This is a genomic window from Xanthobacter versatilis (genome assembly GCF_043193975.1).
In the GTDB taxonomy this organism is placed as follows: domain Bacteria; phylum Pseudomonadota; class Alphaproteobacteria; order Rhizobiales; family Xanthobacteraceae; genus Xanthobacter; species Xanthobacter autotrophicus_E.
Genome location: NZ_JBAFVB010000010.1, coordinates 1 through 55287, shown reverse-complemented (window position 1 = coordinate 55287; position 55287 = coordinate 1). Strand labels below are relative to the sequence as shown.

General features: G+C 68.5%; 55 protein-coding genes (1 of these 55 only partly in view). 33 read left to right on the top strand and 22 right to left on the bottom strand.

The window, feature by feature from the left end; genetic code table 11:
* Positions 1 to 788 carry the beginning of a serine hydrolase gene (locus V5F66_RS17740; protein ID WP_394094381.1) on the bottom strand. Its footprint begins 814 nt before the window's first position, so only the first 788 of its 1602 coding nucleotides appear in the window; the start codon lies at positions 786 to 788; the stop codon falls past the left edge of the window.
* A 212-nt stretch (positions 789 to 1000) separates the two neighbouring features.
* Here V5F66_RS17740 and V5F66_RS17735 point away from each other — a divergent pair, with 212 nt between their 5' ends.
* A complete protein-coding gene (locus tag V5F66_RS17735; RefSeq protein WP_394094380.1) occupies positions 1001 to 1885 on the top strand; it encodes a hypothetical protein in 885 nt (294 codons plus the stop codon).
* 24 nt (positions 1886 to 1909) lie between these two features.
* Here the strand turns inward: V5F66_RS17735 and V5F66_RS17730 are convergent, their stop codons facing one another.
* A complete protein-coding gene (locus V5F66_RS17730) occupies positions 1910 to 4222 on the bottom strand; it encodes a sensor histidine kinase (RefSeq protein ID WP_394094379.1) in 2313 nt (770 codons plus the stop codon).
* Positions 4223 to 4524: 302 nt separating this feature from the next.
* Here V5F66_RS17730 and fae point away from each other — a divergent pair, with 302 nt between their 5' ends.
* The gene (gene fae, locus V5F66_RS17725; protein WP_012113651.1) at positions 4525 to 5064 is read left to right on the top strand and encodes a formaldehyde-activating enzyme; all 540 of its coding nucleotides are present in this window, start codon (positions 4525 to 4527) and stop codon (positions 5062 to 5064) included.
* An 85-nt stretch (positions 5065 to 5149) separates the two neighbouring features.
* On the opposite strand, the gene V5F66_RS17720 is transcribed toward fae, so the two are convergent.
* Complete coding sequence (locus tag V5F66_RS17720) at positions 5150 to 6412, bottom strand: MFS transporter (protein ID WP_394094378.1); 1263 nt, start codon at positions 6410 to 6412, stop codon at positions 5150 to 5152.
* A 578-nt stretch (positions 6413 to 6990) separates the two neighbouring features.
* On the opposite strand from V5F66_RS17720, the gene V5F66_RS17715 reads away from it, so the two are divergent.
* Together V5F66_RS17715 and V5F66_RS17710 are read left to right on the top strand one after the other, a co-directional pair.
* Positions 6991 to 7524 (top strand): sigma-70 family RNA polymerase sigma factor, encoded by a 534-nt coding sequence (locus tag V5F66_RS17715; RefSeq protein ID WP_394094377.1) that lies wholly within the window; start codon positions 6991 to 6993, stop codon positions 7522 to 7524.
* Positions 7521 to 8228 (top strand): ChrR family anti-sigma-E factor, encoded by a 708-nt coding sequence (locus V5F66_RS17710; protein WP_394009061.1) that lies wholly within the window; start codon positions 7521 to 7523, stop codon positions 8226 to 8228. Before V5F66_RS17715 ends, V5F66_RS17710 begins: the two co-directional genes overlap by 4 nt.
* A gap of 6 nt (positions 8229 to 8234) precedes the next feature.
* Here the strand turns inward: V5F66_RS17710 and V5F66_RS17705 are convergent, their stop codons facing one another.
* Positions 8235 to 8774 (bottom strand): DUF2244 domain-containing protein, encoded by a 540-nt coding sequence (locus tag V5F66_RS17705; protein WP_012113655.1) that lies wholly within the window; start codon positions 8772 to 8774, stop codon positions 8235 to 8237.
* 424 nt (positions 8775 to 9198) lie between these two features.
* On the opposite strand from V5F66_RS17705, the gene nth reads away from it, so the two are divergent.
* Entirely contained in the window at positions 9199 to 9876 is a 678-nt protein-coding gene (nth, locus tag V5F66_RS17700; RefSeq protein ID WP_394001377.1) for an endonuclease III, read from the top strand.
* A 284-nt stretch (positions 9877 to 10160) separates the two neighbouring features.
* Here the strand turns inward: nth and aroB are convergent, their stop codons facing one another.
* Positions 10161 to 11900 (bottom strand): 3-dehydroquinate synthase, encoded by a 1740-nt coding sequence (gene aroB / locus V5F66_RS17695; RefSeq protein WP_394094451.1) that lies wholly within the window; start codon positions 11898 to 11900, stop codon positions 10161 to 10163.
* A 356-nt stretch (positions 11901 to 12256) separates the two neighbouring features.
* Here aroB and V5F66_RS17690 point away from each other — a divergent pair, with 356 nt between their 5' ends.
* Together V5F66_RS17690 and V5F66_RS17685 are read left to right on the top strand one after the other, a co-directional pair.
* A complete protein-coding gene (locus V5F66_RS17690; protein ID WP_049776111.1) occupies positions 12257 to 12400 on the top strand; it encodes a hypothetical protein in 144 nt (47 codons plus the stop codon).
* Entirely contained in the window at positions 12397 to 13461 is a 1065-nt protein-coding gene (locus tag V5F66_RS17685) for a site-specific tyrosine recombinase XerD (protein WP_394094376.1), read from the top strand. The genes V5F66_RS17690 and V5F66_RS17685 overlap by 4 nt, the downstream gene beginning before the upstream one ends.
* A gap of 4 nt (positions 13462 to 13465) precedes the next feature.
* On the opposite strand, the gene V5F66_RS17680 is transcribed toward V5F66_RS17685, so the two are convergent.
* A complete protein-coding gene (locus V5F66_RS17680; RefSeq protein ID WP_012113659.1) occupies positions 13466 to 14029 on the bottom strand; it encodes a nitroreductase family protein in 564 nt (187 codons plus the stop codon).
* 230 nt (positions 14030 to 14259) lie between these two features.
* Between V5F66_RS17680 and V5F66_RS17675 the strand changes: the two genes are divergently transcribed.
* Both V5F66_RS17675 and V5F66_RS17670 read left to right on the top strand, forming a co-directional pair.
* Positions 14260 to 15333: a hypothetical protein gene (locus V5F66_RS17675; protein WP_012113660.1), complete on the top strand. Its 1074-nt coding sequence runs from the start codon at positions 14260 to 14262 to the stop codon at positions 15331 to 15333.
* 69 nt (positions 15334 to 15402) lie between these two features.
* Positions 15403 to 15738, top strand: coding sequence for a c-type cytochrome (locus V5F66_RS17670; protein ID WP_012113661.1), 336 nt, complete (start codon positions 15403 to 15405; stop codon positions 15736 to 15738).
* A gap of 80 nt (positions 15739 to 15818) precedes the next feature.
* Here the strand turns inward: V5F66_RS17670 and thrS are convergent, their stop codons facing one another.
* Positions 15819 to 17801 carry a threonine--tRNA ligase gene (thrS, locus tag V5F66_RS17665; RefSeq protein ID WP_394009054.1) on the bottom strand — a complete coding sequence of 661 codons (1983 nt, stop codon included), beginning with the start codon at positions 17799 to 17801 and terminating at the stop codon, positions 15819 to 15821.
* Between the two features lie 449 nt (positions 17802 to 18250).
* Between thrS and V5F66_RS17660 the strand changes: the two genes are divergently transcribed.
* The 3 genes from V5F66_RS17660 to V5F66_RS17650 all read left to right on the top strand — a co-directional run bounded on the left by V5F66_RS17660 (position 18251) and on the right by V5F66_RS17650 (position 21106).
* On the top strand, positions 18251 to 18880 hold the full coding sequence (locus tag V5F66_RS17660; RefSeq protein ID WP_041576578.1) for a L,D-transpeptidase: 630 nt from the start codon (positions 18251 to 18253) through the stop codon (positions 18878 to 18880).
* 40 nt (positions 18881 to 18920) lie between these two features.
* Positions 18921 to 19934, top strand: a complete 1014-nt coding sequence (locus V5F66_RS17655; protein WP_012113664.1) for an amino acid ABC transporter substrate-binding protein — start codon at positions 18921 to 18923, stop codon at positions 19932 to 19934.
* 269 nt (positions 19935 to 20203) lie between these two features.
* Complete coding sequence (locus V5F66_RS17650) at positions 20204 to 21106, top strand: MBL fold metallo-hydrolase (protein WP_394094375.1); 903 nt, start codon at positions 20204 to 20206, stop codon at positions 21104 to 21106.
* A gap of 32 nt (positions 21107 to 21138) precedes the next feature.
* Here V5F66_RS17650 and cutA read toward each other — a convergent pair whose 3' ends face one another.
* A complete protein-coding gene (cutA, locus tag V5F66_RS17645) occupies positions 21139 to 21465 on the bottom strand; it encodes a divalent-cation tolerance protein CutA (protein WP_394094374.1) in 327 nt (108 codons plus the stop codon).
* A gap of 196 nt (positions 21466 to 21661) precedes the next feature.
* On the opposite strand from cutA, the gene V5F66_RS17640 reads away from it, so the two are divergent.
* From V5F66_RS17640 to V5F66_RS17630, 3 genes are all read left to right on the top strand, one after another.
* On the top strand, positions 21662 to 22444 hold the full coding sequence (locus tag V5F66_RS17640; protein WP_041575308.1) for an NAD kinase: 783 nt from the start codon (positions 21662 to 21664) through the stop codon (positions 22442 to 22444).
* A gap of 89 nt (positions 22445 to 22533) precedes the next feature.
* A complete protein-coding gene (locus V5F66_RS17635; protein ID WP_394094373.1) occupies positions 22534 to 23952 on the top strand; it encodes an MBOAT family O-acyltransferase in 1419 nt (472 codons plus the stop codon).
* A gap of 78 nt (positions 23953 to 24030) precedes the next feature.
* Positions 24031 to 25149 (top strand): alginate O-acetyltransferase AlgX-related protein, encoded by a 1119-nt coding sequence (locus tag V5F66_RS17630; RefSeq protein ID WP_394009048.1) that lies wholly within the window; start codon positions 24031 to 24033, stop codon positions 25147 to 25149.
* 52 nt (positions 25150 to 25201) lie between these two features.
* Here the strand turns inward: V5F66_RS17630 and V5F66_RS17625 are convergent, their stop codons facing one another.
* The 4 genes from V5F66_RS17625 to folE form a co-directional block, all read right to left on the bottom strand.
* Complete coding sequence (locus V5F66_RS17625) at positions 25202 to 25840, bottom strand: flavin reductase family protein (protein WP_012113669.1); 639 nt, start codon at positions 25838 to 25840, stop codon at positions 25202 to 25204.
* Positions 25841 to 25932: 92 nt separating this feature from the next.
* Positions 25933 to 27054: a patatin-like phospholipase family protein gene (locus V5F66_RS17620; protein WP_394094372.1), complete on the bottom strand. Its 1122-nt coding sequence runs from the start codon at positions 27052 to 27054 to the stop codon at positions 25933 to 25935.
* A gap of 183 nt (positions 27055 to 27237) precedes the next feature.
* Positions 27238 to 27732: a phosphoribosyl-AMP cyclohydrolase gene (gene hisI / locus V5F66_RS17615; protein WP_012113671.1), complete on the bottom strand. Its 495-nt coding sequence runs from the start codon at positions 27730 to 27732 to the stop codon at positions 27238 to 27240.
* Between the two features lie 117 nt (positions 27733 to 27849).
* Positions 27850 to 28578: a GTP cyclohydrolase I FolE gene (folE, locus tag V5F66_RS17610; protein WP_012113672.1), complete on the bottom strand. Its 729-nt coding sequence runs from the start codon at positions 28576 to 28578 to the stop codon at positions 27850 to 27852.
* Between the two features lie 380 nt (positions 28579 to 28958).
* On the opposite strand from folE, the gene V5F66_RS17605 reads away from it, so the two are divergent.
* Positions 28959 to 29435, top strand: coding sequence for an iron-sulfur cluster assembly scaffold protein (locus V5F66_RS17605; protein ID WP_012113673.1), 477 nt, complete (start codon positions 28959 to 28961; stop codon positions 29433 to 29435).
* Between the two features lie 4 nt (positions 29436 to 29439).
* Here the strand turns inward: V5F66_RS17605 and V5F66_RS17600 are convergent, their stop codons facing one another.
* Complete coding sequence (locus tag V5F66_RS17600; protein WP_394053010.1) at positions 29440 to 30048, bottom strand: HD domain-containing protein; 609 nt, start codon at positions 30046 to 30048, stop codon at positions 29440 to 29442.
* A gap of 137 nt (positions 30049 to 30185) precedes the next feature.
* Here V5F66_RS17600 and yidD point away from each other — a divergent pair, with 137 nt between their 5' ends.
* Complete coding sequence (gene yidD, locus V5F66_RS17595) at positions 30186 to 30557, top strand: membrane protein insertion efficiency factor YidD (protein ID WP_394094371.1); 372 nt, start codon at positions 30186 to 30188, stop codon at positions 30555 to 30557.
* A 220-nt stretch (positions 30558 to 30777) separates the two neighbouring features.
* On the opposite strand, the gene V5F66_RS17590 is transcribed toward yidD, so the two are convergent.
* The gene (locus V5F66_RS17590) at positions 30778 to 32946 is read right to left on the bottom strand and encodes a transglycosylase domain-containing protein (RefSeq protein ID WP_394094450.1); all 2169 of its coding nucleotides are present in this window, start codon (positions 32944 to 32946) and stop codon (positions 30778 to 30780) included.
* Positions 32947 to 33221: 275 nt separating this feature from the next.
* The gene (locus tag V5F66_RS17585; protein ID WP_394053004.1) at positions 33222 to 33638 is read right to left on the bottom strand and encodes a YidB family protein; all 417 of its coding nucleotides are present in this window, start codon (positions 33636 to 33638) and stop codon (positions 33222 to 33224) included.
* 241 nt (positions 33639 to 33879) lie between these two features.
* Here V5F66_RS17585 and ccmI point away from each other — a divergent pair, with 241 nt between their 5' ends.
* From ccmI to V5F66_RS17565, 4 genes are read left to right on the top strand one after another with little or no spacing between them, the layout of a single operon-like run.
* Entirely contained in the window at positions 33880 to 35049 is a 1170-nt protein-coding gene (ccmI, locus tag V5F66_RS17580; protein ID WP_394053152.1) for a c-type cytochrome biogenesis protein CcmI, read from the top strand.
* Positions 35046 to 35525, top strand: a complete 480-nt coding sequence (ccmE, locus tag V5F66_RS17575) for a cytochrome c maturation protein CcmE (RefSeq protein WP_012113679.1) — start codon at positions 35046 to 35048, stop codon at positions 35523 to 35525. Before ccmI ends, ccmE begins: the two co-directional genes overlap by 4 nt.
* Before the next feature lie 3 nt (positions 35526 to 35528).
* Entirely contained in the window at positions 35529 to 37514 is a 1986-nt protein-coding gene (locus V5F66_RS17570) for a heme lyase CcmF/NrfE family subunit (protein ID WP_394094370.1), read from the top strand.
* Positions 37515 to 37519: 5 nt separating this feature from the next.
* Complete coding sequence (locus tag V5F66_RS17565; RefSeq protein WP_394094369.1) at positions 37520 to 37999, top strand: cytochrome c-type biogenesis protein; 480 nt, start codon at positions 37520 to 37522, stop codon at positions 37997 to 37999.
* Between the two features lie 17 nt (positions 38000 to 38016).
* Here V5F66_RS17565 and miaA read toward each other — a convergent pair whose 3' ends face one another.
* The gene (gene miaA / locus V5F66_RS17560; protein WP_394094368.1) at positions 38017 to 38967 is read right to left on the bottom strand and encodes a tRNA (adenosine(37)-N6)-dimethylallyltransferase MiaA; all 951 of its coding nucleotides are present in this window, start codon (positions 38965 to 38967) and stop codon (positions 38017 to 38019) included.
* Between miaA and serB the strand changes: the two genes are divergently transcribed.
* Positions 38966 to 39865, top strand: coding sequence for a phosphoserine phosphatase SerB (serB, locus tag V5F66_RS17555; protein WP_012113683.1), 900 nt, complete (start codon positions 38966 to 38968; stop codon positions 39863 to 39865). The two genes, miaA and serB, sit on opposite strands and share 2 nt — an antisense overlap.
* Before the next feature lie 77 nt (positions 39866 to 39942).
* On the opposite strand, the gene V5F66_RS17550 is transcribed toward serB, so the two are convergent.
* The 6 genes from V5F66_RS17550 to V5F66_RS17525 form a co-directional block, all read right to left on the bottom strand.
* Positions 39943 to 41439 carry a DegQ family serine endoprotease gene (locus V5F66_RS17550; protein WP_012113684.1) on the bottom strand — a complete coding sequence of 499 codons (1497 nt, stop codon included), beginning with the start codon at positions 41437 to 41439 and terminating at the stop codon, positions 39943 to 39945.
* Between the two features lie 349 nt (positions 41440 to 41788).
* Positions 41789 to 41977, bottom strand: a complete 189-nt coding sequence (locus V5F66_RS17545; RefSeq protein ID WP_012113685.1) for a DUF2065 domain-containing protein — start codon at positions 41975 to 41977, stop codon at positions 41789 to 41791.
* Between the two features lie 19 nt (positions 41978 to 41996).
* Entirely contained in the window at positions 41997 to 42899 is a 903-nt protein-coding gene (gene hflC, locus V5F66_RS17540; RefSeq protein WP_012113686.1) for a protease modulator HflC, read from the bottom strand.
* Positions 42896 to 44053 carry an FtsH protease activity modulator HflK gene (gene hflK / locus V5F66_RS17535; RefSeq protein ID WP_394001354.1) on the bottom strand — a complete coding sequence of 386 codons (1158 nt, stop codon included), beginning with the start codon at positions 44051 to 44053 and terminating at the stop codon, positions 42896 to 42898. Before hflK ends, hflC begins: the two co-directional genes overlap by 4 nt.
* A gap of 244 nt (positions 44054 to 44297) precedes the next feature.
* Positions 44298 to 44576, bottom strand: a complete 279-nt coding sequence (locus V5F66_RS17530; protein ID WP_012113688.1) for a ribbon-helix-helix domain-containing protein — start codon at positions 44574 to 44576, stop codon at positions 44298 to 44300.
* Positions 44557 to 44751, bottom strand: coding sequence for a DUF4169 family protein (locus tag V5F66_RS17525; protein WP_394009228.1), 195 nt, complete (start codon positions 44749 to 44751; stop codon positions 44557 to 44559). The genes V5F66_RS17530 and V5F66_RS17525 overlap by 20 nt, the downstream gene beginning before the upstream one ends.
* 267 nt (positions 44752 to 45018) lie before the next feature.
* Between V5F66_RS17525 and fumC the strand changes: the two genes are divergently transcribed.
* The 11 genes from fumC to V5F66_RS17470 all read left to right on the top strand — a co-directional run.
* Complete coding sequence (fumC, locus tag V5F66_RS17520) at positions 45019 to 46407, top strand: class II fumarate hydratase (protein ID WP_394094367.1); 1389 nt, start codon at positions 45019 to 45021, stop codon at positions 46405 to 46407.
* 173 nt (positions 46408 to 46580) lie between these two features.
* Positions 46581 to 47201: a ParB-like protein gene (locus tag V5F66_RS17515; RefSeq protein WP_394001360.1), complete on the top strand. Its 621-nt coding sequence runs from the start codon at positions 46581 to 46583 to the stop codon at positions 47199 to 47201.
* Between the two features lie 224 nt (positions 47202 to 47425).
* Positions 47426 to 48052: a LemA family protein gene (locus tag V5F66_RS17510; protein WP_012113692.1), complete on the top strand. Its 627-nt coding sequence runs from the start codon at positions 47426 to 47428 to the stop codon at positions 48050 to 48052.
* A 16-nt stretch (positions 48053 to 48068) separates the two neighbouring features.
* Positions 48069 to 48878, top strand: coding sequence for a TPM domain-containing protein (locus V5F66_RS17505; RefSeq protein WP_394094366.1), 810 nt, complete (start codon positions 48069 to 48071; stop codon positions 48876 to 48878).
* 100 nt (positions 48879 to 48978) lie between these two features.
* Entirely contained in the window at positions 48979 to 49638 is a 660-nt protein-coding gene (locus V5F66_RS17500; protein WP_012113694.1) for a TPM domain-containing protein, read from the top strand.
* Positions 49639 to 49908: 270 nt separating this feature from the next.
* On the top strand, positions 49909 to 50289 hold the full coding sequence (locus V5F66_RS17495; RefSeq protein ID WP_394001362.1) for a hypothetical protein: 381 nt from the start codon (positions 49909 to 49911) through the stop codon (positions 50287 to 50289).
* Positions 50290 to 50563: 274 nt separating this feature from the next.
* Positions 50564 to 51547 (top strand): malate dehydrogenase, encoded by a 984-nt coding sequence (locus V5F66_RS17490; protein ID WP_012113696.1) that lies wholly within the window; start codon positions 50564 to 50566, stop codon positions 51545 to 51547.
* Positions 51548 to 52170: 623 nt separating this feature from the next.
* Complete coding sequence (gene rpsL, locus V5F66_RS17485) at positions 52171 to 52542, top strand: 30S ribosomal protein S12 (protein ID WP_012113697.1); 372 nt, start codon at positions 52171 to 52173, stop codon at positions 52540 to 52542.
* A gap of 25 nt (positions 52543 to 52567) precedes the next feature.
* Positions 52568 to 53038 carry a 30S ribosomal protein S7 gene (rpsG, locus tag V5F66_RS17480; RefSeq protein WP_012113698.1) on the top strand — a complete coding sequence of 157 codons (471 nt, stop codon included), beginning with the start codon at positions 52568 to 52570 and terminating at the stop codon, positions 53036 to 53038.
* Between the two features lie 18 nt (positions 53039 to 53056).
* A complete protein-coding gene (fusA, locus tag V5F66_RS17475; RefSeq protein WP_012113699.1) occupies positions 53057 to 55132 on the top strand; it encodes an elongation factor G in 2076 nt (691 codons plus the stop codon).
* A 68-nt stretch (positions 55133 to 55200) separates the two neighbouring features.
* Positions 55201 to 55287: GTP-binding protein (locus tag V5F66_RS17470; protein ID WP_394093758.1), on the top strand; the 87-nt coding region annotated here is incomplete at its 3' end.

Below are 55287 nucleotides of genomic sequence, written 5' to 3'. Positions count from 1 at the left end.
CCGACCCGCACATGGGGCACGGCGCGGTTGGAGCGGGCCATGTAGTCGGAAAAGCGCGAGGAGGTGGAGGCCATGCCGAGCGGCTTGTAGAGCACTTCCTCCGAGAGGTTCTCCCAGTCCTTGCCCGAAGCGGTGGCCACCGCCTCGGCGGCGGCGGTGACGCCGAAATTGGTATAGGCATAGGAGACGCGGAACGGGGCGAGGGGCAGCTTCTTCAGCCGCTCCAGCACCTGCCGGCGGTCGTAGCCGAGGTCTTCCAGCTCGTCGCCGGCATGGTCCGGCAGGCCCGAACGATGGCTGTAGAGATCGGCGATGGTGACGTGCTCGGACACCCAGTCGTCGTTCAGGGCGAACCAGGGCAAAAGGTCCTCCACCGGGGTGTCCCACTTCACCGTGCCCTTGCCCACCTCGTGGGCCACCACGCTTGAGCCCACCGACTTCGACAGGGAGGCAAGCTGGAACACGGTGTCCGCGTCGATGGCCGCGCTCTCGCCGACCTTGCGCACGCCATAGCCCTTGAGGAACACGGTCTTGCCCTCGTGCACCACGGCCACCGCGAGGCCGGGAATGCCGGAGCGCGCCATAAGGTCCCGCGCAAGGGCGTCGACCTTGCCCACCGCGGTCTCGATCTGCCCCTTGGGGATGGGCACGCCGGAGGTCTGCGGCGGCGGCCGGGAGGCGTCGATCTGGGTCTGGGAGAGGGCCGGGGAGGCGAGGAGGAGGAGGGCGAGGGCGGTGCAGGACAGGCCGGCGTGCCGGCCTGTTCGGGGAAAACGCCTGTGGGCCATGGGTGCTGCCTCCATCCGCCTGCGCTCACCGGCGCAGGCTGCTTGTGGCTCCAGGCTTAGCGGCAGGGGCGGGCGGCCCGCAAGGGGGCGGATGGACGGCGCGGGAATGGGGCTCACGCGCCCGGCTCACCCTCGGGCCTCGCCCGCGCATCCCGTCCCATTGCCGCGCATGGGCCGCGCCTCTACGCTTCCGGTTCCTGCGGGAGGCGGCCATGGCGGATGGTCTGGTGCCCATCTCTTTCACCTTCACCCCGGCCGCCCGGCGGCGGATCGGGGCGATGGTCGATGGCGTGCAGGCATCCGCCCATCCGGTGCTGTTCTCGGTTGGCCTCACCGTCTCGCCGCTCGACAGCGGGGAGGCGGTGGAGACCGTCCACGTCTTCATCGAGCCGACGTGGCAGGGCGCGCAGATGCGCCCCTCCGCCCAGGCGGTGGACGGCCTGCTCATCCTCTATTGGCCCGGCCCGGACGAGGATGCGCGCCTCGCGGGACAGAGCATCGACCATGCGGCGGGGGACGGCTTTTTCCTGCGCGATCCGGTGAGCGGGCGCGACAACCGCTCAGGCTCCCTCGGTGGCTCGGACTGGCCGAGCTGGGCCGCGCGCGGGGCGCGGCTCGGTCCACTCGGCCCGCAGATCCGCTGGCCCGGCATGGCGCCTCTCGACGCGGTGCCCGACCGGGGTCACGCCGCCTCGCTTTTGCCGGATCATCCCGCCCCCGACGGCACCCGTGCGCCGCACCTTGAGGTGTCGAATGAGGCGCGCGCGGCGCTCGTTGCCTGCGCCGCCGCATGTCGCGCGGGCGGGGGCGCCGACGATCTTACGGGTGTGGTGCGACTCGATGCCGGCGCGCTGCTTTGGCTGGAGGGGGCGCTGTGCCGGGAGGTGGCGGTGGTGTTCCTGCGGCGGCAGGACGACGCGCCGAGCGGGATGTCTGGCCCAGCGGTGGAGGGGCTGTCCCTCGTGTTCTCGAACACGCCGCCGGGCCGGTGGGTCGACGGGACGCTGGATTACGTGCCGCGCCTTGGCTTCCTGCTGCGGCCTCTGGCGGACGGGATCGGGCGGGGACAGGGCAACGACAACGGCGGCAACGGCTGAGGTGTTCAGGCCGGGCCGCCGCCCTCACATCACCGCGGCCAGCCTTGGCGTCTCGTTGGAATTGGCGGCGCGGCCGTTCACCGGCAGGCGGACGATGACGGTGGTGCCGCGGCCCTCGATGGAACGGATGCGCATGGCGCCGCCGTGCAACTCCACCAGCGACTTGGCGATGGCAAGGCCGAGGCCCGAGCCCTTGTGGGTCTTGGTGAACTGGCTCTCCACCTGCTCGAACGGCCGCCCGATCCGCGCCAGCGCGTCCTTGGCGATGCCGATGCCGGTGTCCTCGATGGCGATCACCGCCGCCGCGCCGTTGATGCGCGCCTTCACCGCGATGTTGCCGCCCTCGGGGGTGAATTTCACCGCGTTGGAGAGCAGGTTCAGCAGGATCTGCTTCAGCGCCCGGCGGTCGCCCTTGATGGCGAGGTTGGGGGCCGCCGCCATGGTCATGGCGATGTTCTTCTCGTCGCCGTTCACCGCCGTGACGCGCAGGGCGTCGGCGATGATGTCGTCGAGGGCCAGGTCCTCCACCTCCAGCTGCATGCGGCCGGCCTCGATCTTCGACATGTCGAGGATGTCGTTGATGACGTCGAGCAGGTAGGTGCCGGAGCCTTTGATGTCGGTGCAGTATTCGGCGTATTTCTCCGAGCCGAGCGGGCCGAACATGCCGCTCTCCATGATCTCCGAGAAGCCGATGATGGCGTTGAGCGGCGTGCGCAGCTCGTGGGACATGTTGGCGAGGAACTCGCTCTTGGCGCGGTTGGCGTCCTCGGCCTTGTTGCGTTCTTCCGAATATTTCTCCGCCAGTTCCGCCAGCTGCTGGGCCTGGTGCTCCAGGGTCTGCTGGGACTTGCGCAGGTCCGCCACCAGCGCCATCAGGCGCTTCTCGTTGTCCATGAGGCGCTCCTCGTGGCGCTTCATGGTGGTGATGTCGGTGCCGACCGAGACGTAGCCATTGTCCTTGGTGCGGCGCTCGGCGATCTTCAGCCAGCGGCCGTTGGAGAGCTGGGCCTCGAAGGCGCGCGAGCCTTCCTCGGGCTTGTCCTCGGGCTTCAGCGGGGTGCGGGTGATGGGGTGGCGGCCGACGGAGGCGATCACGTCGAACGGGGTGCCGGCGTGGATGGCCTCGTCGGGCAGCTCGTGCAGGGACTGGAACTTGGAATTGCACAGCACCAGCCGGTTCTGGCTGTCCCACAGCACGAACGCTTCCGAGATGCTCTCGATGGCGTCGCGCAGGCGCATGTCGGCGGTCACCGTGCGCTCGGCCATGCGCTGGGCCTCGGTGACGTCCATGGCGATGCCGATGAGGTGAGGGCCGTCCTCGCCCTGCTGCTGGACCACTTCGGCGCGCATGCGCAGCCATACGAAGTCGCCCTTGGCGGTGCGCATGCGGAACACCCGGTCCACCGGCGTGCCCGGCCGCTCGGCCAGCTCCTGCGCCAGCTCGTAGAGGTCGCCGTCGTCGGGATGCACGAGCTTGGCGATCTCGCCGAAGGACACCAGCTCGTCCTTGCGCTCCAGCCCGAGGATCTCGAACATGGTGTCGGACCAGTACATGCGGCCGCGGGCCATGTCCCAGTCCCACATGCCGCAACGGCCGCGGTTCAGAGCCGTGTCGATGCGCCGGCGCACGGTGTCGTAGATGGCGTCCGCTTCGCGCGCCCGGCTCGCCTGCCAGTGGAACGAGAAGCCGAGGATCAGCAGCACCGTGCCGGTGGTGGTGAACAGCGTCACCGTCAGCGTGGTGGAATCCGACCAGGATGCGAGCGCCCGCTCGGTGGGCTGGAGGAACACGATCTGCCCCAGCGGCGCCGACAGGTTGCGCACCGTGGCGAGCGCGGTGCCGGTGCCGAACGGCACTTCCAGCACCCCGGCGCGCTCGGCGAAGATGACGAGGGGCTGGGCCGGGTCGATCAGGTCGGCAAGGTTGGCCGGCGCCTCGCTGCGGGGCGCGGAGGCGATGATGCGGCCCTGGGCGTCGGTGACATAGGCGCGCCGCCCGCTCTCGGTGGCGCGGGGCGGCAGGCTCTCCTCCAGGGCGGAGGGCACGCGGGCGAGGGAATTGCCGGCGCGCAGGGTCAGGCCCTCGGCGGTGGCGAGGGCGAGGAGGGAGAGGTCGTCCTTGGCGTTGTTGAGCTCGGCCACCCGATGGGCGTGGATCTGCACTACCGCGCCGACCCCGATCACCACCAGGAAGGTGACGATGAGCGCCGGGACGATCCTGCGCAGGACCGGCTCCGCATCGAGCAGTCGCTGGTAGGCAGGGCGCGCGATCGACCGTGCCAGACCTCGAATGGCTTGGTCGCGCGCGCCGACGCTCGCAGCGTTGGCGCGTGCCATCGCCGGTCTCCTCCGGGTGTCCGGGGGCCGTTGAGCGGCCTACTGCTCTTGAGCCCCCACGTCCTAGATCTGGAGGGACGTGCCGCATCTCTCCGAATCGAGCCCATTGGAATCGAATCGGGGGGCTGTTGTCTAGAGTCCAGCCGAGTCAAGAGGCGAATAAATACGGCCACGCCTTGGTTTCCGCCGGTTTGCGGCACGGTGGACAACGCATCCGGGCACCCTCCGGCGCAGCGACGCTGGGTCGCCGTGGACGGGGCGGCAGCGGGGTGCTTCTGTGCCGTCCCAAACAGGAGGAAAACATGACCGACATCTGGTTCAAGGCGGGTGAAGCAACCGTTCTCGCAGCGGAAGGGCAGGCCACCGACGCCATGCCGGAAGTGCTGATCGGCTCCGTGCGCGGTCCGGTGGGGCAGGCGGTCGCCTCCATGATGGGGCAGGTGCAGGGCCACACCCGCATGTTCGTGGTGCGCGACCTGAACCAGCTGGTGCGCCCGCTGACCATGATGACCACCAAGGCCACCATCCACACCGCCGAATATGTGGACCTCCTCGGCGGCGTGGTGCAGGCCGCCATGGGCGACGCCATCATCGATTGCGTCAGCGAGGGCATCCTGCCCAAGGACGAGGTGGACGAGCTGGCCATGATCATCATGGTGTGGCTCGACCCGCGCTGCGCCGAGGACCCGGACCTCGACAAGGCCGACCTGTATCGCACCAATTACGAGGCGACCAAGCTCGCCATTTCCCGCGCCATCAAGGGCGAGCCCTCCATCGACGAGCTGATCGCCAACCGCAAGAGCGTCAAGCACTACGCCCTGGAAGGGGTGATCGACTACTGAGGGCAAGGCGCCGTCCGGGGCGGGAGGAGGTGGCTTCCTCTCGCCTCGCCCGGCGGAATGCGCCGGCACGCAAGCGGCGCCCCACTCAGCTGTTACGGCCGGTTTCGGGCATGCGCACGGCATAGATCACGAAGCCCAGGGCGGCGATGGCCGAGAGGGTGAGGAAGGCGGCGGAATAGCCCGCCCACACGATGGTCGCCCCCGCCAGCGACGCCGACAGGGCGGCGCCGAGGCCCTGGGCGGTGGCGATGGCGCCCTGGCTGATGTTGAAGCGGCCGGTCCCAAAGGTCAGGTCGGCGACTACCACCGGGAACAGCGCGCCATAGATGCCGGCGCCCACGCCGTCCAGGCACTGCACCGCGAACAGCCAGTACGGGTCGTTGGAGACCGGATAGAGCGCACCGCGCAGGGCCAGCACCCCGAAGGCGGCGAGAAAGATGGGCTTGTGGCCCCAGGCATCCGCCTTGGTGCCCACCATCATGGCGACGGGGACCATCACGCATTGGGCCACCACGATGCACAGGGCGATCAGGGAGGTCGCCTGCTCACTCCCCACCACCTTGGTGAGCAACTGGCCGGTGGAGGTCAGCATGGCGGCGTTGGAGAGGTGGAAGAGGAAGCACAGCACCGCGAACAGCAGCAGGGTGCGGTTGGCCAGCAGCACGCCGAGGCTTGAAGGCTTCTCGGTGTCGCCTTTCTCGTGGGTGAGGCCGCGGGCCCGGGTGTCGTCGATCTCCGCCCGCGGCACCACCAGCATGGCGCCGATGCTGAGCACGGCGAGGGCGCCCATCAGCCAGAACACCACGATGGGCCCGAACAGCAGCGCGGTTCCTGCCGCTATGGCTGCCGCCATGGCATTGCCGGCATGGTTGAAGGCCTCGTTGCGCCCGATGCGCCGGGAAAATGCCTTCGGCCCCACAAGCCCTAGGGTAATGGCCGACAGGGCCGGCGGAAAGATCGCCCCGGCGATGGCGGCGAGGGACTGGGTGCCGGCGACCAGGTAGAAATTGGAGATCAGCGGCAGCGCGAGGCAGGAGAGGGTGACCGCCAGCGCCGCGCCGATGATAATGGCCGGCTTGTTGCGGCTGTTGTCGATCAGCGCGCCGGCGGGCGTCTGGGCGATCAGCCCGACGAGGCCGGCGATGGTCATGACGAGGCCCACCGTGGCCTCGTTCCACCCCTGGTCCGGCCCGCGCACAGCGATGAGATAGATGGCGAGATAGGGCCCGAGGCCGTCGCGCACGTCCGCCAGGAACAGGTTGAGGGCATCAAGGCCAAACGCTGCCCGGCGGGAGGGGCCGCCGCCCGAGGCATCTTCCTGCCGCAACTCATGCGTTTGATCGAGCATCGACCCCCCCGGTTTAGGTGCCGCAGCGGAATGGTTTCGCCCGTGCAGGACGTGCGGCACCGGTCCGGCTCAAGGTGTCCGCCAGGAGGTAACGCCGCGACGTCGGGCGGGGTCCGGGGCTGTGATGGATTTTTACCCGCGTGACGCCTGCTGCCGAGTTCGGTGCCGCCTGAGGCGGGTCGGGTTTTCGGCTTCCCCCGGGGAGAGGAGTGTCGATGGCTGAACCGTCGCCCTTGCCGTTGCCCGCTACCTGCGCAGAGTGCTCCCGTCTCATGACAGCGTCATCCCATTGGCTGGAAAATGCTTTAGGTCACGTTGACGTTGGTGGAGCCGGTCCAAGCTCTCCACTAAGCTCGACGCACGCGCGGCGCATCGGGGGCTCGTATCATCCGATCGCGTCCGGGCTTCGTATCGAGTGCATGGATGTCGCCGAGCCCAGCCTGTTTGCTCTCCCGCTCCCCCCGTCGCACCGGGCGGGTCCGCCTGTCGGCGTGCGGCCGCGCGTGCGGTTTGCGGCCCCGCCGGCCGGTTCGCCGGCCATGAGCGCCGTCCAACCCGAGCCCCGCGCGGGCGCTGACATGAGCGCTCTGGTCGTAGCCATCGCGCGCACCGGGGACCGTGAAGCCTTCGCACAGCTGTTCCGCCATTTCGCGCCCCGGGTGAAGGCGTTCCTCATGCGCAGCGGCCTTTCCGCCAACGCGGCGGAGGAGCTGGCGCAAGAGACGCTGCTGATGGTGTGGCGCAAGGCGTCCTATTTCGACCCGGCCCGCGCCGCCGCCTCCACCTGGATCTTCACCATCGCCCGCAACCTCTCCATCGACCTGAAGCGCCGCGAGCGCCACATCAGCACGGTGGATGCGGACACCGCCGACGAGGAGGCCGACGAGACCTCCGGCGAAACCATCCTCATGGGCGCCGAGCGTGATGCGCGGGTGCGGGCGGCCCTCGCCAAGCTCTCCGAGGAGCAGGCCACCATCGTCCGGCTCTCCTTTTTCCAGGAGAAGCCCCATTCGCAGATCGCGCAGGAGCTGGGCATTCCGCTCGGCACCGCCAAATCGCGCGTCCGCCTGGCGCTGAGCCGCCTGCGCACGCTGCTGGAAGATTTGAAATGAGCGTCCATTCCCATCCCGGCGATGCGACCCTGCTGCGGTATGCGGCAGGCACGCTGCCGGCCGGGCCGGCCCTGCTGGTGGAGATCCACCTTCAGGGTTGCCCGCACTGCCGCGCGGCGGTGCGCCGGTTCGAGGCGGTGGGCGGGGCGCTGCTGGACGCCGCCGAGCCGGCGGCTCTCGGCGCCGACGCTTTCGCCCGCACCCTGGCGCGGCTTGGACCCGCGCCCGTCTCCGGGGGTCTGACGGGCGGTGGCGCCCGGCGGGATCATCTGGAGGCGGCCTTCTCCGGACCGGCCGCCGCGCCGCGCCTTCCCGAGGGGCTGGTGCTGCCGGACGGCGTCCGCCTTCCGCGCCCGCTCACCTCCCGCCGCATCGGCGCCATGATGCCGGTGGCGCCCGGCGTGCGCGTGGGGCGGGTGCATGTGCCCGAGGACGGGCAGTCCAACGTCTTCCTGTTCCAGATCGGGCCGGGCCGGGCCATTCCCCGGCACACCCACGATGGGACAGAATACACCCACGTCGTCTGCGGCGGCTTCAGCGACCCGTCCGGCCATTACGGTGCCGGCGATCTGCTGGAGGCGGACGGGGACGTGGAGCATTCACCGCGCGTGGACGATGACGGCACCTGCATCTGCCTTGCCGCCTTCGAGGGTCGCCTGCGCTTTCGCGGCCTGCTGGGCGTGGTGCTGCGGCCGTTCCTTTGAGAGCGCTCAAAAGGAATTGCGGGGCACGCCCTTCTTCACCACCGACAGGGCACGGGAGAGGTCGGTCGCCAGCGCCGCCTTCTGGTCCGGCCCCAGAAAGCGCCCGACCGGCACGGTGCGCGGGCCGCTGACGAGGGCGACATCCAGCGTGCCGTGGTCCTCGTCGTCCTCCCGCGTCAGGCGGGTCCAGAACGGGTTGAGCCGGGTGATGGTGCGCCGCCCGCGCGCCGGCTCGCGCCGCACCTCGATGACGCTGGGGGTGACGAGGATATGCTCGCGCGCCCGTGCCGAGCGGAAGCTGGCGCGGAAGGCGACGTAGATCAAAAGCACGTCGAGGCCGAAGAAGCCGAAAATGGGCCATGCCCCCATGGCCAGGAAGGCAAGCCCGGTGACGAGGCTGACGCTGCCCACGCCCAACATCACCAGGCGAAAGCCGCGCGGCGTGAGCGAGCGATGCGGGGCAAGCGTCACCGCATAGACGACGGGTTCCTCCGGGAACCCCGCGTCCCCTTCGGGTGCGGTATCACGGTCGCTGGCTTGGGGCATTGGCGAACAGTATACCGGAAAAATGCCGCGCAAGATCACCCCGCCCAAACCTTCCGTTGCGACCGAGGCAGCAGCCGCCAAACCCGATGCCGCCACACCCGGCGTTTCCGCACCGGCAAATCCGCGTGCGGCGCCGGCATCTGCTTTACCGGCTGCGAAAGCCGGGACGGGGGGCGGCGAGGCTGGAGCGAAGGACAAGGCCCGAGCAGGTGCGGCCAAGGGGGCTGCCAAGTCCCCGGCCAAGGGTGACGCCAAGGGTGGCGCCAAGGGTGCGGCCCAAGCTACGGCCCAAGCTCCCGCCAAGGTTCCCGCCAAGGTTCCCGCCAAGGCTCCGGCCAAGCCGGCCGCCAAATCCGCACCCTCCGGCAAGCGCAAGCCGGCCACGCCACCACCCGCCAGCCCCGCGCCCCGCCGCAACAAGGCGGTGGCCAATGCCGCCGCCGCCGCCCACGGCAAGACGCTCCTCGTCTGGAGCGAAGAGGAGATCGCCGAGGCCTTCGCCCGCTTCGAGGCGCAGGATCCCGAGCCCAAGGGCGAACTCAACCACACCGATGCCTTCACCCTGCTGGTTGCCGTGGTGCTCTCGGCACAGGCCACCGATACGGGGGTCAACAAGGCCACCACCGGCCTGTTCGCTGCCGCCGCCACCCCCGCCGCCATGGTCACGCTCGGCGAGGAGGAGGTGGCCCGCCACATTCGCACCCTCGGCCTCTATCGCGGCAAGGCGAAAAATGTGGTGGAGCTGTCCCGCCTGCTGCTGGAACGCCATGCCGGCATGGTGCCGCGTGACCGCGAAGAGTTGGAGGCGCTCCCGGGGGTGGGGCGCAAGACCGCCAATGTGGTGCTGAACATCGCCTTCGGCGCGCCGACCATTGCGGTGGACACCCACCTGTTCCGGGTGGCAAACCGCACCGGCCTAGCGCCCGGCCCGACGCCGCTGGCGGTGGAACTGGGCCTGGAGGCGCGCATCCCCGACCGCTTCAAGCTGCATGCCCACCACTGGCTGATTCTGCACGGCCGCTACATCTGCAAGGCGTCCAGGCCCGAATGCGGCCGCTGCATCATCGCGGATCTCTGCCGCTGGCCGGAGAAACGCTTCTGAGGGGGCTCTCAGAGCCTCTTGAAGATCCGCCGCGATCGGTGTTTTCAGCCCTTTATCAGTATTTAAAACCGTCATGGCCGGGCTTGTCCCGGCCATCCACGCGGCGCGGGCTGGAACGATTTTCGCAACCTGCCCCAAGCGGCTAGGCGTGGATACCCGGAACTCGGGTGTTCCCGAGTTCCGCTTCCGGGGAGCCGAAGTCGGCAACAGCCGACTTCGGGGACAAGCCCGGGCATGACGAGCGTGAGCGCGGGAATACCCCTGAATTTCGACAGGCGGGCGCCTCAGCGCATCTCCGCCAGGAAGGCGCGCACCTCGTCCGGGTTCACGTCCTTGGCCACGAAGGCCTCGCCGATGCCGCGCACCAGGATGAAGGTGAGCGCGCCGCGGCTGACCTTCTTGTCCTGGGCGATGAGGGCCATCAGCCCGTCCGTGTCCGGCAATTCGCCCGGCACGTCGGAAATCTTCGTGGGCAGGCCGGCGGTTTCCAGGTGCCGCACCACCCGCGTCACGTCCTGTCCCGGGCACAGACCGAGTCGCGCCGAGAAAGCGAAGGCCAGCGCCATGCCGATGGCGACGCCCTCGCCGTGGAGCAGGCGGCTGGAATAGCCGGCGCCCGCCTCCAGAGCGTGGCCGAAGGTGTGGCCGAGGTTGAGAAGCGCCCGGTCGCCGGTCTCCTTCTCGTCGCGGGCGACGATGGCGGCCTTGGCCATGCAGCTCGCCGCCACGGCCGAGATGCGCTCCGGCCCGCCATTGATGACGCCGGCGAAGTCGCGCTCCAGCGTGTCGAACAGGGCGCGGTCGCCGAGCAGGCCGTATTTCACCACTTCCGCATAGCCGGCGCGCACCTCGCGCACGGGCAGGGTGTCCAGCGCTGCGGTATCGGCCAGCACCAGCACCGGCTGGTGGAAGGCGCCGACCAGGTTCTTGCCCTGGGGCGAGTTGATGCCGGTCTTGCCGCCGACGGAGGAATCCACCTGGCTGAGCAGGGTGGTCGGCGCCTGCACCACGTCCACCCCGCGCCGCAGCACCGAGGCGGCGAAGCCCGCGAGGTCGCCCACCACGCCGCCACCCAGCGCCAGCACCAGGTCGCGCCGCTCGATGCGGGCGGAAATCAGGCCTTCCACCACCTGCTGGAGGCCGGGCCAGCCCTTGGTCTTCTCGCCCGGCTCCACCACGATGGCCGTATGGTCGATACCGGCGGCGGATAGCGAGTCCTGAACCGTCTTCAGGTGCCCGGCGGCCGCCACGTTGGCGTCGGTGACGATGGCGACCCGCGCGCCCTTGCGCAGCACGGTCACATGGGTGCCCGCCTCGGCCAGCAGGCCGGGGCCGATATAGATGTCATAGGGCCGCCCGGCCAGATCCACGCGCACGGTGCTGCGGGTGATGTCGCCGACGGGCAGGGGCTCGGGCTCGGCATGGGCCAGATCGGCGGGGCCGAGGGCGGCGGGACCAATGGGGGCGGACATGGAACGGGTCCCTTCGGGATACTGGATGAGATGGCGGTGCACGGCGCCGATCACCTCTTCCACCACCATCTCGTGCACCACGTCGCGGCTGTCCACGATCACGTCGGCGAGGGCGTAGGTGTCGCCGCGCTGCTGCAGCAGGGTGGCGAGCTTCGCCGCCGGGTCGCCCTGGGCGAGGAGGGGGCGGTCGGTGCGCTTCTTCACACGCCTGAGCAGGGTGTGGAGGTCGGCACGCAGCCAGACCGAGACGCCCTGGCGGGCCACCGCGTCGCGGGTCTCGCCGTTCATGAAGGCGCCGCCGCCGGTGGCGAGCACGCTCGGGCCGGACTGGAGCAGCCGCGCCACCACCCGCTTCTCGCCCTCGCGGAACTCCACCTCGCCACGGCGGGCGAAGATTTCCGGAATGCTCATGCAGGCGGCGCGCTCGATCTCCTCGTCGGCATCCACGAAGGGCAGGCCGAGCCGCTTGGCGAGCCGGCGGCCGACCGACGACTTGCCGGCCCCCGGCATGCCCACGAGCACGATGGAGCGGCGCCCGAGACGGCGGACCATGTCGGCAGGCGTCACCGGAGCAGGTGTCACCGGGGCAGGTGTCACCGGGGCAGGTGTCACCGGGGCAGGCGTAAGGGAGGCGGGCGCGGCCTCGGCGGCTTCGCTGGTCCCGGCTTCGGTGCTCTCGGTGTCCCTGCGGGACGGGGGGCTGTTCTGGGTCTGCACCCGCGCCTTCCTCGCTGCGGCGGCTTGGCCGTGCGCATGCAAACCTGCGCGCGAACGGCGGACCGGACGGGTGCGGCTCTAGCATCCGCAACGCGAGCCGGCAATGCGGTTGAACAAGACGGCCCGGCGTGGCACCTCTCGGCATGAGGGGCCGCGCGGGTCGATTCGCGGCCCGGCACGAGGAGGCGAAGGTGCCGACGCTCTTCCGCTTGCTGGCGGTCCTGGCCGTATTGTGCGGCCTCGCCTATGCGGCCCTCTGGGCGCTCGCCAACAAGGTGGAGCCGCAGCAGCGCGAGATCACCTTCACTGTTCCCGCCGAGAAGATCGGCAAATGAGCGGCGAAGGGCTGCCCCAAAATGGGCCGCCCGAAGAGGGGGCGCCCGAAAAGGCATCTTCCAGGAAGGACCTTGCCGCATCCGGGCCGCTGGCGCTGTTCCTGGACATGCAGGCGATCGAGCGCGGCGGCGGGCCCAACACCCTCGACGCCTATCGCCGCGACCTGACCGACCTTGCCGAATTCCTCGCCCCCGTGTCCCTCGCCGAGGCTGACACCAGCGAGATCCGCGCCTATCTCGCGGACCTGTCTGCGCGGGGCTTCGCCGCCACCACGGTGGCGCGGCGGCTGTCGGCCCTGCGCCAGTTCTACCGCTTCCTGTTCGCCGAGGGCCACCGCGCCGACGATCCCGCCGCCGTGCTGGAAGGCCCGAAGCGCGGGCGGCCCCTGCCCAAGGTGCTGAGCGTGGCCGAGGTCACCCGCCTCATCGATGCCGCCCATGCGCGCGCCGCCCAGGCCGAGGAGAGCCTGAATGCGGGGCAGGGGGGCGAAGGGCAGGGCGAAGAGACGCCGGGGGCGGGCGCGGCGAAGGCCGGTCGCGCCGAGCTGCTGCGGCTGCGGCGGGTCGCCTGCATGGTGGAGCTGCTTTATGCCAGCGGGCTGCGCGTGTCCGAGCTGGTGGCGCTGCCCGCCGCTGCCGCGCGGGCACAGGGGGAGGCCATCCTCGTCACCGGCAAGGGGCGCAAGGAACGCCTCGTCCCGCTCTCCGGACCGGCGAAGGTGGCCATGCAGGCCTTCCTCGCCACGCGGCGAGCGGCGGGGCTGGAGGCCTCGCGCTGGCTGTTTCCGTCCGGCAGCGAGAGCGGTCACGTCGCCCGCCAGCAGGCGGCACGGGACCTGAAGGAGCTGGCACTGGCGGCGGGGCTCGATCCGGCGAAGCTGTCGCCCCACGTGCTGCGGCATGCCTTCGCCAGCCATCTTCTGGCCCATGGCGCGGACCTGCGGGTGGTGCAGACCCTGCTCGGCCATGCCGATGTCTCCACCACCCAGATCTACACCCACGTCCTGGACGAGCGCCTGAAGAGCATGGTGCGCGACCTGCACCCGCTGTCGGACGAATGAGCCGTCAGAACCGCGTCACCACGGCGGCGAGGTCGGGGCGGGGGCGGTCTTCCAGCTTCTGGGTGGCGGTGCCGATATAGATGAAGCCGGTGATGCGCTCGAAGCTGTCCAGGCCCAGCGCGGTGCGGGCTTCCGCGTCATAGGTCGGCCATTCGGAGAGCCAGGTCGCGCCATAGCCGAGGGCGGCGGCGGCGATCAGCAGGTTCTGGCAGGCGGCGGCCGAGGACAGGAGCTGCTCGAACTCCGGGATCTTCACATGGGGCGCGGCGCGCGAGACCACCGCCACCACCACCGGCGCGCGCAGGAAGCGACCGCGCTCGTCCTCCAGCCGCTTTTCCGACACGCCGGGATCGGCTGCCGCCAGCACCTCGGCGAGCTTTGCTCCGGCGCGGGCGCGGCCTTCGCCCTCGAACACGATGAAGCGCCACGGCGCGAGCTTGCCATGGTCCGGCACGCGGGAGGCGATGGTGAGGAGGGTGTCAAGCTCCTGCGCCGACGGGCCGGGCTCGATCAGGTCGATGACGCGGGAGGAGCGACGGGTGGCGAGGAGTTCGAGGGCGTCGGGCATGGGGCAATGGCTCTGCTGAAGAATGGAAAGGCGCAAGGCGGGTAGAGCGGCACCATAAGGGCAAGTGCCGCCGGTTTGAACAGGGCGCGGGCCAGCGAGGGTGTGGCCGTGAAATTCCGACCGGCTGCCGTTTCCCCTGCGGGCGAGCGCGCGGTTCCTGCACGGCGGGACGAAGCTGACGCAACGGCGCCGACTTGAATCCGCCCCGAATATTGTGCACGTCAGCACACATGATCCGCTTCGCTCGCGCTTTTGGCCGCTCTCCTGCCGTTCGCTGCCCCGTGCCGCGCCGCCGGGGGCTGCGGCTTGCGGCGCTCCTGTGCGCCGCGCTGGCCGTGGCCGCGCCGGCGCTCACCGCCCCGCGCGATGCCGCTGCGCAAACCATGCAGTTCCTCGGCCCCCCTGCCGCGCCGCCGCCGGCCGGGCCGTTCCAGACTCCGCCCAACACGCCGCGCCCGGCGTTCCAGGCTCCCGGCGGAGGCGCGCCCGGCCTCGCCCCGTCGAGCCGCGAGCCCCATGCGGTGCTGCCCCAGGCCCCGCCCGGCAAGGCGGCGCTCGGCGTATTCGCAAGATTCGGGGCCGATGGCGCACCGATCCCCCGCGGCTTGGTCTGGCGCGTCTTCGCCGACCAGCCGGAAAGCACCGGCGCGTTCCCGCTGGTGGCGGAAAGCTCCGAGGCGACGCCGGTCTTCTTCCTCAATCCGGGCGGCTACATCGTCCATGTGTCCTACGGCTTTGCCACCGTGGCGCAGCGCGTGCAGATGGGGCCGCTGTCGCGCCGGCAGGCGTTTGAAGTGGCGGCTGGCGCCCTGCGCCTGTCCGCCGACGTGGACGACAAGCCCATCCCCGCCCAGAAGCTGACCTTCGACATCTTCGAGGGCTCGTTCCTGCAGGGCCGCACCTCCAGCCAGCCCTATTATCGCGGCGCCAGCGCCGGCGAGGTGGTGCTGCTGCCCGAGGGCACCTATCACGTGGTGTCCACCTATGGCGACGCCAACGCCGTGGTGCGCGCCGACGTGACCGTCGCTCCCGGCAAGCTCACCGACGCCACGGTCCACCACCGCGCCGCCCAGATCATGCTGAAGCTGGTGAAGGTGGCGGGCGGCGAGGCGCAGGCCGACACCCAGTGGACGGTGATCACCCCCGGCGGCGACACCATCAAGGAATCCATCGGCGCCTTCCCCACCTTCGTCCTGTCCGAGGGCGACTACACCGCCATCGCGCGCAAGGACGGCAAGAATTTCAGCCGCGAGATCAAGGTGGAAGCCGGCAAGAACCAGGAAATCGAGGTGCTGGCGAAATAGCGCGCCAGCGGGTCCCGACCGGGCCCCTCGATCAAGATGCGCCACGACAAGACCGAGGAACGAACGACCATGGTGCCAAAGTCCGCCGCCCGGCTTCTGCCGGCAGCCGCCTTCGCTGTCCTGCTGGTGTCGGGGCCCGTGGCTGCCGCCGGTGCCGGAGATCCCGAGGCCGGACGGGTGCTGGCGACCAGCCTGTGCGCGACCTGCCATGTGGTGGGCGCCCAGCCCCAGAGCGCCGCCAGCGATGCCCCGAGCTTCTTTGCCATCGCCGCGCGGGACGGCGGCGTGAGCGCAGACTGGCTGGTGCTGCGGCTGGCGAACCCGCATCCGCAGATGCCGCAGGTCTCCCTGACGCGGGCGGACACGGCGGACCTTGCGGCCTATATCGCGAACCTCAGGAAATAGGCCGACCCTCGGCCCGATAGCGTCATGAAAAAAGGCGGGAGGCCCGAGCCCCCCGCCTTTTCCATTCGCGTTCAGCGTGCTCAGGCCGCCCGTTCGGCCTTGGCCAGAGCCTTGCGCTTGAGGTCCGGCGGCACGGCCTCATCCACCAGCGCCGCCACCACCTCGTCCAGCGTTCCGCCGGTCTGGGCATTGGAGCCGAGGCGGCGGATAGAGAGGGTGCGCTCGGCCGCCTCCTTCTTGCCCGCCACCAGCAGCACCGGAACCTTGGCGAGGGAGTGCTCGCGCACCTTCAGGTTGATCTTCTCGTTGCGCACGTCGAGTTCCACGCGCAGCCCTTCCGCCTTCAGCAGCTCCGCCACCTCGGCGGCATAGTCGTCCGCATCCGAGGTGATGGTGGCCACCACCACCTGCGTGGGGGCGAGCCAGAGCGGGAAGTGGCCGGCGAAATGCTCGATGAGGATGCCGGTGAAGCGCTCCATGGAGCCGCAGATGGCGCGGTGGATCATCACCGGAGTCTTCTTCTGGCCGTCCGCATCCACGTAGAAGGCGCCGAACCGCTCGGGCAGGTTGAAGTCCACCTGGGTGGTGCCACATTGCCATTCACGGCCGATGGCGTCCTTCAGGGTGTATTCGAACTTGGGGCCGTAGAAGGCGCCTTCGCCGGGCAGGATGCCGGTCTTGATGCGCCCGCCCGAGGCCGCCTCGATCTCGGCGAGCACGCGGGTCATCACCTCCTCGGCGTGATCCCATACCGCATCCGAGCCCACGCGCTTCTCCGGCCGCGTGGATAGCTTCACGACGATCTCGTCGAAGCCGAAATCGGCATAGGTGGAGAGGATCAGGTCGTTGATCTTCAGGCACTCGGCCGCCATCTGCTCCTCGGTGCAGAAGACGTGGGCGTCGTCCTGGGTGAAGCCGCGCACGCGCATGAGGCCATGCAGCGCACCGGACGGTTCGTAGCGATGCACCGCGCCGAATTCTGCAAGGCGCAGAGGTAGATCGCGGTAACTCTTCAGACCGTGCTTGAAGATCTGCACATGGCCGGGGCAGTTCATGGGCTTCAAGGCGAACACCCGCTCGTCCTTGGTCTCGTCGCCCGCGGACTGCACCTTGAACATGTTTTCCTTGTACCAGCCCCAGTGGCCGGAGGTCTCCCACAGGCCGGCGTCGAGTACCTGCGGGGCGTTGACCTCGTTGTAGTCGGCCTTCAGGCGCCGGCGCATGTAGGCCACCAGCTCCTGGAACAGGGTCCAGCCCTTGGGGTGCCAAAATACCGTACCGGGGCCTTCCTCCTGGAAGTGGAAGAGGTCCATCTCGCGGCCGAGGCGGCGATGGTCGCGCTTCTCCGCCTCCTCCAGTCGATGGATGTAGGCGTTGAGCTCCTTCTCGTCCTGCCAGGCTGTGCCGTAGATGCGGGTGAGCATAGGGTTGTTCGAATCGCCGCGCCAATAGGCGCCCGCCACCTTCATCAGCTTGAAGGCGGTGCCGATCTTGCCCGTGGAGGGCATGTGCGGGCCGCGGCAGAGGTCGAACCACTCGCCCTGCTTGTAGATCTTCACGTCCTGGTCGGCGGGGATGGCATCCACCAGCTCGACCTTGTAGCCCTCGCCCTTGGCGGCGAACACGCGCTTGGCTTCGTCGCGGGTCCACACCTCCTTGGTGAAGGGGCGGTCGCGGGCGATGATCTCGCGCATCTTCTTCTCGATGACCGGCAGGTCCTCGGTGGTGAAGGGGGCGTTGCGGGCGAAGTCGTAATAAAAGCCGTTCTCGATCACCGGGCCGATGGTCACCTGCGTGCCCGGCCACAGCTCCTGCACCGCCTCGGCCATGACGTGCGAGCAGTCATGGCGGATCAGCTCCAGCGCGCGCGGGTCGTCGCGGGTGACGATCTCCAGCTTGGCGTCGCGGGTGATGGGCTCGGACAGGTCGGTGAGCGCACCGTCGAGGGTGACGGCGACGGCCTTCTTGGCGAGTGACTTGGAAATGGCGGCGGCGATGTCCGCGCCGGACGTCCCCTCGGCATAGTCGCGCTTGGCGCCGTCGGGGAAGGTCAGGGAAATCATGAGGCAACTCCTTGCCGCCCACTCCTGCGGACCACGCAGGTAGGCGTCTTTTCATGGTCACGCGGGTCTTTTAAGCGAGAGCGGGCGCCCGCGTCCAGAACGGGGGATCGAGGGGGCTGGCGGGCCTTGTTCACGCGGATGTGCCCAGGTGGATACCGTTCGGCAACGCTTTGGGTGGAAAATGCTGCACTGCCCGGGCCGCAATCCCTCTTTTCCTCGCGCGCGGCCTCGGCTAATCCCGTGTGCGGGGTCGTGAGTGTTCGCCATGCTGGCGTCGTCCGGCCGGGCCTGATGGATCGGGTCCGGACCGGGGGCAGGGCGGTTCACGCCGGGGAGGGGAATGGGTTGGCCACGGAGCGGAATATGCTGCCCCGGTTCCGACCTATTCACGTGTCACCGCTGTCAAAAGGGCGGATTCGCCCTCGGACGCGTAAAGAGAGGCCGGCATGATGCCATCCACGTTCAAGACCTTGACCTTTGCCGCCCTGCTCCAGGTCGGCGTGTTCGCCTTCGCTTCCGCCGCCAGCGCCCAGGTCGGCCCGCGCGGCGCGCCGGGCGCCGTGATGGACATCGACGACCAGCCGGGCCTCGAGGCGCCGCAGGACGACTACGCCCAGATGGACCCCGCCTTCCGCCGCCAGCCGGTGTATTTCCGCACCACCGAGAAGCCGGGCACCATCGTCATCCACACCAACGAGCGCTTCCTGTACCTGGTGCAGGGTGACAACCGCGCCATGCGCTACGGCATCGGCGTCGGCCGCGACGGCTTCCAGTGGTCGGGCCTCAAGAGCGTCGAGCGCAAGGCCGAATGGCCCGACTGGACGCCCCCGGCGGAGATGATCCAGCGCCAGCCCTACCTGCCGCGCTTCATGGCCGGCGGCCCCGGCAATCCCATGGGCGCCCGCGCGCTCTACATCAGCGGCACCGTCTACCGCATCCACGGCACCAACCAGCCGCAGACCATCGGCTATGCCGTGTCCTCGGGCTGCTTCCGCCTGGTGAACAGCGACATCATCGATCTCTACGGCCGCGTGCCCGTGGGCACCAAGGTCGTCGTGCGCCAGCAGGCCGCCCTCTGAGGGCGGTCCTTTTTCTCCTTATTTCTCACTGGGGGCATTCATGAAGACGATCCTGGCGCTTCTGGCCGGCGCCACCTTTGCGCTTGCCGCAACGGCGGCTTCGGCCCAGACCCTGAAGACGGTGAAGGACCGCGGCGAACTGGTCTGCGGCGTGTCCAAGGGCCTGCCCGGCTTCTCGGCGCCCGACGCCTCCGGCAAGTGGACCGGCTTCGACGTGGATGTGTGCCGGGGCCTCGCCGCCGCCATCTTCAACGACCCGAACAAGGTGAAGTTCGTGCCGCTGTCGGCGGACGAGCGCTTCCCCGCCCTCACCAAGGGCGACGTGGACATGCTCTCGCGCAACTCCACCTGGACGCTGGAGCGTGAGGCCAAGCTCGGCCTGCTGTTCACCGCCATCAATTATTATGACGGCCAGGGCTTCCTGGTGCGCGACGCCCGCAAGGTCACGTCCGCCCTGGAGCTGGACAAGTCCAAGGTCTGCGTCCAGGCCGGCACCACCGCTGAGGACAACACCAAGGACTATTTCGCTGCCAACGGGATGACGCTGGAACTCGTCACCCTGCCCACCAGCACCGATCTGGTGAAGGCCTATGAAGAGGGCAAGTGCGACACCCTCACCACGGATGTGTCGCAGCTCTATGCCCTGCGCCTGACCATGGCGAAGCCCGGCGACCATATCGTGCTGCCCGACGTGATCTCCAAGGAGCCCCTCGGCCCCGTGGTGCGCCAGGGCGACGACCAGTGGTTCAACCTCGTCAAGTGGACCATCTTCGGCATGATCAATGCCGAGGAACTCGGCGTGTCCACCACCACCATCGACGCGGCGCTCGCCTCCAAGAAGCCGGAAGTGATCCGCCTCGTGGGCAATGACGGCAAGTTCGGCGAGCAGCTGGGCGTCTCCAACGATTTCGTCGTGCGCATCGTGAAGGCGGTGGGCAATTACGGCGAAAGCTTCGAGCGCAACGTGGGCGCCGCCTCCAAGCTCGGCATTCCGCGCGGCATCAACCAGCTGTGGAGCATGGGCGGCATCCAGTACGCCCCGCCGGTGCGCTGAGCGTCAGCCTTTTTCCGCTATAAGTCCTTGAGGGGCCGGTCCGTTTGCGCGGGCCGGCCCTTTTCGCTCGCGGCGATGTGAGAGTGAATTGCCGTTGCGGCATCGACCTCGTGTTACCTCCCGCCTATTCTCCCCTCGTCTTCATGCAGCGAGGAGAGATTGATGACCGGGTGTCTCGGCGGACCCTTCTGGCCGGAACGGCCGGTGCCACGGGTGCCCTGCTCGCGGGCGCGGGCACACTGGCCGGCGGCCTTGTGGCAGGAAGCGGGATGGCACATGGACAGGCTCCCGTGGCGCCGCCGGCCGGCCAGGTGCCGAGCGCCTATCGCTACAAGGTGGGCGACGTGGTGGTCACCGCCGTGTCCGACGGCATGCGCACCATTCCGCTCGCCGACACCTTCGTGCGCAACCAGCCCCGGGATGCGGTGAACGCGGCCTTGAAGGCGGCCTTCCTGCCGGAGAACGAGGTTCCCATCTCCTTCACCGTGCTGCTGCTCGATATCGGCGGCAAGCGCGTGCTGGTGGATACGGGCAACGGCGGCAAGCCGGGGCCGGTGGGTCAGGTGCGCTCGACCCTCGCCGGGATCGGGGTCGACCCCGCCACGGTGGATCAGGTGGTGATTTCCCATTTCCATCCGGACCATATCAACGGCCTCCTCACCCCGGAGGGCGCGCCGGCCTACCCCAATGCGCAGGTGCGCGTGCCGGCGCGCGAATGGGCGTTCTGGATGGATGAGGGCCAGATGAGCCGCGCGCCCGATGGCCTCAAGCCCAATTTCCAGAACGTGCGGAGGGTGTTCCAGCCGTTCGGCGACAAGGTGGAGCGCTACGCCTGGGACAAGGAGCTGGCCCCCGGCCTCACCGCCGTGGGCACGCCCGGCCACACGCCGGGGCACACCTCCTTCACCCTCGCTTCGGGATCGGACGCCCTCTTCATCCAGTCCGACCTCACCAACCTGCCGGCGCTGTTCGTGCGCAATCCCGGCTGGCACGCGGTGTTCGACATGGACCCGGTGATGGCGCAGGAGGTGCGGCGCAAGACCTATGAGCGGCTCGCCGGCGAGCGCACGCAGGTGGCAGGCTATCACTTCCCCTTCCCCGGCGCCGCGCATCTGGAGAAGGACGGCGAGGGCTTCCGCTACATCCCGGTGTACTGGCGCCCGGTGCTGTGAGCCGGACGGGCTTCTGGCGTGAGGCTTCCACCTCAGGCCGGCGTGTCCGCCACCTCGGCGCCGATCCAGCCCAGATAGGCGGCAAGCCCGCCCTCCACCGGCAGCACCAGGATGGCCGGAACCTCATAGGGATGGCGGGTGCGCACCGCCTCCACCACATCGCTCGCGCGGGCGTCAGTGGTCTTCAGGATCATCACCACCTCGTCCGCGTGCTCCACCTGCCCCTCCCAGCGGTAGACGGAGACCATGCCCGGCAGGATGTTGGCGCAGGCCACCAGCCGCTCGGCAACGAGGGCGCGGGCCACGTTTTCGGCGGCTTCGCGTGAGGGGAAGGTGGTGTAGACGAGGCGCGGCTGCATGGGTCCTGGCTCCCGATCGGGCGGCTCTTCATAACCGATGGCCGGCCCTGCGGCGAAGGTGGCCGCCGAAGCCCCTGCGCATGGCACCCCGCCCGCGCCCATGCCTCGACAGATGGCGGCCGGGCCGTTAGACCTCAAGCCCCATTCCCCGCGAGGCCGGCGCTCAGCGCCGGATGCCGACCAGGCCGCCGCACCGATGAGCGCAGCTCCCCGCCGCTTCAACAAGATCGCCTTCGTCGCCAGCCAGACGCCCGAGGCGGAGTCTGCCCGGGAGCGGCTGATGGCGCGCTACGGCGCGGTGGAGCAGGAGGATGCGGATGTCATCGTCGCCCTTGGCGGCGACGGCCTGATGCTGCAGACCCTGCACCGCTTCCGTGATCGCGGCCTGCCCATCTACGGCATGCATCGCGGCTCGGTGGGCTTCCTCATGAATACCTTCCGGGAGGAGGGGCTGGTGGAGCGCCTCACCGCCGCCCTGCAGGTGACCATCCATCCCCTCATCATGGAGGCAGTTGACGCCAGCGGCACACGCCACCGGGCGCCGGCCTTCAACGAGGTGTCGCTGCTGCGCCAGACCTACCAGGCGGCGAAGCTGCGCATCTCCATCGACGGCCGGGTGCGGCTGGAGGAATTGATCTGCGACGGCGTCATCGTGGCGACGCCGGCCGGCTCCACCGCCTACAACCTCTCCGCCCATGGGCCGATCCTGCCGCTCGGCACGGCGCTGCTTGCGCTCACCCCCATCTCGCCGTTCCGCCCCCGCCGCTGGCGCGGGGCGCTGGTGCCGGACAAGGCGCGCATCGACATCGCGGTGATGGAGGCCGACAAGCGCCCGGTGAGCGCGGCGGCGGACCATTTCGAGGTGCGCGACATCATCGCCGTGTCGGCCCGGCTCGACGCCACGTCCTCCATCGACATGCTGTTCGATCCGGACCACGGTCTGGAGGAACGTATCCTGCGCGAGCAATTCGTGTATTAGAGGCGGCGCGGCGGACCTGCTTGGGTCCAGACTGATGGCGCGCTCCCGCGTGCCCGCGTCGAAAAGGGCACAACGGCTTCCGGCGGTCCATGGTCTTCTCCTCGGTCACCTTCCTCTTCTATTTCCTGCCGGCGTTTCTGCTGTGCTACTTCGCGACGCCGGGCGTCCGGGCGAAGAACCTCGTCCTGCTGGCCTTCTCGCTGGTCTTCTACGCCTGGGGCGGCCTTGCCAATGTGGCGGTGCTCGCCGTCTCCATCGTCGGCAACTACCTGTTCGCCCTTTTCATCGACAAGCGCAGCGAGCGCTGGCGGCTGAGGACGCTGGGGCTGGCTGTCGCGGCAAACCTTTGCGGCCTCATCGCCTTCAAATATGCCGGCTTCCTGGCGCAGAATTTCAACGTGCTGCTGGAACCCCTCGGGGTCGCGCTGCCGGTGGTGCATCCGGCGCTGCCGCTGGGCATCTCCTTCTTCACCTTCCACGCCATCTCCTACCTCGTGGACGTGTACCGCCGGAAGGCCGCGGCCAACGGGCGGTTCGAGGAGATCGCGGTCTACATCACCATGTTCCCGCAACTGGTGGCCGGCCCCATCGTGCGCTACTCCACCATCGAGCGGCGGATCCATACTCGCCGCACCACGCTCGGGCGGGTGTCGGCGGGCCTGCGCATCTTCATCATCGGCCTGTCCTGGAAGGTGCTGATCGCCGACGAGGTGGCGCCCGTGGTGGCCGCCGTGTTCGACAACACGCCCCATCCCAATCTCGGCGAGGCGTGGCTCGGCCTCACCGCCTACGCGCTGCAGATCTATTTCGACTTCGGCGGCTATTCCAACATGGCCATCGGCCTTGCCGTCGCCATGGGGCTGAAGTTCCCGCGCAACTTCAACCTGCCCTATGGCGCGCGCTCCATCAGCGATTTCTGGCGGCGCTGGCACATGAGCCTGTCCAACTGGTTCCGCGACTATGTGTACATTCCGCTGGGCGGCAACCGGGCGGGCCATGTGCACACGGCGGTGAATTTGTGGACCGTGTTCCTGCTCTGCGGCCTGTGGCACGGGGCAAGCTGGACCTTCGTGATCTGGGGCATCCATCACGGCACCTTCCTGGTGCTGGAGCGCACCCGCTTCGGCGCGGCGCTGAAGCGGGCGCCGCGCGTCGTGTCCCACGCCTATGTGCTGCTGGTGGTGCTATCCGGCTGGGTCTGGTTCCGCACCGATACGCTGCCCGCCGCCCTGGAGCTGTTCGAGGGGCTGGTGGGGCTCAACGGCGTCGGCCCGCTCGCCGCCCAGCTGCAGGTGACGCTGAAGCCCGTGACCATGGCCATCATGGTGCTGGCCTGGCCGCTCGCCATGTTCGGCCTGCCGCGTCCCGGCGCGCGAGCGCTCAGCCCCAGGGTGCGCCTTGCCCTGTTCGGCACGGTGGATACGGTGGTGGTGTGGGCGCTGTTCGCCCTGTGCGTGCTCTCGGTGGGCGCGGCGACCTATTCGCCCTTCCTCTATTTCCGCTTTTAGAGTTTTTCGTTTGGCGCATTTTCTTCACGCGAACCGGGTCCCACTTCGCTCGAAAATGCTTTTGCAGGAGGACAGACCATGCCGCTGCTGATGTCCTTCCGCCGCTGGTGGGCCGCGATCTTCGTGGGCATCCTGCTTTTGCCCACCCTCGGCCATGTGCTGCCCGATGTGGCCGGCCCGCCGCCCACGGTGCTGGAACCGGAAGCACGCTGGTGGGAGGACGCGGCGCGCCGCCTCGACCCCTATATCAACAACACGTTCGGCTTCCGCGGCGCGGTGCTCACCGCCCATCTCTCCTATGTGCGCGCCATGGGCGACAGCATGACCAGCCGCGTGCTGAAGGGCGAGCACGGCGCCCTGTTCCTCAACGAGGACAAGGCGCTGGAGCAGTCCATCGGCCAGCTGGTGCGGCCCGAGCCGCTGGGCAAGCTGTTCGACATGGTGAAGCTGCTGAACGACTACATGACCGCCCACGGTGGCCGGTTCGTGATGCTGGTGCCCCCCAACGGTCACACCGCCAATTTCGAGCTTCTGCCCGCCTATGCGCGCCGCCTGAAGAAAGCGCCGACGGAGTACGACCTGGTGGCGCAGCGGATGAAGGAGGCGGGCATCACCTTCGTGGACATGCGCCCCATCATGGCCGAGGCGAAGAAGACCGGCCCCGTGCACTGGCGCTATGACACACACTGGAACCTGCGCGGCGCGCTGCTCGGCTTCAATGCCGCCATGGCGGCGGCTGGCCGCCCCGACCTGGAGGTGAGTGAGGGCGACGCGCTGGAGCCGCCGGTGCCGTCCTATGTGGGTGATCTCGGGCGCCTCAGCGGCATCCGGCCCGCCGAGCCCGACCTCGACTACCCTGGCAAGGCGCCCATGCAGGCGCCACGGAACCCGGTTGCTGTTCCTGGCGTGATGCCGGAGGTCAGCAAGACCGATCCGTTCGTGCCCTATGCCTATGTCTCCGGCCATCCGGGGCCGCGCATCCTGGTGATCGGCGATTCCTTCACGCAAGGTCTGTGGGAGGGCCTGCTGGCGTATCGCGCCTCGGTCTACGGCTGGATGCACCACCGCCTGTGCCGCTTCGACATGGCGGCGGTGGAGCGCTTCAAGCCCGACATCCTGATCTATGCACCTACCGAGCGCGCCATGCCCTGCAAGGGCGAGCCCGCCCACTGGCCGCCGACGCCGGGACCCGGCTGACCCGGCGCGCTGACGCGCCGGGGGCTGGCGTCGCTCAGTCGCCGCGCGGGCTTCAGGCCACCGGAGTGCGGGCCTTCATGTCCATGCCGCCGCCGGGCGGGCGCTCGCGCTCGATCAGGCGATCCACCGGCGCGTAGTCGAGATAGCCGCAGCGGGAGATGACCTTCAGCGCCGCGATGTCCACCCGCCCGTCGATGATGGCGTCGTCGTCGATATGGACCCCGACGATCTCGCCGATGATCATGTAGGCGTTGGCTTCCACCCCGTCCCGGCCGCGCGGGCGGAAGGTCTCCACATACACGCATTCCAGCGCGCAGGGCGCGGCGGCGACGCGGGGCGGCTTGACCAGGCGCGACGGCGCGCGGGCGATGTCTGCCGCGTCGAACTCGCTGACGTTGCGGGCGACGGGGGCGGAGGTGAGGTTCACCTTGTCCACTAGGTCGAGGGTGGCAAGGTTGCACACGAACTCGCCGGTGGCCTCGATGTTGGCGAGGCTGTCCTTGGCGCCCTGCGAGGAGAACATGACGAGGGCGGGCGTCTCGCTGATCATGTTGAAGAAGGAATAGGGCGCGAGATTCGCCACGCCCTCCGGGGTGAGCGAGGAGATCCAGCCGATGGGCCGGGGTGCGACGATGGCCTTCAGCGGCGCGTGGGGCAGGCCGTGGTTGCGCTTGGCGGGCTCGTAGAACATCGCTGTGCTTTCGTGGATCGACGGTACGCCACCTTAGCCGCTGGCGTTTCGTCTTGCACCGCGCCCGGCGCATGGCTCGCCGATCCGCCCCCTCAGGCGCCCAGCGCCACCATGGCATCCTGGATGTCGGGGAGCGCGCGCTCCGCCGCCTCGGCCCCGGCGGCGATGGCTTCCCGTGCGCGCGGAAACTCGAACAGGCCGATTTTCCCGAGCTTGGGCGAGAGCATGATGTCGGGGGGATCGCCGGCCAGCCGCGAGCGGGCGATGCGATCCTGGGTGATGTTGAAGGCGTCGATCATCACGGTGGAGAGGCCGCGCGGACCGTCGCTGGCATGGCTGCCGTGGCCGGCGAAGAACTGCCGCTTCAGCCGCTCCGGGCTCAGCATGGCGGCGATGCCTTCCTTCTTCTCTCCCAGCGCCGCCTCGGCCACCCGCTCCACCACGCCGCCATGGTCCTGGATGACCGTGCCGTGGCCGAACACGTCGGCATTGAGGTTCACCGCGATGACCATGCGCGCGCCCATGGCGCGGGCGGCCGAGACCGGGACAGGATTGACCAGCGCCCCGTCCATCAGCCACCGCCCGCCGATCTTCACCGGGGTGAAGATGCCGGGCAGGGCGTAGGAGGCACGGATCGCCTCCACGAAATCGCCGCGGGTGAGCCAGATTTCATGGCCCGTGCCAAGCTCGGTGGCGATGGCGGCGAACACCACCGGCAGGTTCTCGATGGAGACCTCGCCCACGTTCCGGCGCATCAGCTCCACCAGCCGCCGGCCCCCGATGAGGCCCGCCCCGCCCAGGGCGAAATCCAGCAGCCCCAGCACATTGCGCTTGGTGAGGCTGATCGCCCAATCTTCCAGCTCGTCGAGCTTGCCGGCGGCGGCGATGCCCCCCACCACCGCGCCGATGGAGGTGCCGGCCACCACAGAGGGGTGGATGCCCGCCTGCCGCAGCACCTTCAGCACGCCGATATGGGCAAAGCCGCGCGCCGCTCCGCCGCCCAGCGCGATGCCGATGGCGGGGCGGCCCCGGTCGCGCACCGGCCGGTGGGCGGGGGTGTCGAAATCGGGAGGCGCGCCATCGTCGGCGCCGCCCGGCGTCCTGGGAAGGGAAGGGGGGGAGCCGGGAGCAGCGCGCGTCGGTGCTACGGCTTCCGGGCTGGCCGCTTCGGGAGCGACCGCCGGGGTCGAGCGCCAGTGGAGGGACTGGAACATGCGCGCCTCCTGGAGCCGGGTCCGATCAGCCTGAACCAGGCTGACCGGTAAATCCGTCCCTGAACCTCGAGACGGAGAACGCGGTGCCCGCCCCGCTTTCGATGGCAGGATCGGCGCGTGCTCCGGAGCTTGGCAGCAGGTTACTAATTTCCGGTGTCGGAAGCGTGGCGCTATTTTACCGTTTCAGTGATCGTGACCGTGGCCGTCCTTGCCGTAGACGGCAGCGGGATCGAAACGCGGCGCGTCACCGGTGAAGGCGAGCTTCAATTCGGCCGAGGGCGCCGCGCCGAGCGGTATGGTGCGGTAGAAGCAGGACCGCCGGCCGGTGTGGCAGGCCGCGCCCGTGCCGCCCATCTCCACCTTGATCACCACCGCGTCCTGGTCGCAGTCGATGCGCATCTCCCGCACCTTCTGGGTGTGGCCGGAGGTTTCGCCCTTCTTCCAGAGCTTGCCGCGGGAGCGGCTGAAATAATGCGCCTCTCCGGTCTCGATGGTGAGGGCGAGGGCCTGCGCGTTCATGTGGGCGAGCATCAGCACCTCGCCGGTCACGGCATCCACCGCGACGCAGGTGATGAGGCCGTTGGCGTCGAAGCGGGGGGAGAGGAGGGTGTCCTCCTCCAGCGCCGCGCCCTTGCCGGGGGCGGGGAAGGCGAAGGGGGATGATATTTCGGAACTCATGGTCTCTCGCCGAAAGTAAAGGGGCGTCCCTGCATGGCAGGAACGCCCCGATGAAGTTTGAACGTCAAGTACGCCCGGTCAGGACCGGTTGTCAGGACCGGCCTTCAGAACCTGCAGTCAGGACTTGGAGCGCACCAGGGTGATGAAGCGCACCTGCTCGGCCGGGTCGTCCCGGAACACGCCGGTGAACTGGGTGGTGAGGGTGGAGACGCCCTGCTTGGTGATGCCGCGCATGGACATGCACATGTGCTCGGCCTCGATCATCACCGCCACGCCGCGCGGGCGCAGGCCCTCGTCGAGAGTGGTGGTGATCTGCGAGGTCAGGTGCTCCTGCGTCTGCAGCCGGCGGGCGAAGATGTCCACCACCCGCGCGATCTTGGACAGGCCCACCACCCGCTCCACCGGGAAATAGGCGATGTGCGCCTTGCCCACGAACGGCACCATGTGGTGCTCGCAATGGGAGTGGAAGGGAATGTCGCGCACCAGCACGAAATCGTCGAAGGTGCCGATCTCGCCGAAGGTACGCTCCAGCAACTCCTCGCTGTCCTCGCCATAGCCGGAGAACAGCTCGTCATAAGCCTTCACCACGCGCTTCGGCGTGTCGAGCAGGCCCTCGCGGGCGGGATCCTCGCCGATGTAGGCAAGCAGGGTCCGCACGGCGGCTTCCGCCTCCTGCCGCGAGGGGCGGGGCGTGCCATCCGGCAGGGGAGGATGAATTTTTGGCGCCGGGGGCGCGCCGTCCGGCCGCGCCGCGGCCTTGGAGGCAGCCTTGGCTTCCGCCTTGAGCTTGCGCTCACGCTCTTCGTTCTCGGCCTGCGCCTTGAACAACTTCACAACCGCGTCCATGCCCAACTCCGTTCGACCCGCCCCCGGCAGAGCCCATCAGGGCCAGCCCGTGGAAGCGGGAGTGTCACCGGTCGTCGGCTACGCATGCGCGGTGTCGCTCAAACCGCGCCCCGCCGGCTTACCCGGCGGCGGCTTTGCCGTCCGTATCCTGTTCCGAGATCCGAAAAGCCGGACCTTGAATTATGATGGGGCCGAATGCCCGTTTTCGCAAGGGCGGCGCGGCGGGTGGAGGTGTCGCGATGCCATATGCGCTCCGTGCTCCGGCCGCTCTTCCACCCGTTGCTCCCGAGGCTATATAAGAAGCCTGAGCCGGCAGGTCGCAGGCCCGCGCCGCCCGTCCTTCGCAACCGACCCGCCCTCCGAGGCGGGGGAAGCTGCCCATGATCAACGATGTCTATAACGCCCGCATCCTCTCCCTCGCCGCCGATATCCCGCGCATCGGCCGGCTTGCCGCGCCGCAGGCGAGTGCCAAGGCCCATTCGCGCCTGTGCGGCTCCACGGTGACGGTGGACCTGGTGCTGGACGGCGACCGGGTGGCCGATTTCGCCCATGAGGTGCGCGCCTGCGCCCTTGGGCAGGCCTCCTCCTCGCTGATGGCGCGCCATGTGATCGGCGCCAGCACGGCCGAGCTGCGCGCGGTGCGCGAGGCCATGTGGAAGATGCTGCGCGACAACGGCCCGCACCCGGACGGCCGCTGGGATGAACTGAAGGTGCTGGAGCCGGTGCGCGACTACAAGGCGCGCCATGCGTCCACCATGCTCACCTTCGACGCGGTGGTGGACGCCATCGACCAGATCGAGGCCGCGCGGGCCGCCAGGGATCAGCGCGCCGACGAAGCCGCTTCCGCCACCGGCTGAGACCTCAGTCGGCCGGGTGCGCGGCGCGGGTGTCGATGGCGGCGATGGCTTCCTCCGCCGCCTGATCGAAGGTGGACTCCAGCGCCGGGCAGGCGCCGGCAAGGCCCTCCACCACGGCGCGGGCCCATTCCACATAGGCCCGCGCGCGGGCGGGACTCCAGTCCTGGGGCGGATCCTCGGCGATGGAGCGCAGGTTCGCGGTCTTGTCGGCGAGCTTGAGCACCTTGGCGCGGGCCGACAGATGCGGGGCGTGGGCCACCTGAAGTCGCTTGCGCTCCGTGGCCTCAAGGGCCTTGTCGTCGGTGACCTCCATGACGAGGCCCGCGACCTCGGACCCGAAGGTGGTCTCGATCTCGGCGGCGGTCACGTCCTGGTCCTCCACCACGTCATGGAGCAGGGCGGCGGCGACGAGGGCGGCGTCCCGCCCGCCGGTGGCTTCGCTCACCAGAAGGGCGACCTCCGCCAGATGGTTGACATAGGGCTGGGCGCGCCGGCCCTTGCGGCGCTGATCGGTGTGGCGCAGCGTCGCGAAGGCGAGGGCGCGCACCACCAAGGCCAGCGGCGGGGCGGATGCGGCCGGTTCGGCTGCGGGGTTTGCGGGGTCGCTTGTCACGGGTTCGCCTCCGCAGAGCGGAACCGTGGCGGTCACCGGGACCAACACGGCCCGGCCACGTTTGTGGGATTGGATGACACCATCAGCGCCGTCCACGATGGCGAATCTGAGGCGACGGGAAGCACAACGGGAACCACATGGACGGCGAACGGGCAGGGGGCGGACCGGCGGACGCCAATGCGCCGCGGTCGGGGCTGAGAGCCATCATCGGCCGGCTGCCGCGCCATGCCCTGCGCCTGCCGATCCTGTTCTATCGCTACACCCTGTCGTCCTTCATGGGCCGGCAGTGCCGCTACCTGCCCACCTGCTCGGAATATGCGGAGGAGGCGGTGATGCGCCATGGCGCGCTCGCCGGCTCGGTGATGGCCACCGCCCGCATCTGCCGCTGCAATCCCTGGGGCGGGCATGGCTACGATCCGGTGCCCAGCTGCCTGCCGGCGGAGGCGCGGTGGTATCGCTTCTGGCGCTACGGCGTCTGGCGCATGCCCAAGGGCCCGGACGAAGCCTGAGGGCTTTGGCCGATATCAGCCGTCCGTGCCCCAGCCGACTGCAACGCAGCGCAGTGGAAGGAGAGTCGGGGCCGAGCGCAGGGACTATGCCATAGGCGCTTCCAGATCCGAACACCAGGACATCCCGATTGCCTGCTGCGCAGGAGTTTCTGCCATGCCGGCTCGGCGCTCCGGCTGCGCCGTCGCTGGTCCGGGACGCGATGCGCCGTTCTGCCGGTGCTCAGTTGCGCTGCACCGGTGCGGGCATCGGGGCCGCACCGAGGGGCGCACTCGGAACTGCAGGGCCGGCGGAACGGGCGGCGGGCTGGGGTGGGGCGGCCGGGGTGGCATCGGTGAGGCGGACCTCGGCCTCCTTCAGCATGCGCTCCAGCGCGGCGAGCCGTTCGGCCGCGCGCGGGGAGAGGGTGACCGGCCGCTCGGTGTCGAGGCCCGGCACGTTCATGGGCGCGGGTGTCTCGTCCAGCTTCGGGATCGGCGAGGTGACGCCGGGGATCGGCTTGATCTCGATGCCCTGGTGGGCATAGGCCATCACCTTCTGCCAGGTCATGGCGGGCAGGGTGCCACCGGTCATCTTGTTCATCACGGCATAGTCGTCGTTGCCGAACCACACCCCGGCCACGTAATTGCCGGTGAAGCCCATGAACCAGGCATCGCGATAGGCATTGGTGGTGCCGGTCTTGCCCGCCACCTTGGAATTGACGAGGCGGGCACGGCGGCCGGTGCCGTTCTCCACCACGTTGTTCAGCATGTCGTTGATGTCATAGAGCTGCTGGGTGGGGATGATCTGCACGCTCTTGGGCGCGTCGCGGTCGAAGCGCCACACCACCTCGCCATTGCCGACGCGCATCTCCACCACCGCGTGGGGATAGACGCTCTTGCCGCCGTTGGCGAACACCGAATAGGCGGTGGTCATGTCGAACAGGGTCACCTCGGCGGCGCCCAGCGGCAGCGGCGCGCTGATGGGCAGCTGGGTGCGGATGCCCATCTGGTGGGCGAGATCCACGATCTTCTTGCGGCCGAACTTCTCCGCGAGGCGCACCGCCACCGTGTTCAGCGAATGCTGGAGCGCCGTCTTCAGGGTGATGGAGCCCATGTAGGAGCGGCCGTAATTCTGCGGGCACCAGTTGCCGAGGCAGATGGGCGCGTCCTGCACGATGGTGGACGGCTTGAAGCCGTTCATCAGCGCCACCGTGTAGACGAAGGGCTTGAAGGAGGAGCCGGGCTGGCGCAGGGCATCGGTGGCGCGGTTGAACTGGCTTTCGCCATAGTCGCGCCCGCCCACCATGGTGCGCAGGGTGCCGTTGGGCTCCATCACCACGATGCCGCCCTGCTTCACCTTGTAATCGCGGCCGAATTCGGCGAGCGAGGTCTCCAGCGCCACGTCCGCCACCTTCTGGATGTTGGGGTCGAGGCCGGTGCGCACGATGAAGTTGCGCTCCACCACCGTGGGCGGCAGTTGGTCCACCAGCTTCTTCACCTCGCCGAAGGCGTAATCGAGATAGAAATCCGGCACGTCGTCGTCGCGACGGTCCACCGGGGTGGCCGGGTTGCGGCGGGCGCCGAACACCTGGCCCTCGGTCATGAAGCCGGCATCCACCAGATTGTCGAGCACGGTGGAGGCGCGGGCACGGGCGGCGGGCAGGTTCACGTGGGGGGCGTATTTGGACGGCGCCTTGAACAGGCCGGCCATCATGGCGGCCTCGGCGAGGTTCACCTCGCGCACCGACTTGCCGAAATAATAGCGCGCCGCCGCATCCACCCCGTAAGCGCCGCCGCCGAGATAGGCGCGGTCGAGGTAGAGCTTCAGGATCTGGCTCTTGGTGAGGCGCGCCTCCAGCCAGATGGCAAGGAAGGCTTCCTTGATCTTGCGCTCGATGGTGCGCTCGTTGGACAGGAACAGGTTCTTGGCCAGCTGCTGGGAGAGCGAGGAGCCGCCCTGCCGCACGCCGCCGGCCCGCGCATTGGTGACCACGGCGCGGAACGTGCCGGCCACATCGATGCCCCAGTGCTCGTAGAAGCGCCGGTCCTCGGTGGCGAGCGTCGCCTTGATGAGGTTGTCGGGAATGTCCTCCAGCGGCACCGTGTCGTTCTGCTTCACGCCCCGCTCACCGATGGTATTTCCGTAGCGGTCGAGGAAGGTGACGGCAAGTTCGGTGCGCTTGAGCCAGTCGTCGGAGGTCTCGCGGAAAGCGGGAATCGCCAGCGCCAGCATTACCAACGCGCCGGCCAGCGACAGGGTCAGGCCCTCGGAGGCCATGCCGGCGGCGAATCGCGACACGCCGGTGAGGTTGAAGCGCTCGGTGAAGGCCGCATAGGCGGAGATCGCCCTGCGGGTGCGCGCGCCGAGGCTGAACAGCCCGCTGTCGAGCAGGGCGTCGAAATCGAGCATCAGCCCGCGCAGGCGCGTGCCGAACGAGGAGCGCTCCGGGGCGGGACGCCTCGAATCGGGGCGCAGGTCGTCGGGGCGCTTGTCGTCGCGGGCGTTCTCGTCGCGGGCCTTGGGGTCGGTCGGTTCGCGCTCGGTCACGGTTCGGGCTCGGTTCAGCGGCTCCGGCGGCGCCCCCGCGCCCGCGCATCGCCGCTCATGTCTGTGTTGCTTGGGCCCACTCTATAACGCGTCGCAGAAAATCGCACGAGCTTGGCGCGCGGGATCGGCGCTACGACTCAGCGGCCCGGCACGTTCAGCACGCCCTCGGGGCTCAGGCGATCGATGATGGTGGGCAGGTGCTGCGCCAGGAGGTCCGGCAGCTGGTCCGCCGGGAGGCCGAGGGTGGTTGCCACCTCGTCCAGCCGGTCCGCGCCCAGGGCCGCCGTGATCTGCTCGGCGCTGACCGGCGCGTTGGGGCCGTTGGAGATCCAGCTCGCCACTACATCCGAGAGGCCGGCCTGCTGGAGCTGCTCCAGCACGCCGTCGAGGCTGCCGAAGGGCGTCTTGGCGAAGGCCGAGTTGAGCAGGCCGGGCAGCATCTGCCCCATGGGGCCATTCAGCACCGTCTCCAGCAGGCTGCCGGCGCCGTCGGTGCCGGCCTTGCTCAGCATGTTGCTCAGGATGCCAGACACCATATTGTCGAAGAGGCCCATGCCCGACGCTCCGTTGGTCCCGCGGCGCGCGCCGGCGCGCCCTATGCTGCTCCGCTGCACTGCATGATGCGGCGCGGTGGAGGTTGGTGTACCGGATCGGCTGTGCGAAGTCGATTGTGCCTGCCGTGCCCCGGGGCCGATCACGAGTCCGAGTGTCCCCTGCGGCTCCGCGCCGCTGGGACGGCATGTGGCCTATGCAGCCATGCTTTCACCCGCTAACGGCTCTGAGGTGATGATCTCACTGTCCCTGTTCGTAGCCTTTGCGCTCATGACCGCCCTCGCGGCGCTCGCCGTGCTGTGGCCCCTGTCGCGCGTCCGCGCCGCGCGGGCCGCGCATGATGCCGACCTTGCGGTCTATCGCGACCAGCTCGCCGAGATCGCCCGCGACGCCAAGTCCGGCCGCCTGCCCAAGGCCGAGGCGGAAGCCGCGCGCATCGAGGTGGCGCGGCGCATGCTCGCGGCCGATTCCGCCCAGCAGGCGGCCGCGACCGGGGATCCGGCGCGGGTGACGCGCCAGACCACATGGCGCCGTCGCGCCGCCGCCGTGTTCGCCCTGCTGTTCATTCCGGTGTTCGCGGCCAGCCTCTACGGCTTGCTCGGCTCGCCCCGCCTTCCCGGCGCGCCTTTGGCCGAGCGCCTGACGGCGGCGCCCGATCGCAGCGATGTCGCCATCCTGGTGCGGCGGGTGGAGGAGCATCTCCAGAAGAATCCCAATGACGGGGCGGGCTACGAGATCCTGGCGCCGGTCTATCTGCGCATGGGACGGCCGGAGGATGCCGCCCGCGCCTATGCCGAGGCCATCCGCATTCTCGGACCCTCCGCTGCGCGCCATTCGTCGCGGGGCGAAGCGTTGGTGGTCGCCTCTGACGGCCTGGTGACGGCCGATGCCGCCCGCGCCTTCGCCGATGCGCTGGCCCTCGACCCCAATGAGCCGCGCTCGGCCTATTTCCTCGGCCTCGCCGCCGAGCAGGATGGCCGCGCCGAGGATGCGGCACGAATCTGGGGCCAGCTGCTTGCCCGCACGCCTGCCAATGCGCCCTATCGGCCGGTGGTGGCGGCGGCCCTCGCCCGGGTGGGCGGCACGGCTCCGGCGGCCGCGGCTGCGCCGGCCCAGCCCGGTCCGGCAGCGGCGGATGTGGCGGCGGCGGCCTCCATGTCGTCCGACGAGCGCAACGCCATGGTTCGTGGCATGGTGGCCCGCCTCGCCGAGCGGCTGGACGCCGAGCCCAACGATATCGAGGGCTGGCTGCGCCTGGTGCGGGCCTATGGCGTGCTCGGCGACAAGGACAAGGCGGCGGAGGCCCTGAAAAAGGCACGTGCCGCCTTCAAGGACAATGCAGAAGCTCTCGGGCGGCTCGATGCCGCCGAGAAGGAGCTCGCGGCAAGGACGGGAGCGGGAGAAAAAGGATGACGCGCAAAGGCCGGCGGCTGGTGCTCATCGGAGCAGGACTTGGCGTGCTCGCGCTGGCGGCGGGGCTCATCCTGTCCGCGCTCAACGACACCATCGTGTTCTTCCGCTCGCCCACGGAAGTGGCCCAGCAGCAGGTTGCCCCCGGTGCACGCCTGCGCCTTGGCGGGCTGGTGGAGACCGGCAGCGTGGTCAAGTCCGGCACCCTCACCACCTTCAAGGTCACCGATGGCAATGCCACGGTGAAGGTGGCCTATTCCGGCATCCTGCCGGACCTGTTCCGCGAAGGGCAGGGGGTGGTGGCCGAGGGCGCGCTCCAGCCCGACGGCAGCTTCAAGGCCGACAGCGTGCTGGCCAAGCATGACGAGAAATACATGCCACGCGAGGTGGCCGACGCCCTGAAGAAGCAGGGCCGCTGGCAAGAAGGCGGCCCCGCGCCCGGCACCGCCGCGCCGGTCCAGCGCGCGCCGGGGAGTTGAGCCATGATCGCAGAAATCGGCCAGTACGCCCTCGCCCTCGCCTTCGCCCTCTCGCTGGCGCAGGTGCTGCTGCCGTCCTGGGGCGCGCGGCGCAATGACCCGGTGCTGATGGGCTCGGCCGGCCCCATCGCGCTGGCCCTGTTCGGCTTCATCGCCTTCGCCTTCGGCGCTCTGGTGCAGCTCTATGTCACCTCGGACTTCACCGTGGTGAACGTGGCCGAGAATTCCCACTCCCAGATGCCGCTGATCTACAAGATCACCTCGACCTGGGGGAACCACGAGGGCTCCATGCTCCTGTGGGTGTTCGTGCTGTCTTTTTTCGGCGCGCTCGTGGTGCTGTTCGGCACCAACCTGCCGGACCGGCTGAAGGCGCTGGTGCTGGCGGTGCAGGGGGCGGTGGCGGCGGCCTTCCTCTCGTTCATCCTGTTCACCTCCAACCCCTTCGCGCGCCTGGTGCCGGCGCCGGCGGAGGGGCGCGACCTCAACCCCATCCTCCAGGACCCTGGCCTCGCCATCCACCCGCCGTTGCTCTATCTCGGCTATGTGGGGCTCTCCGTCTCCTTCGCCTTCGCCATCGCGGCGCTGATCGAGGGGCGGATCGACGCCGCCTGGGCGCGCTGGGTTCGCCCGTGGACGCTCGCCGCCTGGATCTTCCTGACGCTCGGCATCGCCATGGGCTCCTACTGGGCCTATTACGAGCTGGGCTGGGGCGGCTGGTGGTTCTGGGACCCGGTGGAGAACGCCTCCCTCATGCCGTGGCTCGCGGCCACCGCGCTGCTGCATTCCGCCGTGGTGATGGAGAAGCGCGACGCCCTAAAGGTGTGGACCATCCTCCTCGCCATCCTCGCCTTTTCGCTGTCGCTGGTGGGCACCTTCCTGGTGCGCTCGGGGGTGCTGACCTCGGTGCACGCCTTTGCCACCGATCCGGCGCGGGGCGTGTTCATCCTCGCCATCCTCACCTTCTTCATCGCCGGCGGGCTGACGCTGTTCGCGTTGCGCGCCTCGGAGCTGAAGCAGGGCGGGCTGTTCGCGCCCATCTCGCGGGAGGGGGCGCTCGTCCTCAACAATCTGTTCCTCACCGCCGCCACCGCCGCGGTGCTGGTGGGCACGCTCTATCCGCTGGCGCTTGAGGCGCTGACGGGGGCTAAGATCACGGTGGGGCCGCCCTATTTCAACCTCGCCTTCGGCGGGCTGATGGTGCCGCTGGTATTCGCCATGCCGTTCGGCCCGCTGCTGGCCTGGAAGCGCGGCGACCTCATGGGCGTCGCCCAGCGCCTGATGCTGGCCGCCGCCCTCGCGGTGGTGGCCGCGGTGGTGATCGCCGCCGCTACCACGGGCGGGCCGGTGCTGGCGCCGCTGGTGGTGGGGCTCGCGGTCTTCATCATGCTGGGGGCGCTCACCGACATCGCCGAGCGCGCGGGCCTCGGGCGGGTGACGGCCCGGGTGGCGGTGGCGCGCCTCGCCGGAACGCCGCGCTCGGCCTATGGCACCGCCATCGCCCATTTCGGCGTCGGGGTGTGCCTGCTCGGCATCGTGTGCGAGACCGGCTGGAGCCTGGAGAAGATCGCCTCCGTGAAGCTTGGCGACACCGTCACCATCGGTGCCCGCAGGCTCACCCTCGACCGGCTGGAAAACCGCACCGGCGCCAACTTCCGCGCCCGCACGGCGGTGTTCTCCATCCGCGAGGATGGCGAGTCGCAGGGCACCATCGAGGCCTCGCGCCGCATGTTCGCGGCCCGGCAGATGGCCACCACCGAGGCCGGCATCCGCACCTTTGGCCTCAGCCAGCTCTATGTGAGCATGGGCGAGGAGAGCCCGGACGGGCACATCTCCATGCGCGCCACCTACAAGCCGTTCGTGACGCTGATCTGGCTCGGGGCGGTGGTGATGGCGCTGGGCGGCGCGCTCTCGCTGGCCGACCGGCGCCTGCGCGTCGGCGCCCCCCGCCCCGCCACCAAGCGCCCCCGCGCCCCGGTGCCGGCGGAGTGATGGGCATGCGACGCCTCCTCGCCGCCCTGCTCCTCCTCGCCAGCTTCGCGGCGCCTGCCCTCGCTGTGCAGCCGGACGAGGTGCTGGCTGATCCGGTGCTGGAAAGCCGGGCCCGCGCCATCTCCGCGGAATTGCGCTGCATGGTCTGCCAGAACCAGTCCATCGACGATTCCGACGCCCCGCTCGCCAAGGACCTGCGCCTCATCGTGCGCGAGCGACTGAAGGCCGGGGACAGCGACGGGCAGGTGATGGACTTCATGGTGGCGCGCTACGGCGAGTTCGTGCTGCTGCGGCCGGTGATGTCCTGGCGCAATGCCCTGCTGTGGGCGGCGCCGGTGCTGGTGCTGGCCCTCGGCGCGCTCGCCGCGGTCTTCGGCCTGAAGCGCCGCCGCGCGGTCGCCCCCCAGCGCCTCTCCGCCGACGAGGAAGCCCGCTTCAAAAAGCTTCTGGCGGACGGGGAGGGGCCGTCCCCCGAAGGCCGCTGAGCCCTTTTGCCGCCGCCTCAGGGCGTGTGGGGCCTGATCATGCCGAGCAGTGCATCCAAGGCCGCCTCCGGTGTGGTGCGGGGCCAGTCCGCCATTTGGTGGCGGAAGAAGGTCTCCTGCCGCTTGGCGTAACGGCGGGTGTCGCTCTGGCCCTCCGCGATGGCGTCGTCCAGCGTCATCTCGCCGGAGAGATGGCGGGTGAGGGCCGGGGCGCCATGGGCCTTCAGCACCGTGCGCGAGGGATCGAGCCGGCGCGCGGCCAGGGCGCGAACCTCCTCCAGCGCGCCGTCCGCCATCATGGCCTCGAAACGGGCATCGATGCGCTGTCGCAGCACCGCGCGGTCCACCTCCAGCACGAGACGCACGCAGCGGGAGGCATCCAGCACCGGGCGCGGCGCATCCTTCTGCCAGTCTGAAAGCGAGCGGCCGGTGGCGGTGATGACCTCCAGTGCCCGCAACACCCGCTGACGGTCGTTGGGCTGGAGCCGGGCGGCGCTCTGCGGGTCCATGTCTGCAAGGCGGGCATGCAGGGCAAGGCTGTCGAGGCCTTCCGCCGTGCCGCGAACCTCGCGCTGCACTGCCTCCGGCACCGGCGGGATCTCGGCGAGGCCCTGCGTCAGCGCGCGGAAATAGAGGCCGGTGCCGCCGACGAAGATGGGCAAAAGCCCCTGTTCGCGCGCGGCAGCGAGGGCGGCCGTGGCATCCGCGAGCCAGCGGCCCACGGAATAGTCGGTGTCCGCATCCACGTGGCCATAGAGGCCGTGGGGCACCCGCGCCGCCTCCGCGACGGTCGGCCGCGCCGTGAGGACCCGAAGATCGCCATAGACTTGCATGGAATCTGCATTGAGCACGGTGCCCGTGAGTCGCTCGGCGAGCGCCATCGCGAGGGCCGACTTGCCGCTGGCGGTGGGACCTGCGATGAGCACCGCCTGCGGCCCATTCCCCTGTTCGAGTACCGATACTGCCATGGCCTATGTCGCGACGCTGATCTCAAACCCATCTGCCCCGGCTTTGACCCGGGAGGCAATCCACGATGCGCGCGCGGTGCTGCCCGAAGCGCAGGAGGCCGTGGTGCTCGCCCCCGACGTGGCCGTGGACATCCATTTCGCCCCGCCGCTGGGCACCGATGCCCGGGAACTGGCCGATGCGGTCCGCGCCGCCCTCGGGGATGCGCCCATCGACGTGGTGGTGCAGCTAGAGGCGGCCCGGCGCAAGCAGCTTTTTCTCGCCGACATGGATTCCACCATGATCGGGCAGGAATGCATCGACGAACTGGCGGATCTCGTTGGCGTGAAGGCCCATGTGGCCGCCATCACCGAGCGGGCCATGCGCGGGGAGATCGCCTTCGAGCCGGCGCTGCGCGAGCGGGTGGCGCTGCTGCGCGGCCTGCCGGCCGGCGTGGTGGCCGACGTGCTGCGCGAGCGCATCAGCCTCACCCCCGGCGGGCTCGAGCTGGTGGGTACCATGAAGGCCAACGGCGCCTATACGGCGCTGGTCTCCGGCGGCTTCACCGTGTTTACGAGCGCCATCGCCGAGCGCATCGGCTTCGACGAGCATCGGGCCAACATCCTGCTCATCGACGAGGACCGCTTCGTCGGCGCGGTGGCGGAGCCCATCCTCGGCCGCGATGCCAAGCTCGCCGCCCTCGAGGAACTGCGCGACCGGATGCACCTTGCCCCGTCCGAGACCATGGCGGTGGGCGACGGCGCCAACGACCTCGCTATGCTGCAGGAGGCCGGGGTCGGCGTCGCCTATCACGCCAAGCCAGCGGTGGCGGCTGCCGCCCATGTGCGCATCGATTACGGCGACCTCACCGCTTTGCTCTACATGCAGGGCTATGCGCTGAGCGAGTTCCACACCGCCTGAGGCGGGATAAGCTCTCCCTATACCCTTACGCCGCCGTCATGCCCCGGACCGGCCGGGGATGACGGCGGCGCGTCAGCTCAGTTCAGCGGGATCGTCACGAACTCCTGCTTGCCCTCGCCATCGGAGACGAGGAGCAGGGCGGAGCGCTTGCCCTGCTTGCGCAGGGCATCCACCTGCTTCTCCACGTCGGAGGGGCTCGCCACCGCTTCCTGCCCCACCTGGACGATGACCTGCCCGGCCTTCAGCCCCTTGTCCGAGGCAGGGGTGGAGGCATCGACGCCGGTGATGACCACGCCGTTGATCTCGCTCTTGATGGAATAGCGCTTGCGCAGCTCGTCGCTCATGGCGGAGAGCTCGATGCCGAGGGCTTTTTTGGGCGCTACTTTCTGCGACTCGGCGGCGGGCTTGGGGGTCTCCGGCTTATCGTCCTCGGGCATGCGGGCGACCTTGAGGTGCAGGGTCTCCTCCTTGCCCTTGCGGACCACCACCACCTCCACCTCGGTGTCCGCCATGGCGTCGGCCACGGTGCGGGTGAGGTCGCGCACCTCCTTGATGTCGCGGCCATTGAACTTCACGATCACGTCGCCGGCCTTGATGCCGCCCCGCGCCGCCGGGCTGTTCTCCGAGACCACGCCGATGAGCGCGCCGCGCGGCTTGCCGAGGCCGAGGCTCTCGGCGATGTCGTCGGTGACCGGCTGGATGCGCACCCCGATCCAGCCGCGCCGCACTTCCTTGAACTCGCCGAGCTGGGCGATCACCGGCTTGGCGGTGGCGGACGGCACCGCGAAGCCGATGCCGATGGAGCCGCCCGAGGGCGAGATGATGGCGGTGTTGATGCCGATCACCTCGCCGTCCATGTTGAACAGCGGGCCGCCGGAATTGCCGCGATTGATGGCGGCGTCGGTCTGGATGAAATTGTCGTAGGGGCCGGAATTGATGTCGCGGTTGCGGGCGGAGACCACGCCAACCGTCAGCGTGCCGCCGAGGCCGAACGGGTTGCCGATGGCCATCACCCAGTCGCCCACCCGCAGCTTCTCGCTGTCGCCGAACTTCACCGCCACCAGCGGCTTGTCGGGCTTCACACGCAGCAGGGCGAGGTCGGTCTTGGTGTCGCGGCCGATCAGCTCGGCCTTCAGCTTCGAGCCGTCGTTGAAATTGGCGAAGATCTCGTCGGCGTCGGCGATCACGTGATTGTTGGTCACGATGAGGCCGGACGGGTCGATGACGAAGCCCGAGCCGAGGGAGGACACGCGGCGCGAGCGCTGCTCGCCGCCGTCATCCTGCCTCTTCTTGAAGAATTCATCAAAGAAGTCCTCGAACGGCGAGCCCGGCGGCAGCTGCGGCTGGGGCACCGAGCGCGAGGCAGCCACGTTCTGCGAGGTGGAGATGTTCACCACCGCGTCCATGACCCGCTCGGCCACGTCCGCCACCGTGTCCGGCCCCTTGCCGGGCGCCGCCAGCAGCGGAGCCGGGGCGAGGGTGGAAAAGGTCGCGGTGAGGAGTGCGAGGGCGGCTGCCAGGACGAAGGCGGGCAGGCGGGCGGCAGGAGCTGAGGAACGAAGCGGGTGGGGCATGTCTCTCCTCGACGCGGCGGTCGTTCCTTGAGGCTGAACCGGCCGCCGCGTGGGCGCAAGCCCCGTACGGTCACGATCCGGCGTCGGCTACACCGGAGGCGGCTCTACCCCGGTTCAGCTGACCCGGCGCAGGCGTCGTCTCCGCATTCAGGACCGGAGCAGGGACCCCGGCGCGCAGGGCAGCCGATTGGAGCCTGCTCTGTGGGAATCGGTGCGGTCGCAATGCGGCCAAAACGCGACCGCCCCGTCCACCGTATCACGGGCGGGCGGGGCGGTCGGATGATCAGGCACGATTGAAGCTGTCTCGACCCCGGTCAGGCACCGAGTTCAGGGGCCAAGATCCCGGGTCTCAAAAGGTCCGGATGAGGAAGACCACCAGCACGCCGAGGGCGCCGACCCCCAGCCCGGCGAGGCGCATGGGCGTCTCGGGGGCGTGGAGGATGGCCTCCATGGCCCTGCGCCATGCCCCCGGAAAGGCGGCCAGGCACAAGCCTTCGATGGCCAGCATGAGGCCGAGCGCGGCGATCAGGTCCTTCATGCCGCACCCGGCCCCTTGTTCAGTTGCCGGCCGCGGGGGCGGGGGGAGCCACCGCGCTCACGGGGTCCTGGAAGTAGCGGAAGAAGCGCGCATCCGGGCTCAGCACCATCCGGGTGTCGCTGGGCTTGATGCTCGCTTCATAGGCCTGCATGGACCGGTAGAAGGAGAAGAAGTCCGGATCGCGCCCGAACGCGTCGGCGAAGATGCGGTTGCGTTCCGCGTCGCCCTCGCCGCGCAGCTGCTCGCCCTTCGAGTTGGCCTCGGCCACCACGATGGTCACCTCGCGGTCGGCTCGGGCGCGCAGCCGCTGGGCGGCCTCATTGCCCTGGGCGCGGATCTCGGCGGCCTCGCGCTGGCGTTCCGTCTGCATGCGCTGGAACACCGCCTGGCTGTTAGCCTCCGGCAGGTCGGCGCGGCGGATGCGCACATCCACCACGGTGATGCCGAAGTTCGCCGCCTCCCGGTTCACCTGCTCGGCGATCTGGTGCATCAGGCCTTCGCGGCCGTCACGCACCAGGCTGATGAAGCTGTTCTCGCCCAGAACCCGGCGCAGCGCGGAGTTCAGCACCGTGGAGAGGCGCGAGTTGGCGCCCTGCACCGTTCCCACTGACTGGAAGAAGCGCAGCGGGGCGGTGATGCGGTAGCGCGCGAATGCGTCCACCACCAGCCGCTTCTGGTCCGAGGCGATCACCTCCTGGGAGGGGTTTTCCAGGTCCAGGATGCGGTTGTCGATATAGACCACGCTGTCGATGAACGGCACCTTCCAGTGCAGTCCCGGCGTGGTCACGGGGGCCAGCGGCTCGCCGAGCCGCAGCACCAGCGCCTGCTGGGTCTGCTGGACGATGAAGGCCGCGGAATAGATGAGGACGAGGGCAACGACGCCGAGAATGGCGACGACCCCGCCGAGGATCGGGTTTCTCATCGCGTGGCTCCCTGGGGCTGGGCGGCAGGCGCCGACTGGCGGCGGAGGAGATCGTTGAGCGGCAGCACGGGCACGACGCCTCCCGGCCCGCCGGCGGATACACCCCCTGGTCCCTGTCGGGTCCCGGCGGAATCCACGATCACCTTGTCCACGCCGCCGAGCACGCGCTCCATGGTCTCGAGATACATGCGCTCGCGCGTCACCACCTTGGCCTTCTGGTACTCGTCATAGATCTTGAGGAAGCGCGCCGCCTGGCCGCGGGCTTCCACCACCGTGCGCTCGCGATAGCCCTGGGCGGCGTTCTCGATGCGGGAGGCCTCGCCGCGGGCCTCGGGGAGGACACGGTTGGCGTAGGTCTGCGCCTCGTTCTGGGAGCGCTCGGCGTCGGCGCGGGCGGCCTGCACGTCGCGGAAGGCGTCGATGACCTGGCTCGGCGGGTCGACCTTCTGCATCTGCACCTGCGTGATTTCCACGCCGGCCTTGTAGCTGTTGAGCACCGACTGCATCAGCTCCTGCACGCCGGTCTCGATGTTCTGCCGGGCGCCAGTGAGGATGGGCTGGATGTTGGTGCGGCCGATGACCTCGCGCATGGCGCTCTCGGCCACGGCCTTGATGGTGCCCTCGGGGTTCTGGACGTTGAACAGGTACTGCTCGGCGTTCGAGATGCGCCAGAACACGGCGAAATCCACGTCGACGATGTTCTCGTCACCGGTCAGCATGAGGCTCTCTTCCGGAACGTCACGCATCACCGATGTGCCGCGCCGGGTGTCCTCGCCGGTGCGCATGCCGATGTCGATGCGGTTGACGAAGGTGACCCGGGGGGTCAGCACCGTCTCGATCGGGTAGGGCCAGTGATAGTTGAGGCCGGGCTGGGTGACGCCCACGAACTTGCCGAAGCGCAGCACCGCGCCCTGCTCGTCGGGCTGCACGCGATAGAAGCCGGAGAGGAACCAGCCGGCGACCACGAGCGCGACCAAAAGGATGATGCCCTTGGCCCCGAAGGAGCCCGGTATCATGGTGCGCAGGCGGTCCTGGCTACGGCGGATCAAGTCTTCGAGATCTGGCGGCGTCGGTCCTGATGAAGAGGGTCCCGAACCCCAGGGACCCCGCGGCCCATTACCCCATGGGCCGCCACTCTGATTCTTCCACGACATCCGTCGTCTCCCGTGAGCGGTGCCGCCATCGGCACACGCGTCGCTGCGAGCCTCCGCCGGGTCCGTGCGGCATGCCGCAACGCCCCCGATCCGACAGGCGGACCCATTCGAGGCGGCCAGCCCAGCGCCGGCGGAAGCCAGCACGTTAAGCCACCCCGCCGGGTCTGGCGGTTATAGGAAACCGCGCGTCGCCTTTCAACGCGACGCGCGGCAGCCTCGTTCGCAGATAAGGTCGAGCCGCGCTTTACGCAACGGGAGGGCTTGCCGCGGGAATGCGTTCTCCCACGGCCTGGGTCCGGGCCGCCGTTGCCACGCCTCGATAGTAGTCGAGGACGAACAGGCGGATGGCGGACGACAGGTTGCCCTGTGTGCGGGCGGAGTCGATGGTCGCCACGAGGTCGGACAGGGTGAGCCGGCGGCCGCCGGCGATTTCCTTCAAGGCCTCCCAGAAGGCGTCCTCGAGGCTGACGCTGGTTTTGTGGCCGGCGATGACGATGGATCTCTTAACCACGGGGCTTTTCATGTTCTTCCCTCTCGGTCAGGGCGTGGCCCTCAAGGTAGCGTCGCTGCCGCTCAAGCTCGTCTGCCAGCCTTTCGCGTTCGGCCTTGGTCCGTCCGAATCGGATCCGGTTCTCATCGGCCGCCGCCTGCGCCGCCTGACGGACCCGCGCCTTGCGCGCCCGATGAAGATTGACCACGTCGCCCAACTCTTCCCTCACCTTGTCGCCGGTTTCCTCCGCACCCGGCGGCCGGTGATCTTCTACGGCCGGCGCACCGCGTCAGGCCAACGAGCCCAATGAGATACTAATACCCCAGGACAGGCTAAAGATATGGCGATTTCTTGGAGAGGTAACATCCCCCGGCTACCGCCTTGGAATTATTTTAGCCTACATGTCTAACTCCCCCGAACGCCTCCAGCCGTGCTATGAGCCCGCCGCCCGCGAGACCATGGAAAGGCTAAGGCGATGAGCACCCGCATCGAGACCGACACGTTCGGTCCCATCGAAGTTCAATCCGACCGTTATTGGGGTGCGCAGGCGCAGCGCTCGCTGGGGAACTTCAAGATCGGCTGGGAAAAGCAGCCGCTCCCGGTGGTGCGCGCCCTCGGCATCGTCAAGCGTGCTGCCGCGGAAGTAAACCGCGACCTCGGCCGCCTCGATCCCAAGATCGCCGACGCCATTGTCGCCGCCGCCCAGGAAGTCATCGACGGCAAGCTCGATGAACACTTCCCGCTGGTGGTCTGGCAGACCGGCTCGGGCACCCAGTCCAACATGAACGCCAACGAGGTGATCTCGAACCGGGCCATCGAGCTGCTCGGCGGGGAGAAGGGCTCCAAGAAGCCCGTGCATCCCAACGATCACGTCAACATGAGCCAGTCGTCCAACGACACCTACCCCACCGCCATGCACATCGCCTGCGCGGAGGAGATCGTCCACCGACTGCTGCCGGCGCTGCGCCACCTGCATACGGCGCTGAAGGCCAAGTCCGAGGCCTGGGCCGGCATCATCAAGATCGGCCGCACCCACACCCAGGACGCCACGCCGCTGACGCTGGGCCAGGAATTCTCCGGCTACGCCCAGCAGGTGGAGAACGGCATCGCCCGCCTGGAACTGACCCTGCCGGGCCTCCAGCAACTGGCCCAGGGCGGCACCGCGGTGGGCACCGGCCTCAACGCCCCCGTCGGCTTCGCCGAGCAGGTCGCGGCGAAGATCGCCGCCATCACCGGCATCGCCTTCACCTCGGCGCCCAACAAGTTCGAGGCGCTCGCCGCCCATGACGCCATGGTGTTCTCCCACGGCGCCATCAACACGCTGGCGGCCTCCCTGTTCAAGATCGCCAACGACATCCGCCTGCTCGGCTCGGGTCCGCGCTCGGGCCTTGGCGAGCTGTCGCTGCCGGAGAACGAGCCCGGCTCGTCCATCATGCCGGGCAAGGTGAACCCCACCCAGTGCGAGGCGCTGACCCAGGTCTGCGTGCAGATCTTCGGCAACAACGCCGCGCTCACCTTCGCCGGCAGCCAGGGCCACTTCGAGTTGAACGTGTACAACCCGGTGATGGCCTACAATTTCCTCCAGTCGGTGCGGCTGATGGCGGACGCGGCGGTGAGCTTCACCGACAATTGCGTCGTCGGCATCGAGGCCCGCGAGGACAATATCAAGTCGGCGCTGGAGCGCTCGCTCATGTTGGTCACCGCGCTGGCCCCGAAGATCGGCTACGACAACGCCGCCAAGATCGCCAAGACCGCGCACAAGAATGGCACCACCCTGCGCGAGGAGGCCGTCGGCGGCGGCTATGTGACCAACGAGGAGTTCGACGCCGTCGTGCGTCCCGAGAACATGATCTCGCCCGGCTGATCGTCACCGGCATCGCTCATCGGCGCGGCGGCATCCCCGGCGGGGTGCCGCCGCGCGCGTTTTCAGCCATGCTGCAGATTGCCGGACACGCGCCGTCGCTGGTCCTGCGCAGGCCGATTCTCCACGCCAGTTCGCTTTCCAGACCAGATCGCTTTGAACGCGAGGGTGAAGCCATGACGGGCCCAAATCCGGACGACCTCAGGGAAGTGGCCATCGACGCCCTGCACCCCACCCAGCTCAACCTGGGGATGGACGAGGTGAAGCGCCGGGCGCAGCAGATGGCGGGGCTCTCGAAGAGCGCGCTCCGGGCGCTGCTTGTGAAAAAGGCGGTGCCCTACGTCATTGGGCCGAAGAAGCGCCTCTACATGACCGACCATCACCATTTGTGCCGCGCGCTGCTGCTTGCGGGCCACGACACTGTGCTGGTGGGCAAGCCCCGGGACGGCGCGGATTGGTCCGACCTTGATCTGCCGACCTTCTGGCATCGCATGGAATCGCAGGGCCTGTGCTGGCCCATCGACGTGGACGGCAACCGGCGTCCCTGCATCAAGATTCCGGGGCACATCAGCGAACTCACAGACAATCCGTGGCGGACCCTCGCCCGTGGGGTCCGCGGCGATGCCTATTCGAATCTGGATACGCCATTCCAGGAATTCATGTGGGGCAACTACTACCGCTCCTTCATGACCACGCGGCTGCTGCAGAGCGATATCGAACTGGCCGAAAAGCTGGCGGTGAAGCTCTCGCGCCTCGACGAGGCGCAGGACCTGCCGGGATATCTCGGACCAAAGTGAGGGATCCTCCCAGGGACCTTTCCCGAGCCTTGCCGTGTTATAAGCGCGGCGGGCTGCCGAGGGGTTGCAGTCGAGCCCGGAGCGTGATCCGAGCACATTCGCTCAATGTGCTCGGATCACGCTCTGAACTTAAGGAACGAGACCGCGCTATCCGATCAGATTGCGTTCAATCTGACCGGGCGCGTGCTCTGGTGCCGATGCGCCGAGACAGGGAAGAGGCCGCCATGATCATCGCGCTCAAGTCCACCGCACTCCAGCATTTCGCCCGGCTGCGGGCGCCGCTCTTCGCCGTGCTCGCCGGGCTGATGCTGGCCGGCTGCGGGATCAACGTGATTCCCACCGAGGAGGAGCGCGCCAAGGCCGCCTGGAGCGAGGTGATGAACCAGTACCAGCGCCGCTCCGACCTCATTCCCAATTTGGTGGAAACTGTGAAGGGCTATGCGGCCCAGGAGAAGGACGTGCTGACATCGGTCATCGAGGCGCGGGCCAAGGCCACCTCGATTCGGGTGGATGCCTCTACCGTCACCGACCCGGCCCAGTTCAAGCAGTTCCAGGACGCGCAGGCGGGCCTGTCCAGCGCGCTCGGCCGGCTGATCGCAGTGTCGGAAGCCTATCCGGACCTGAAGTCCAACCAGAACTTCCTGGCCCTGCAATCGCAGATCGAGGGCACCGAGAACCGCATCGCCGTCGCGCGGCGCGACTATATCGAGGCGGTGCGGGTCTATAACACCGAGCTGAAGACCTTCCCGGGCCTGCTGTGGGCGTCAACCTTCTATCGCAGCTACCGGCCCATGGAGACCTTCACCATCTCCGAGCAGCAGATGCAGGTGCCCAAGGTAAAGTTCAATTGAGCTGAGGGAGGCGGCCATGCTCCGCCTGTCCAAACTCCTCCCATCGCCGGCGCCGGTGCTTTTTGCGCTGGTGCTCCTTCTCGGGGTGCCGGCGCGGGCGGAGCTGACTTTTCCCACGCTCACCGGCCGGGTGGTGGACGACGCCCACGTGCTCGACGCCGCAACCCTCGCGGCCCTCGACGCCAGGCTCGCGGCGCAGGAAGCGAAGGCCACCGACCAGGTGGTGGTGGCCACAATTCCATCGCTGCAGGGCACCTCTGTTGAGGACTACGCCAACCGCCTGTTCCGCTTCTGGCAGATCGGGCAGGCGAAGAAGAACAACGGCGTGCTCCTCCTCGTCGCCCCCAGTGAGCGCAAGGTGCGCATCGAGGTGGGCTATGGCCTTGAAGGCATCCTGACCGACGCGGTGGCTTCCACCATCATCCGCAACGCCATCGTTCCCGCCTTCAAGGCCGGCGACATGGCCGGCGGCATCGTCAAGGGCACCGACGCCATCCTCGAGATCCTCAACCTCGATCCCGATGAGGCCCGTGCCCGCGCCAAGCGGCTGGAGCCGTCCGGCTGGACCGAGGAGGAGGTGGACAACCTCATCTTCCTCATCGCCATGATCGCCTTTTGGGGCTTCATCATCTGGCGGGTGACGCGGGGCGGCGGCGGGCCAGGTGGCGGTGCGGCTGCCCGCAGGCGGGGCGGCAGCGGCTGGGCCGCGGGTCCCGCCTCCACTTGGGACTGGGGCACCGGCTCCAGTGGCGGTTCGGGCGGCGGCGGAGGCTGGTCGGGGGGCGGCGGTTCCTCCGGTGGCGGCGGTGCATCCGGAGATTGGTGAGGCGGATCGTCGGGTGTGGTAAAAAGGTGGGGCGGCCCGGCCAAGGGCGGGCTGTCCATTCAGCACGAGCGGCAGAGCCGCCGAGGGAAGGGAACACGCCATGAGCGCCGCCGAACGGGATCTGCCGTCCTCCGACGCCAGCGTCGCCGGCCTTTCGGACGCGGCGCTGGCGCGCATCGCCGATGCGATCGCTGCCGCCGAAACCAGGACCTCGGCTGAAATCCGCGTTGTGGTGGCCCGCGCGCCGCTGGTGCAGCACCCCTTCTTCTCGGTGCTGTGGGCCTCGCTTGCGGCGCTGGTGGTGCCCTGGTTCGTTGCCCTGATGTGGCCCCTGCCGGCGCTGGAACTGCTTGCCGTGCAGGCGGTGCTGTTCGTGGCGCTGGCCTCGCTCCTCATGCTGCCGGGCGTGGTCCACCGGGTGATCCCCCGCCTTGCCCTGAAGGCCGCTGCCCGCAGCGCCGCCATCGAGACCTTCCTCGCCTATGGCATACCCCAGACGGAGGGGCGCACCGGCATCCTCATCTATGCCGCCGCCCGCGAGCGGCTGGTGGAGGTGGTGGCCGACGAAGGCGTCCACACTCCGCTGGGCCACGGCGCCTGGCAGGACATCTGCGATGCGGTGGCCATCCGCGCCCGCGTGGGCAACCTGGCGGACGGGCTGGTCTGCGGCGTGGAGAAGGCGGGCGAGCTCCTCTCCGGTCCCTTGCCGCCTCGACCTGGCGACCGCAACGAGCTGGCCAACCATGTGATTGTGCTGTGAGGGTAGGGGCGTTGGCTTCCGCAATGGCCTGAGGGGGCCGCACGGCAGCTATGGCGATCTGCGCTGCCGCGCGGATCAGGCCGGCGCCGCACGTCTTATCAGTTGTATCGCCTGTAACGACAATCTATGATTGTTTTCAGCTTCCCTACACGCTTGGGGACACTGTCACGCCTGTTCCGGGCGGGGCGCGGCAGTGCTGTGGGTGCGTTCATCTCATATGCAGGGCAGGGGGCTTTTCGATCCCGCTTTTCCGCTCGGATGGGGGGAAAGATGCCGACAGCAACCGTCTGGTCCAGTGCCAAGAGCGGCGAGAAAATCCGGATCTATCTCGAGCAAAGGACCGCGACCACCGCCATTATTCAATTGGCGACATGGGGTGCGAGCCAAAACCCGAACATCGACCATCCCAGAAGTCTCATCGCCTATGATCTCTACAATGTCCGGGCGGTGTCGCCTTCCGAGATTACCTGCAAGGCCGACGGACCCGGCCCCTTCGACCCATCCGTCGATTGCCGGCTCGCGGCAGCGGCGGACGGTGGTGTCGTTGCCATCACCGTGCCCCTCCTCATCGACGCACAATATGCCGTCGGCGAGGAGGACTTCGAGGAACTCGTGCTTTTCCTGAAGGTGGCACGGTTTCCGCGGGCCTGAGACAGGCCGTTTGTCGGGGTGGGCGCATGAGCCGCCGCGCCGGGGGGTGATGCACGCCGCACGACGCCGCTGAGCCGCGCCCGAAGGTTCGGGCGCGGGTCGATCTTTCCCGATCATCTCTCAAATGACGCGGACGGCGCCCGACCGCCTAAGACCAAGGTCCCACGGCCAGCCCCGAATCGGCTCCGCCTCGCGCCTTTCCTTCCGCCGCGCTGCGGCATAGATTGCGCGCCCGAGCCTTCGGGGCTCGACCTAAGGCAAAGGGCTTCTTCTCATGACCAAACCCGCCGTTCGCGTCGCTGTCACGGGCGCCGCCGGTCAGATTTGCTATTCGCTGCTTTTCCGCATCGCCAACGGCGACATGTACGGCAAGGACCAGCCGGTCATCCTCCAGCTTCTGGACCTGCCGCAGGCGCAGGCCGCCGTCGGCGGCGTCGTGATGGAGCTCGAGGACTGCGCGTTCCCGAACCTTGCCGGCGTGGTCATCACCGACGATCCCAAGGTGGCGTTCAAGGACATCGACGCTGCGGTGCTCGTCGGCGCCCGTCCGCGCTCTAAGGGCATGGAACGCGCCGACCTTCTGTCCGCCAACGCCGAGATCTTCAAGGTCCAGGGCAAGGCGCTGAACGAGGTGGCCAAGCGCGACGTGAAGGTGCTGGTGGTGGGCAATCCGGCCAACACCAACGCCTACATCACCGCCAAGAGCGCTCCGGACCTGCCGGCGAAGAACATCACCGCCATGCTTCGCCTGGACCACAACCGCGCCCTGTCGCAGTTCGCGGCCAAGGCCGGTATCGCCACCGCCGACATCGAGAAGGTGGCGGTGTGGGGCAACCACTCCCCGACCATGTATGCCGACTACCGCTTCGCCACCGCGAACGGCAAGCCGCTGCCGGAGCTCATCAACGACGAGACCTGGTATCGCGAGACCCTGCTTCCCAAGGTGGGCAAGCGCGGCGCCGCCATCATCGAGGCCCGTGGCCTGTCGTCGGCCGCCTCTGCCGCCAACGCCGCCGTGGACCACATGCATGACTGGATCCACGGCACCGACGGCAAGTGGGTGTCCATGGGCGTGGCCTCCGACGGCTCCTATGGTGTGCCCGAGGGCATCGTGTTCGGCGTCCCGGCGGTGTGCAGCGGCGGCGAGTATGAAGTGGTCAAGGGCCTGCCCATGGACGACTTCTCCAAGGCCATGTTCGAGAAGACCCTGAACGAGCTGCTCGAAGAGCGCGACGGCGTCGCCGCCCTGCTCGGCTGACCTCGTCTGGTCGACGCGGTGCGAATCTGTTTCCCGGACCCCGTCGCTCTGTGCGACCGGGGACCGGGACGCAGTCGAAGATGGCATCCCTGCCGGTGCCATTTCTTTGGGCGGCAGCGGATTCTGCCTTCTCGGCAGGCGTAATTGGACCGGCTACACCATCCGCGGCCCCTTTGGCCGGTCCGATGGCGGCCCGAGGCCTTCTGAATCGGGCGTTTCTCTCCGTCCATTTCTCAACGAAGGCTTGACGCAGAGCGACTCTGCGGCTAGAAGCACCCCACTTCGCGGCAGGCGGTCGGCGTCTGAGTGATCGGTTTCTCATCTTCCAAGGCTTCCCAGCCCGGAACGAGACGATCCCAAGAGCCGAAACGCTGCCAGGAACAGCACTGCGATAACTTCAGGTGCATGATCGCGGCGTCGTCCCTCACGGGAATTGCGCGCTGTGATCCTCTGTCGCGAGAAAGGCGTGTCCGCACCCATTTGGGCCGTGGACGGCGCCTTTCGTGTTCGTTGGTGCGAGCGGAATTTGAGGCCCCTAGGGGTCAATCGTGGCGGCCCCTGAAAAGGTCGTCGAATGAAGAATGCGGCCCCAGGCCGCAGATCAGGACGAGGCGAAGGCGTACATGCCGACGATCAACCAGCTGATCCGTAAGCCGCGCGAAGCGCAGAAGGCGCGCGACAAGGCGCCGGCGCTGCAGGCGAGCCCCCAGAAGCGCGGCGTTTGCACCCGCGTCTACACGACGACCCCGAAGAAGCCGAACTCGGCTCTGCGTAAGGTCGCCAAGGTGCGGCTCACCAACAGCTACGAAGTGATCGGCTACATCCCCGGTGAAGGCCATAACCTTCAGGAGCACTCCGTGGTGATGATCCGCGGCGGCCGCGTGAAGGATCTTCCGGGTGTGCGTTACCACATCCTGCGCGGCGTGCTGGACACCCAGGGCGTCAAGAACCGCAAGCAGCGCCGTTCGAAGTACGGCGCGAAGCGGCCCAAGTGATCCGGCTAGGTTGAGGAACTGAACGATGTCCCGTCGTCACAAGGCCGAGCGCCGCGAAGTCATTCCGGATCCCAAGTACGGGTCCACCACTCTGTCCCGCTTCATGAATTCCGTGATGCGTGATGGCAAGAAGTCGGTCGCCGAAGGCATCGTCTATGGCGCTCTCGACGTGGTCGAGACCAAGGCCAAGCACGATCCGGTGGATGTGTTCATCCAGGCGCTCGAGAACGTGGCTCCGGCGGTGGAAGTTCGCTCCCGCCGCGTGGGTGGTGCCACCTACCAGGTGCCCGTCGAAGTGCGGAACGAGCGTCGCCAGACCCTGGCGATCCGCTGGCTCATCGCCTCGGCCCGCGCCCGCAACGAGAAGACCATGGTGGAGCGTCTCTCCGCCGAGCTGCTCGATGCTGCCAACAATCGCGGCGCTGCCGTGAAGAAGCGCGAAGATACGCACCGGATGGCGGAAGCCAACCGCGCCTTCTCGCATTATCGCTGGTGATCGGAGAGGACGACTTCCATGCCCCGTACTCACGCGATCGAGGACTACCGCAACTTCGGCATCATGGCGCACATCGATGCCGGCAAGACCACGACCACGGAGCGGATCCTCTATTACACCGGCAAGAGCCACAAGATCGGTGAAGTCCATGATGGCGCCGCCACCATGGATTGGATGACCCAGGAACAGGAGCGCGGCATCACCATCACGTCGGCCGCGACGACTGCGATCTGGGCAGGCAAGCGCCTGAACATCATCGACACCCCCGGGCACGTGGACTTCACCATCGAGGTGGAGCGCTCGCTCCGCGTGCTCGACGGCGCCGTGTGCGTGCTGGACGGCAACCAGGGCGTCGAGCCGCAGACCGAGACCGTGTGGCGCCAGGCGGACAAGTACAACGTGCCGCGCATCGTGTTCGTCAACAAGATGGACAAGATCGGCGCCGACTTTTACCGCTGCGTCGAGATGATCGTCGACCGCGTGGCCGGCAACCCCGTGTGCTGCCAGCTGCCGATCGGTTCCGAGAACAATTTCAAGGGCGTCATCGACCTCGTCCGCATGAAGGCGGTGGTGTGGGAAGATGAAGCCCTCGGCGCCAAGTATCATGACGAGGAGATCCCCGCGGATCTCGCCGACAAGGCTGCCGAATACCGCAACAAGCTGGTGGAAGCCGCCGTCGAGCTCGACGACGACGCCATGACCGCTTACCTCGACGGCGTCGAGCCGGATGTGGCGACCCTCAAGTCGCTGATCCGCAAGGCGGTGATCGGGCGTAAGTTCAACCCGGTGTTCTGCGGCTCGGCCTTCAAGAACAAGGGCGTTCAGCCCCTGCTCGACGCGGTGGTGGACTTCCTGCCGTCCCCCATCGATCGCGGCGCCATCAAGGGCATCGACTTCAAGACCGAGGAAGACACGGTCCGCATGCCTTCGGACGACGAGCCCACCTCGGTGCTCGCGTTCAAGATCATGGACGATCCCTTCGTCGGCACCATCACCTTCTGCCGGGTCTACGCCGGCAAGATGGAAACCGGCATGGGCCTGCTCAACTCCACCCGCGACAAGCGCGAGCGCGTTGGGCGGATGCTGCTGATGCACGCCAACAACCGGGAAGACATCAAGGAAGCCTATGCGGGCGACATCGTCGCCCTCGCCGGCCTCAAGGATGTGCGCACGGGTGACACGCTGTGCGATCCCGCCAAGGCCGTGATCCTGGAAAAGATGGAATTCCCGGAGCCGGTCATCGAGATCGCCATCGAGCCGAAGTCCAAGGCCGACCAGGAGAAGCTGGGCATCGCCCTCTCCAAGCTGGCTGCCGAGGACCCGTCCTTCCGTGTGTCCACGGATTTCGAGAGCGGCCAGACCATCCTCAAGGGGATGGGCGAACTGCATCTCGACATCAAGGTCGACATCCTGAAGCGCACCTACAAGGTGGACGCCAACATCGGCGCCCCCCAGGTGGCTTATCGCGAGACCATCACGAAGAAGTACGAGGTGGACTACACCCACAAGAAGCAGACCGGTGGTACCGGCCAGTTTGCGCGGGTGAAGTTCATCGTGGAGCCGAACGAAGTCGGCAAGGGCTTCGTCTTCGAGAGCGCCATCGTCGGCGGCGCGGTGCCGAAGGAGTACATCCCGGGCGTCCAGAAGGGCCTCGAGAGCGTGCTTGGCGCCGGCGTGCTGGCGGGCTTCCCGGTGGTGGACGTGAAGGTGCAGCTCATCGACGGCGCCTTCCACGAAGTGGACTCGTCCGCCCTGGCGTTCGAGATCGCGTCTCGTGCGGCGTTCCGTGAGGCCCTCCAGAAGGGCAGCCCGGTCCTGCTCGAGCCCATCATGAAGGTCGAGGTGGTGACGCCGGAGGATTACACCGGCTCCGTCATCGGCGATCTCAACTCCCGCCGTGGCCAGATCCAGGGCCAGGACATGCGCGGCAACGCCAACGTGGTCAACGCGATGGTGCCTCTCGCCAACATGTTCGGCTACGTGAACACCCTGCGCTCGTTCAGTCAGGGTCGTGCCACCTTCACCATGCAGTTCGACCACTACGAGCAGGTGCCGTCGAACGTCGCGCAGGAGGTCCAGGCCAAGTACGCCTGATGGCGTCGGTCTGAGCCTTCACGAGTTTCACCCTTCAGGTTCGCCAGAGAGACCCAACGGAGAGTCCAATGGCCAAAGAGAAGTTCAACCGCTCGAAGCCGCACTGCAACATCGGCACGATCGGTCACGTGGATCATGGCAAGACGTCGCTGACT

Coding starts and splice junctions, on each gene's coding strand:
- V5F66_RS17735 (WP_394094380.1), top strand. CDS start 1,001: ATGGCGGATGGTCTGGTGCCCATCTCTTTCACCTTCACCCCGGCCGCC.
- V5F66_RS17730 (WP_394094379.1), bottom strand. CDS start 4,222: ATGGCACGCGCCAACGCTGCGAGCGTCGGCGCGCGCGACCAAGCCATT.
- fae (WP_012113651.1), top strand. CDS start 4,525: ATGACCGACATCTGGTTCAAGGCGGGTGAAGCAACCGTTCTCGCAGCG.
- V5F66_RS17720 (WP_394094378.1), bottom strand. CDS start 6,412: ATGCTCGATCAAACGCATGAGTTGCGGCAGGAAGATGCCTCGGGCGGC.
- V5F66_RS17715 (WP_394094377.1), top strand. CDS start 6,991: ATGAGCGCTCTGGTCGTAGCCATCGCGCGCACCGGGGACCGTGAAGCC.
- V5F66_RS17710 (WP_394009061.1), top strand. CDS start 7,521: ATGAGCGTCCATTCCCATCCCGGCGATGCGACCCTGCTGCGGTATGCG.
- V5F66_RS17705 (WP_012113655.1), bottom strand. CDS start 8,774: ATGCCCCAAGCCAGCGACCGTGATACCGCACCCGAAGGGGACGCGGGG.
- aroB (WP_394094451.1), bottom strand. CDS start 11,900: ATGGTCCGCCGTCTCGGGCGCCGCTCCATCGTGCTCGTGGGCATGCCG.
- V5F66_RS17685 (WP_394094376.1), top strand. CDS start 12,397: ATGAGCGGCGAAGGGCTGCCCCAAAATGGGCCGCCCGAAGAGGGGGCG.
- V5F66_RS17680 (WP_012113659.1), bottom strand. CDS start 14,029: ATGCCCGACGCCCTCGAACTCCTCGCCACCCGTCGCTCCTCCCGCGTC.
- V5F66_RS17675 (WP_012113660.1), top strand. CDS start 14,260: ATGATCCGCTTCGCTCGCGCTTTTGGCCGCTCTCCTGCCGTTCGCTGC.
- V5F66_RS17670 (WP_012113661.1), top strand. CDS start 15,403: ATGGTGCCAAAGTCCGCCGCCCGGCTTCTGCCGGCAGCCGCCTTCGCT.
- thrS (WP_394009054.1), bottom strand. CDS start 17,801: ATGATTTCCCTGACCTTCCCCGACGGCGCCAAGCGCGACTATGCCGAG.
- V5F66_RS17660 (WP_041576578.1), top strand. CDS start 18,251: ATGCCATCCACGTTCAAGACCTTGACCTTTGCCGCCCTGCTCCAGGTC.
- V5F66_RS17655 (WP_012113664.1), top strand. CDS start 18,921: ATGAAGACGATCCTGGCGCTTCTGGCCGGCGCCACCTTTGCGCTTGCC.
- V5F66_RS17650 (WP_394094375.1), top strand. CDS start 20,204: ATGGCACATGGACAGGCTCCCGTGGCGCCGCCGGCCGGCCAGGTGCCG.
- cutA (WP_394094374.1), bottom strand. CDS start 21,465: ATGCAGCCGCGCCTCGTCTACACCACCTTCCCCTCACGCGAAGCCGCC.
- V5F66_RS17640 (WP_041575308.1), top strand. CDS start 21,662: ATGAGCGCAGCTCCCCGCCGCTTCAACAAGATCGCCTTCGTCGCCAGC.
- V5F66_RS17635 (WP_394094373.1), top strand. CDS start 22,534: ATGGTCTTCTCCTCGGTCACCTTCCTCTTCTATTTCCTGCCGGCGTTT.
- V5F66_RS17630 (WP_394009048.1), top strand. CDS start 24,031: ATGCCGCTGCTGATGTCCTTCCGCCGCTGGTGGGCCGCGATCTTCGTG.
- V5F66_RS17625 (WP_012113669.1), bottom strand. CDS start 25,840: ATGTTCTACGAGCCCGCCAAGCGCAACCACGGCCTGCCCCACGCGCCG.
- V5F66_RS17620 (WP_394094372.1), bottom strand. CDS start 27,054: ATGTTCCAGTCCCTCCACTGGCGCTCGACCCCGGCGGTCGCTCCCGAA.
- hisI (WP_012113671.1), bottom strand. CDS start 27,732: ATGAGTTCCGAAATATCATCCCCCTTCGCCTTCCCCGCCCCCGGCAAG.
- folE (WP_012113672.1), bottom strand. CDS start 28,578: ATGGACGCGGTTGTGAAGTTGTTCAAGGCGCAGGCCGAGAACGAAGAG.
- V5F66_RS17605 (WP_012113673.1), top strand. CDS start 28,959: ATGATCAACGATGTCTATAACGCCCGCATCCTCTCCCTCGCCGCCGAT.
- yidD (WP_394094371.1), top strand. CDS start 30,186: ATGGACGGCGAACGGGCAGGGGGCGGACCGGCGGACGCCAATGCGCCG.
- V5F66_RS17590 (WP_394094450.1), bottom strand. CDS start 32,946: ATGCTCGATTTCGACGCCCTGCTCGACAGCGGGCTGTTCAGCCTCGGC.
- V5F66_RS17585 (WP_394053004.1), bottom strand. CDS start 33,638: ATGGGCCTCTTCGACAATATGGTGTCTGGCATCCTGAGCAACATGCTG.
- ccmE (WP_012113679.1), top strand. CDS start 35,046: ATGACGCGCAAAGGCCGGCGGCTGGTGCTCATCGGAGCAGGACTTGGC.
- V5F66_RS17570 (WP_394094370.1), top strand. CDS start 35,529: ATGATCGCAGAAATCGGCCAGTACGCCCTCGCCCTCGCCTTCGCCCTC.
- V5F66_RS17565 (WP_394094369.1), top strand. CDS start 37,520: ATGCGACGCCTCCTCGCCGCCCTGCTCCTCCTCGCCAGCTTCGCGGCG.
- serB (WP_012113683.1), top strand. CDS start 38,966: ATGGCCTATGTCGCGACGCTGATCTCAAACCCATCTGCCCCGGCTTTG.
- miaA (WP_394094368.1), bottom strand. CDS start 38,967: ATGGCAGTATCGGTACTCGAACAGGGGAATGGGCCGCAGGCGGTGCTC.
- V5F66_RS17550 (WP_012113684.1), bottom strand. CDS start 41,439: ATGCCCCACCCGCTTCGTTCCTCAGCTCCTGCCGCCCGCCTGCCCGCC.
- V5F66_RS17545 (WP_012113685.1), bottom strand. CDS start 41,977: ATGAAGGACCTGATCGCCGCGCTCGGCCTCATGCTGGCCATCGAAGGC.
- hflC (WP_012113686.1), bottom strand. CDS start 42,899: ATGAGAAACCCGATCCTCGGCGGGGTCGTCGCCATTCTCGGCGTCGTT.
- hflK (WP_394001354.1), bottom strand. CDS start 44,053: ATGTCGTGGAAGAATCAGAGTGGCGGCCCATGGGGTAATGGGCCGCGG.
- V5F66_RS17530 (WP_012113688.1), bottom strand. CDS start 44,576: ATGAAAAGCCCCGTGGTTAAGAGATCCATCGTCATCGCCGGCCACAAA.
- fumC (WP_394094367.1), top strand. CDS start 45,019: ATGAGCACCCGCATCGAGACCGACACGTTCGGTCCCATCGAAGTTCAA.
- V5F66_RS17515 (WP_394001360.1), top strand. CDS start 46,581: ATGACGGGCCCAAATCCGGACGACCTCAGGGAAGTGGCCATCGACGCC.
- V5F66_RS17510 (WP_012113692.1), top strand. CDS start 47,426: ATGATCATCGCGCTCAAGTCCACCGCACTCCAGCATTTCGCCCGGCTG.
- V5F66_RS17505 (WP_394094366.1), top strand. CDS start 48,069: ATGCTCCGCCTGTCCAAACTCCTCCCATCGCCGGCGCCGGTGCTTTTT.
- V5F66_RS17500 (WP_012113694.1), top strand. CDS start 48,979: ATGAGCGCCGCCGAACGGGATCTGCCGTCCTCCGACGCCAGCGTCGCC.
- V5F66_RS17495 (WP_394001362.1), top strand. CDS start 49,909: ATGCCGACAGCAACCGTCTGGTCCAGTGCCAAGAGCGGCGAGAAAATC.
- V5F66_RS17490 (WP_012113696.1), top strand. CDS start 50,564: ATGACCAAACCCGCCGTTCGCGTCGCTGTCACGGGCGCCGCCGGTCAG.
- rpsL (WP_012113697.1), top strand. CDS start 52,171: ATGCCGACGATCAACCAGCTGATCCGTAAGCCGCGCGAAGCGCAGAAG.
- rpsG (WP_012113698.1), top strand. CDS start 52,568: ATGTCCCGTCGTCACAAGGCCGAGCGCCGCGAAGTCATTCCGGATCCC.
- fusA (WP_012113699.1), top strand. CDS start 53,057: ATGCCCCGTACTCACGCGATCGAGGACTACCGCAACTTCGGCATCATG.